This is a genomic window from Streptomyces xiaopingdaonensis, assembly GCF_000262345.1.
Taxonomy (GTDB): Bacteria; Actinomycetota; Actinomycetes; order Streptomycetales; family Streptomycetaceae; genus Streptomyces; species Streptomyces xiaopingdaonensis.
Window position 1 is genome coordinate 1 of the sequence record NZ_AJTQ01000342.1, and the last position, 57,543, is coordinate 57,543.

46 protein-coding genes and 1 pseudogene (1 of these 47 only partly in view) are annotated in these 57,543 nt (G+C 71.2%); 35 read left to right on the forward strand and 12 right to left on the reverse strand.

Annotation, left to right across the window (positions count from 1 at the left end):
- Both UWG_RS0125845 and UWG_RS0125850 read left to right on the forward strand, forming a co-directional pair.
- On the forward strand, positions 1-1,071 hold a 1,071-nt coding region (locus UWG_RS0125845; RefSeq protein ID WP_016910091.1), incomplete at its 5' end, for an IucA/IucC family protein.
- A gap of 73 nt (positions 1,072-1,144) precedes the next feature.
- The gene (locus UWG_RS0125850) at positions 1,145-3,121 is read left to right on the forward strand and encodes an ATP-dependent DNA helicase (RefSeq protein WP_016910092.1); all 1,977 of its coding nucleotides are present in this window, start codon (positions 1,145-1,147) and stop codon (positions 3,119-3,121) included.
- Positions 3,122-3,253: 132 nt separating this feature from the next.
- Here the strand turns inward: UWG_RS0125850 and lexA are convergent, their stop codons facing one another.
- A complete protein-coding gene (gene lexA, locus UWG_RS0125855; RefSeq protein WP_016910093.1) occupies positions 3,254-4,105 on the reverse strand; it encodes a transcriptional repressor LexA in 852 nt (283 codons plus the stop codon).
- A 525-nt stretch (positions 4,106-4,630) separates the two neighbouring features.
- Here lexA and nrdR point away from each other — a divergent pair.
- From nrdR to UWG_RS34150, 7 genes and pseudogenes are all read left to right on the forward strand, one after another.
- Positions 4,631-5,176, forward strand: a complete 546-nt coding sequence (gene nrdR / locus UWG_RS0125860) for a transcriptional regulator NrdR (RefSeq protein WP_016910094.1) — start codon at positions 4,631-4,633, stop codon at positions 5,174-5,176.
- Between the two features lie 128 nt (positions 5,177-5,304).
- On the forward strand, positions 5,305-8,175 hold the full coding sequence (locus UWG_RS0125865; RefSeq protein WP_016910095.1) for a vitamin B12-dependent ribonucleotide reductase: 2,871 nt from the start codon (positions 5,305-5,307) through the stop codon (positions 8,173-8,175).
- A 558-nt stretch (positions 8,176-8,733) separates the two neighbouring features.
- Positions 8,734-9,354, forward strand: a pseudogene (locus UWG_RS31590) (SDR family oxidoreductase); the annotation flags it as partial.
- A 159-nt stretch (positions 9,355-9,513) separates the two neighbouring features.
- The gene (locus tag UWG_RS0125875; protein ID WP_016910097.1) at positions 9,514-10,122 is read left to right on the forward strand and encodes a YdbC family protein; all 609 of its coding nucleotides are present in this window, start codon (positions 9,514-9,516) and stop codon (positions 10,120-10,122) included.
- A 27-nt stretch (positions 10,123-10,149) separates the two neighbouring features.
- Positions 10,150-10,809 carry a histidine phosphatase family protein gene (locus tag UWG_RS0125880; RefSeq protein WP_016910098.1) on the forward strand — a complete coding sequence of 220 codons (660 nt, stop codon included), beginning with the start codon at positions 10,150-10,152 and terminating at the stop codon, positions 10,807-10,809.
- A gap of 261 nt (positions 10,810-11,070) precedes the next feature.
- Entirely contained in the window at positions 11,071-11,754 is a 684-nt protein-coding gene (locus tag UWG_RS0125885) for a ribonuclease HII (protein ID WP_016910099.1), read from the forward strand.
- 408 nt (positions 11,755-12,162) lie between these two features.
- Positions 12,163-12,492: a hypothetical protein gene (locus UWG_RS34150; RefSeq protein ID WP_016910100.1), complete on the forward strand. Its 330-nt coding sequence runs from the start codon at positions 12,163-12,165 to the stop codon at positions 12,490-12,492.
- 125 nt (positions 12,493-12,617) lie between these two features.
- Here the strand turns inward: UWG_RS34150 and UWG_RS0125895 are convergent, their stop codons facing one another.
- Positions 12,618-13,220, reverse strand: coding sequence for a hypothetical protein (locus tag UWG_RS0125895; RefSeq protein ID WP_016910101.1), 603 nt, complete (start codon positions 13,218-13,220; stop codon positions 12,618-12,620).
- Positions 13,221-13,473: 253 nt separating this feature from the next.
- Positions 13,474-15,657 (reverse strand): RecQ family ATP-dependent DNA helicase, encoded by a 2,184-nt coding sequence (locus UWG_RS0125900; RefSeq protein ID WP_016910102.1) that lies wholly within the window; start codon positions 15,655-15,657, stop codon positions 13,474-13,476.
- Between the two features lie 142 nt (positions 15,658-15,799).
- Here UWG_RS0125900 and UWG_RS0125905 point away from each other — a divergent pair, with 142 nt between their 5' ends.
- The 6 genes from UWG_RS0125905 to UWG_RS0125930 all read left to right on the forward strand — a co-directional run bounded on the left by UWG_RS0125905 (position 15,800) and on the right by UWG_RS0125930 (position 24,403).
- Positions 15,800-17,032, forward strand: coding sequence for a DUF4192 domain-containing protein (locus UWG_RS0125905; protein ID WP_016910103.1), 1,233 nt, complete (start codon positions 15,800-15,802; stop codon positions 17,030-17,032).
- A gap of 287 nt (positions 17,033-17,319) precedes the next feature.
- Positions 17,320-18,111 carry an NUDIX hydrolase gene (locus tag UWG_RS0125910; protein WP_016910104.1) on the forward strand — a complete coding sequence of 264 codons (792 nt, stop codon included), beginning with the start codon at positions 17,320-17,322 and terminating at the stop codon, positions 18,109-18,111.
- A gap of 107 nt (positions 18,112-18,218) precedes the next feature.
- Complete coding sequence (locus UWG_RS0125915; protein ID WP_016910105.1) at positions 18,219-20,201, forward strand: ATP-binding cassette domain-containing protein; 1,983 nt, start codon at positions 18,219-18,221, stop codon at positions 20,199-20,201.
- Positions 20,202-20,332: 131 nt separating this feature from the next.
- Positions 20,333-21,355, forward strand: coding sequence for a FadR/GntR family transcriptional regulator (locus UWG_RS0125920; RefSeq protein WP_272943214.1), 1,023 nt, complete (start codon positions 20,333-20,335; stop codon positions 21,353-21,355).
- 495 nt (positions 21,356-21,850) lie between these two features.
- Positions 21,851-23,419: an RNA polymerase sigma factor gene (locus tag UWG_RS0125925; RefSeq protein ID WP_016910107.1), complete on the forward strand. Its 1,569-nt coding sequence runs from the start codon at positions 21,851-21,853 to the stop codon at positions 23,417-23,419.
- Between the two features lie 135 nt (positions 23,420-23,554).
- Positions 23,555-24,403, forward strand: coding sequence for a S1 family peptidase (locus UWG_RS0125930; RefSeq protein WP_016910108.1), 849 nt, complete (start codon positions 23,555-23,557; stop codon positions 24,401-24,403).
- Between the two features lie 136 nt (positions 24,404-24,539).
- Here UWG_RS0125930 and UWG_RS0125935 read toward each other — a convergent pair whose 3' ends face one another.
- A complete protein-coding gene (locus UWG_RS0125935) occupies positions 24,540-24,770 on the reverse strand; it encodes a DUF7455 domain-containing protein (RefSeq protein WP_016910109.1) in 231 nt (76 codons plus the stop codon).
- 467 nt (positions 24,771-25,237) lie between these two features.
- Between UWG_RS0125935 and UWG_RS0125940 the strand changes: the two genes are divergently transcribed.
- The 3 genes from UWG_RS0125940 (at position 25,238) to UWG_RS0125950 (ending at position 29,728) form a co-directional block, all read left to right on the forward strand.
- Complete coding sequence (locus UWG_RS0125940; RefSeq protein WP_050988650.1) at positions 25,238-27,391, forward strand: DNA gyrase/topoisomerase IV subunit B; 2,154 nt, start codon at positions 25,238-25,240, stop codon at positions 27,389-27,391.
- Positions 27,392-27,578: 187 nt separating this feature from the next.
- Positions 27,579-28,133 carry a DUF485 domain-containing protein gene (locus UWG_RS0125945; protein ID WP_016910111.1) on the forward strand — a complete coding sequence of 185 codons (555 nt, stop codon included), beginning with the start codon at positions 27,579-27,581 and terminating at the stop codon, positions 28,131-28,133.
- A 14-nt stretch (positions 28,134-28,147) separates the two neighbouring features.
- Entirely contained in the window at positions 28,148-29,728 is a 1,581-nt protein-coding gene (locus UWG_RS0125950) for a solute symporter family protein (RefSeq protein WP_193386484.1), read from the forward strand.
- 6 nt (positions 29,729-29,734) lie between these two features.
- Here the strand turns inward: UWG_RS0125950 and UWG_RS0125955 are convergent, their stop codons facing one another.
- Positions 29,735-30,661 (reverse strand): sucrase ferredoxin, encoded by a 927-nt coding sequence (locus UWG_RS0125955; RefSeq protein WP_016910113.1) that lies wholly within the window; start codon positions 30,659-30,661, stop codon positions 29,735-29,737.
- 112 nt (positions 30,662-30,773) lie between these two features.
- Between UWG_RS0125955 and UWG_RS0125960 the strand changes: the two genes are divergently transcribed.
- A complete protein-coding gene (locus UWG_RS0125960) occupies positions 30,774-31,889 on the forward strand; it encodes a CobW family GTP-binding protein (protein ID WP_016910114.1) in 1,116 nt (371 codons plus the stop codon).
- Positions 31,890-31,937: 48 nt separating this feature from the next.
- Here the strand turns inward: UWG_RS0125960 and UWG_RS0125965 are convergent, their stop codons facing one another.
- Positions 31,938-34,415, reverse strand: coding sequence for a DNA gyrase/topoisomerase IV subunit A (locus UWG_RS0125965; RefSeq protein WP_420235646.1), 2,478 nt, complete (start codon positions 34,413-34,415; stop codon positions 31,938-31,940).
- A gap of 507 nt (positions 34,416-34,922) precedes the next feature.
- Here UWG_RS0125965 and UWG_RS0125975 point away from each other — a divergent pair.
- The 3 genes from UWG_RS0125975 to UWG_RS0125985 all read left to right on the forward strand — a co-directional run bounded on the left by UWG_RS0125975 (position 34,923) and on the right by UWG_RS0125985 (position 38,547).
- Positions 34,923-36,287: a M16 family metallopeptidase gene (locus UWG_RS0125975; protein ID WP_033196384.1), complete on the forward strand. Its 1,365-nt coding sequence runs from the start codon at positions 34,923-34,925 to the stop codon at positions 36,285-36,287.
- A gap of 29 nt (positions 36,288-36,316) precedes the next feature.
- Positions 36,317-37,696: a M16 family metallopeptidase gene (locus UWG_RS0125980; RefSeq protein ID WP_050988651.1), complete on the forward strand. Its 1,380-nt coding sequence runs from the start codon at positions 36,317-36,319 to the stop codon at positions 37,694-37,696.
- A gap of 203 nt (positions 37,697-37,899) precedes the next feature.
- Complete coding sequence (locus tag UWG_RS0125985; RefSeq protein WP_016910118.1) at positions 37,900-38,547, forward strand: GntR family transcriptional regulator; 648 nt, start codon at positions 37,900-37,902, stop codon at positions 38,545-38,547.
- A gap of 135 nt (positions 38,548-38,682) precedes the next feature.
- Here the strand turns inward: UWG_RS0125985 and UWG_RS0125990 are convergent, their stop codons facing one another.
- Complete coding sequence (locus UWG_RS0125990) at positions 38,683-38,979, reverse strand: HPr family phosphocarrier protein (RefSeq protein WP_016910119.1); 297 nt, start codon at positions 38,977-38,979, stop codon at positions 38,683-38,685.
- A 179-nt stretch (positions 38,980-39,158) separates the two neighbouring features.
- Here UWG_RS0125990 and UWG_RS0125995 point away from each other — a divergent pair, with 179 nt between their 5' ends.
- The 3 genes from UWG_RS0125995 to UWG_RS0126005 all read left to right on the forward strand — a co-directional run bounded on the left by UWG_RS0125995 (position 39,159) and on the right by UWG_RS0126005 (position 43,878).
- Positions 39,159-42,014 carry a bifunctional acetate--CoA ligase family protein/GNAT family N-acetyltransferase gene (locus UWG_RS0125995; protein WP_016910120.1) on the forward strand — a complete coding sequence of 952 codons (2,856 nt, stop codon included), beginning with the start codon at positions 39,159-39,161 and terminating at the stop codon, positions 42,012-42,014.
- Positions 42,015-42,094: 80 nt separating this feature from the next.
- On the forward strand, positions 42,095-42,694 hold the full coding sequence (locus tag UWG_RS0126000) for a DUF5998 family protein (protein WP_016910121.1): 600 nt from the start codon (positions 42,095-42,097) through the stop codon (positions 42,692-42,694).
- The gene (locus UWG_RS0126005; RefSeq protein ID WP_016910122.1) at positions 42,691-43,878 is read left to right on the forward strand and encodes an alkaline phosphatase family protein; all 1,188 of its coding nucleotides are present in this window, start codon (positions 42,691-42,693) and stop codon (positions 43,876-43,878) included. Before UWG_RS0126000 ends, UWG_RS0126005 begins: the two co-directional genes overlap by 4 nt.
- 7 nt (positions 43,879-43,885) lie before the next feature.
- Here the strand turns inward: UWG_RS0126005 and UWG_RS0126010 are convergent, their stop codons facing one another.
- A complete protein-coding gene (locus UWG_RS0126010) occupies positions 43,886-44,674 on the reverse strand; it encodes a VOC family protein (protein ID WP_016910123.1) in 789 nt (262 codons plus the stop codon).
- Positions 44,675-44,808: 134 nt separating this feature from the next.
- On the opposite strand from UWG_RS0126010, the gene UWG_RS0126015 reads away from it, so the two are divergent.
- Positions 44,809-45,657: a sulfurtransferase gene (locus UWG_RS0126015; protein ID WP_029391784.1), complete on the forward strand. Its 849-nt coding sequence runs from the start codon at positions 44,809-44,811 to the stop codon at positions 45,655-45,657.
- A 98-nt stretch (positions 45,658-45,755) separates the two neighbouring features.
- Here the strand turns inward: UWG_RS0126015 and sepH are convergent, their stop codons facing one another.
- Positions 45,756-46,832, reverse strand: coding sequence for a septation protein SepH (gene sepH / locus UWG_RS0126020; RefSeq protein WP_016910125.1), 1,077 nt, complete (start codon positions 46,830-46,832; stop codon positions 45,756-45,758).
- 447 nt (positions 46,833-47,279) lie between these two features.
- Here sepH and UWG_RS0126025 point away from each other — a divergent pair, with 447 nt between their 5' ends.
- Complete coding sequence (locus UWG_RS0126025; RefSeq protein WP_016910126.1) at positions 47,280-48,389, forward strand: ICP22 family protein; 1,110 nt, start codon at positions 47,280-47,282, stop codon at positions 48,387-48,389.
- A gap of 61 nt (positions 48,390-48,450) precedes the next feature.
- Here UWG_RS0126025 and UWG_RS0126030 read toward each other — a convergent pair whose 3' ends face one another.
- On the reverse strand, positions 48,451-49,779 hold the full coding sequence (locus UWG_RS0126030) for a D-arabinono-1,4-lactone oxidase (protein WP_016910127.1): 1,329 nt from the start codon (positions 49,777-49,779) through the stop codon (positions 48,451-48,453).
- A 316-nt stretch (positions 49,780-50,095) separates the two neighbouring features.
- Between UWG_RS0126030 and UWG_RS0126035 the strand changes: the two genes are divergently transcribed.
- Complete coding sequence (locus tag UWG_RS0126035) at positions 50,096-51,253, forward strand: ferrochelatase (RefSeq protein WP_016910128.1); 1,158 nt, start codon at positions 50,096-50,098, stop codon at positions 51,251-51,253.
- A 26-nt stretch (positions 51,254-51,279) separates the two neighbouring features.
- Positions 51,280-52,098: an inositol monophosphatase family protein gene (locus UWG_RS0126040; protein ID WP_016910129.1), complete on the forward strand. Its 819-nt coding sequence runs from the start codon at positions 51,280-51,282 to the stop codon at positions 52,096-52,098.
- A 66-nt stretch (positions 52,099-52,164) separates the two neighbouring features.
- Here UWG_RS0126040 and UWG_RS33435 read toward each other — a convergent pair whose 3' ends face one another.
- Complete coding sequence (locus UWG_RS33435) at positions 52,165-52,338, reverse strand: hypothetical protein (protein ID WP_016910130.1); 174 nt, start codon at positions 52,336-52,338, stop codon at positions 52,165-52,167.
- A gap of 425 nt (positions 52,339-52,763) precedes the next feature.
- Between UWG_RS33435 and UWG_RS0126050 the strand changes: the two genes are divergently transcribed.
- The 4 genes from UWG_RS0126050 (at position 52,764) to UWG_RS31100 (ending at position 56,350) form a co-directional block, all read left to right on the forward strand.
- Positions 52,764-53,417 carry a response regulator transcription factor gene (locus UWG_RS0126050; RefSeq protein ID WP_016910131.1) on the forward strand — a complete coding sequence of 218 codons (654 nt, stop codon included), beginning with the start codon at positions 52,764-52,766 and terminating at the stop codon, positions 53,415-53,417.
- A 4-nt stretch (positions 53,418-53,421) separates the two neighbouring features.
- Positions 53,422-54,663 carry a sensor histidine kinase gene (locus UWG_RS0126055; RefSeq protein ID WP_016910132.1) on the forward strand — a complete coding sequence of 414 codons (1,242 nt, stop codon included), beginning with the start codon at positions 53,422-53,424 and terminating at the stop codon, positions 54,661-54,663.
- 585 nt (positions 54,664-55,248) lie between these two features.
- Positions 55,249-55,548 (forward strand): DUF4193 domain-containing protein, encoded by a 300-nt coding sequence (locus UWG_RS0126060; RefSeq protein WP_016910133.1) that lies wholly within the window; start codon positions 55,249-55,251, stop codon positions 55,546-55,548.
- A 4-nt stretch (positions 55,549-55,552) separates the two neighbouring features.
- Positions 55,553-56,350 carry a hypothetical protein gene (locus tag UWG_RS31100; protein ID WP_016910134.1) on the forward strand — a complete coding sequence of 266 codons (798 nt, stop codon included), beginning with the start codon at positions 55,553-55,555 and terminating at the stop codon, positions 56,348-56,350.
- A gap of 6 nt (positions 56,351-56,356) precedes the next feature.
- On the opposite strand, the gene UWG_RS0126070 is transcribed toward UWG_RS31100, so the two are convergent.
- Positions 56,357-56,830 (reverse strand): DUF3093 domain-containing protein, encoded by a 474-nt coding sequence (locus tag UWG_RS0126070; RefSeq protein ID WP_016910135.1) that lies wholly within the window; start codon positions 56,828-56,830, stop codon positions 56,357-56,359.
- Positions 56,831-56,955: 125 nt separating this feature from the next.
- Between UWG_RS0126070 and dut the strand changes: the two genes are divergently transcribed.
- Entirely contained in the window at positions 56,956-57,465 is a 510-nt protein-coding gene (dut, locus tag UWG_RS0126075) for a dUTP diphosphatase (RefSeq protein WP_016910136.1), read from the forward strand.
- Between the two features lies 1 nt (position 57,466).
- Positions 57,467-57,543, forward strand: the 5' portion of a protein-coding gene (locus UWG_RS0126080; RefSeq protein WP_016910137.1) for a DUF3710 domain-containing protein. Its footprint extends 703 nt past the window's final position; only the first 77 of its 780 coding nucleotides appear in the window; the start codon lies at positions 57,467-57,469; the stop codon falls past the right edge of the window.

Below are 57,543 nucleotides of genomic sequence, written 5' to 3' on the forward strand. Positions count from 1 at the left end.
TGGCAGTGGGACCAGACGGTCGTCCCCCTCTTCACCCCCGCCCTCGCCGACGACGCGATCGTGCCGCTCCCCTGCGACCCCGACCTCCGCCTCGGGCAGCAGTCGATCCGCACCTTCGCCAACACCACCAGCCCGGAGCGGCACACCGTCAAGCTGCCCCTCTCGATCCTCAACACCCTGGTGTGGCGCGGGCTTCCGACGGAGCGCACCCTCGCCGCGCCAGCCGTGACGGCATGGGTACAGGGAATCAGCGCGCAGGATCGGTTCCTCGCTGAGGAGTGCCGGGTCGTCCTCCTCGGCGAGGTCGCCTCGCTCGCGGTGGCCCACCCCGTGTACGACCGGCTCCCGACCGTCCCGTACCAGTACCGCGAACTCCTCGGCTGCATCTGGCGCGAGCCGCTGCCCCCGCAGCTCGACGCCGGTGAGCGCGCTCGCACCCTCGCCTCGCTCATCCACCTCGACCCGGCCGGCCGCTCCTTCACCGCCGAACTCGTCGCCCTTTCCGGCCTCGAGCCCCGTGTGTGGCTCCGCCGCCTCTTCGCCGCGCTGCTCCCTCCGCTCCTCCACTTCCTCTACCGCTACGGCGTCGTCTTCTCCCCGCACGGCGAGAATGCGATCGTCGTCTTCGACGGGGACGAGGTTCCGGTCCGGCTCGCGGTGAAGGACTTCGTCGACGACGTCAACGTCAGCGCCGAGCCCCTTCCCGAGCTGGAGGCGATGCCGGGGGACGTGCGCTCCGTGCTCCTCTCCGAGCCGCCTGCCTTCCTCACCCAGTTCATCCATTCGGGGCTCTTCGTCGGCGTCCTCCGCTACCTCGCGCCCCAGTGCCGCGAGCAACTCGGCGTCCCCGAGGGGGAGTTCTGGTCCCTGGTGCGCGCCGAGATCGACAGGTACCACCGGCGGTTCCCCGGACTGAAGCACCGCTTCGAGACCTTCGACCTCCTCACGCCGCGGATCGAGCGCCTCTGCCTCAACCGCAACCGCCTCCACCTCGACGGTTACCGCGACCGTCCCGACCGTCCGCACGCGGCCGTGCACGGCACCGTGCCCAACCCGCTGCACCAAGCGTGAGGGCGGCCGTCCCGGGGCCGGGTGCGGAGGGCGGGAGCGCGTTGTCAGTCGTTCCGCGTAAGGTGGCGGAGCTATGAGCAAGCCCGCCCTCACCGAACTCCTGCACGCCGCCGTCACCGCCGTCGGCGGCACGGAGCGACCGGGCCAGGTCGCCATGGCCGAGGCCGTGGCCCAGGCCGTCGAGGAGGGGCGCCACCTCCTCGTCCAAGCGGGCACCGGCACCGGTAAGTCCCTCGGCTACCTGGTCCCCGCCCTCGCCCAGGGCGAGCGCGTCGTCGTGGCCACCGCGACGCTCGCGCTCCAACGGCAGCTCGTCGAACGGGACCTGCCGCGTACGGTCAAGGCGCTGCACCCCCTGCTGCGCCGTCGCCCCGAGTTCGCGATGCTCAAGGGCCGCTCCAACTACCTCTGCCTCCACCGCCTCCACGAGGGCGTGCCGCAGGAGGAGGAAGAGGGCCTCTTCGACCCCTTCGAGGCGGCCGCCCCCAGCTCCAAGCTCGGCCAGGACCTCCTCCGCCTCCGCGACTGGTCCGACGACACCGAGACGGGCGACCGCGACGACCTCACCCCCGGCGTCTCCGACCGCGCCTGGGGCCAGGTCTCGGTCTCCTCGCGCGAGTGCCTCGGGGCCGCCAAGTGCGCCTACGGCATGGAGTGCTTCGCCGAGGCGGCGCGGGAGCGCGCCAAGGTCGCGGACGTCGTCATCACCAACCACGCCCTCCTCGCGATCGACGCGATCGACGGTGCCCCCGTCCTTCCGAGCCACGACGTCCTCGTCGTCGACGAGGCGCACGAGCTCGTCTCCCGCGTCACCGGCGTCGCGACGGGCGAGCTGACGCCCGGCGGCGTGCACCGCGCGGTGCGTCGCGCGAGCAAGCTCGTCAACGAGAAGGCGGCAGACCAACTCCAGTCGGCAGCCGAGGAGTTCGAGCGGCTCATGGAGCTCGCCCTCCCGGGGCGCCTGGAGGGCGAGCTCCCCGAGGGCCTCGCCCACGGGTTGATGCTCCTGAGGGACGCGGCCCGCACCTGCCTCACCGCCCTCGGCGACACCAAGGACCGCTCCGTCCAGGACGAGGACGCCGTCCGCAAGCAGGCGACGGCCTCCATCGAGAACGTCCGCGAAGTGGCCGAGCGCATCCTGGAGACCTCCGAGTACGACGTCCTCTGGTACGAGCGCCACGACCGCTACGGCGCCTCGATCCGCGTCGCCCCCCTCACCGTCTCGGGACTCCTCCGTGAGAAGCTCTTCGACGACCGCTCGGTCGTCCTCACCTCGGCGACGCTCAAGCTCGGCGGGGACTTCAACGGCGTCGGCGCCTCCCTCGGCCTCGCACCCGAGGGGACACGGGAGGACGCGGACGAGTCGGCAGGCCCGCACTGGCGCGGCCTCGACGTCGGTTCACCCTTCGACTACCGCAAGCAGGGCATCCTCTACGTCGCCAAGCACCTGGCGACCCCGGGCCGCGAGGGTCAACGCACCGACATGCTCGACGAGTTGGCGGAGCTGGTGGAGGCCGCGGGCGGCCGGACGCTCGGTCTCTTCTCGTCGATGCGTGCCGCGCAGACGGCGGCCGAGGAACTCCGCGGCCGACTCGACCTTCCCATCCTCCTGCAGGGCGAGGAGACGCTGGGCGAGCTCATCCGGCGCTTCGCCGACGACGCCGGCACGTGCCTCTTCGGCACCCTCTCCCTGTGGCAGGGCGTGGACGTCCCCGGCGCCAACTGCCAGCTGGTGGTGATGGACCGGGTTCCCTTCCCCCGCCCCGACGATCCGCTGATGAGCGCCCGTCAGAAGGCCGTCCAGGAGTCGGGCGGCAACGGCTTCATGGCCGTCGCGGCGACGCACGCCGCCCTGCTGATGGCGCAGGGCGCGGGGCGGCTCGTGCGGGCCTCGGGAGACAGGGGCGTGGTGGCGGTCCTCGATCCGCGTCTGGAGCGCGCGCGGTACGGCAGCTTCCTGCGGGCTTCGATGCCCGACTTCTGGTACACCACCGACCGCAACCAGGTCCGCCGCTCTCTCGCGGCGATCGACGCGGCTGCGAAGGGCTGACGCCCGGGGCCGCCGTCAACTCGCCTTCTGCCGTCGGGATTTCGAGCCCGGAGGGACATGCGCGCAGCCCATGGGCCACTCCCCGCTCTCTTCCGGGGCTCGGCGCCATGGGCTGGCACGGAGGCGGTGTCGTCAGACGCGGCGAAGGACGGCGACCACCTTTCCGAGGATGGTGGCGTCATCGCCCGGGATCGGCTGGTAGGAAGCGTTGTGCGGTACGAGCCAGACGTGGCCGTCCTCGCGGCGGAACCGCTTGACCGTCGCCTCGCCGTCGAGCATCGCCGCGACGATGTCGCCGTTCTCGGCGACGGGCTGGCGCCTGACGGTGACCCAGTCGCCGTCGCAGATGGCGGCGTCGAGCATCGAGTCCCCTACGACCTTGAGGACGAACAGCTCGCCGTCGCCTACGAGTTGGCGGGGGAGAGGAAAGACGTCCTCGACGGACTCCTCCGCGAGGATCGGCCCACCCGCCGCGATCCGACCGACCAACGGGACGTAGGAGGCGGAGGGCTTGCCTGTGGTGTCGGCTGCCGCCTGGCTCGCGGGGGTGTCGGAGCCGCGTACCTCGTAGGCGCGGGGGCGGTGCGGGTCGCGCCGCAGGAAGCCCTTGCGTTCGAGCGCCATCAGCTGGTGGGCGACCGACGAGGTGCTGGAGAGCCCCACGGCCTGCCCGATCTCCCGCATGGACGGCGGGTAGCCGCGCCGCTGCACCGAGTCGCGGATCACCTCGATGACGCGACGCTGGCGGTCGGTGAGTCCGGAGCTGTCCGCCCGGATGCCGGGAGGTCGTCCAGGGAGCGATCGCTTGGCCTGCGGGTCCTCCGAGGCTCCGGGGGAGGGGACGGCGTCCTCACCCTCCGTGTCGAGCCCCCCCGGGGCTGCCGAGCTTTCTGCGTCCGCCGAACTCACCTGCTGATTCTGGTCGATCGACTGCGCCTGTCGGCCCTGGGGGGTGATGGTGGCGCTGTCTGCGGTGGTGGTCACGTCGGCCCCTCTCGAATGGTTCTCCCTAGTGAGACAACGGTAGTTGGTTTCGAAAGGTTGCGCCAAACACACGTTCGAGTGAAAATTCGTCGTTCTCCTGAATTCGCCCACTGCGTAGGTGTATGGATAGCCGTTTATCCGTCATCGCGGACCCCTGCGCACTGCGGGTGCGGTCCTGCTCGACGGGCGGGCCCCATTGTGCCCCGCAGTCTTTCAGGTCGTCCCACGGCTCAGCCCCGCGGACCGTCGCTCGCCGGCGCTCGCGTAGGCTCGGCTGCCGTCGGTCGCCGACACGCAAGGATCGCGTGCTGACGGACCGGCACCAGATCTAGTGGTTACATGAGTGCGCGCCACCCACAACTTGTGGTCCCCGGTGTTGAGTCCGCGGAGCCTTGGTCTATGCTGGTGGCTGCCTTCGGGGATGATCTCAGGCCCGGAAGGTCTTGTTCGTCATGCTTGTTCGTCGTGGCCGTGCGCTGTCGCGTGCCGTGCGGGCTCCCGGGGGTCCGAGGAGGGTGGGAAACGATGCACTGTCCCTTCTGCAGGCACCCCGACAGCCGCGTGGTCGACAGCAGGACCACCGACGACGGGACAGCGATCCGTCGCCGCCGTCAGTGTCCCGACTGCTCCCGTCGCTTCACGACGATGGAGAACTCGTCGCTCACGGTGATCAAGCGAAGCGGCGTCACGGAGCCGTTCAGCCGGGACAAGGTCATCGCCGGCGTCCGCAAGGCATGCCAGGGAAGGCCCGTCACGGAGGATGCCCTGGCGCAGCTGGGCCAGCAGGTCGAGGAGGCGGTCAGGGCGACGGGTAGCGCCGAGCTCTCCGCGCACGACGTCGGCCTCGCCATACTCGGGCCGCTCCAGGACCTCGACGTGGTCGCCTACCTGCGGTTCGCGTCCGTCTACCGGGCGTTCGAGTCGCTGGAGGACTTCGAGGCCGCGATAGCCGAGTTGCGTAGCAATCCCGTCGCCGAGGGCGGCGCCGGCGGGGTGGAAGGGGTCGTGGGGCCCCGGCTCGAAGGGGAGGGCGGGGCAGGCGGCTCCGCAGTGCAGCCCGCGGCGGGCTGACCACTCTCCGTTGCTGTGGGGGGCGGAGTACGTCTGCGCCTCGGCAGAGCCAGACAGACCCAGACAGAGAGAAATCCTCGGGAAGAACCGGGGTGCATCGGGGCGTTATGCCCTGAAAGGGAGGCGGAATGACAGAGACGACGAGCGGCCCGGCACGCGGCTCCCGCGCGAAGGGCGGCAAGGCGAAGAAGGGGCTGCGGATCGAGCGCATCCACACGACCCCCGGTGTGCACCCGTACGACGAGGTCACCTGGGAGCGCCGCGACGTCGTCATGACCAACTGGCGCGACGGCTCGGTCAACTTCGAGCAGCGCGGCGTCGAGTTTCCCGACTTCTGGTCGGTGAACGCGGTCAACATCGTCACCAGCAAGTACTTCAGGGGCGCCGTCGGTACCCCGCAGCGGGAGAACAGCCTCAAGCAGCTGATCGACCGCGTCGTGAAGACCTACCGCAAGACCGGTGAGGAGAATGGTTACTTCGCCTCGCCGGAGGAAGCGGAGATCTTCGAGCACGAGCTCGCCTATGCCGTGCTCCACCAGATCTTCGCCTTCAACTCCCCTGTCTGGTTCAACGTCGGGACGAAGCAGCCGCAGCAGGTCAGCGCCTGCTTCATCCTCTCCGTCGACGACTCGATGGAGTCGATCCTCGACTGGTACAAGGAAGAGGGGATGATCTTCAAGGGCGGTTCGGGCGCCGGGCTCAACCTCTCGCGTATCCGCTCCTCCAAGGAGCTCCTCTCCTCGGGCGGCAACGCCTCGGGCCCCGTCTCCTTCATGCGGGGTGCGGACGCCTCCGCCGGCACCATCAAGTCGGGCGGCGCGACCCGGCGGGCGGCGAAGATGGTCGTACTCGACGTCGACCACCCGGACATCGAGGCCTTCATCGACACCAAGGTGAAGGAGGAGGAGAAGATCCGCGCCCTGCGGGACGCGGGCTTCGACATGGACCTCGGAGGCGACGACATCGCCTCCGTGCAGTACCAGAACGCCAACAACTCCGTGCGCGTCAACGACGAGTTCATGAAGGCCGTCGAGAACGGCACCAAGTTCTCGCTGCGCAGCAGGATGACGGGCGAGCCGTTGGAGGAGGTCGACGCCAAGGAGCTCTTCCGCAAGATGGCGGAGGCCGCCCACGTCTGCGCCGACCCCGGTGTCCAGTACGACGACACCATCAACCACTGGCACACCTCGCCGGAGTCGGGCCGCATCACCGCGTCCAACCCGTGCAGCGAGTACATGCACCTGGACAACTCCTCGTGCAATCTCGCGTCGCTGAACCTGATGAAGTTCCTGCGCGACGACGACGAGGGCAACCAGTCCTTCGACGCCGAGCGGTTCGCGAAAATCACCGAGCTCGTCATCACGGCGATGGACATCTCCATCTGCTTCGCCGATTTCCCCACCGAGAAGATCGGCGAGACGACCCGCGCCTTCCGCCAGCTCGGCATCGGCTACGCCAACCTCGGCGCGCTGCTGATGGCCACGGGACACGCCTACGACAGCGACGGCGGGCGTGCCCTCGCGGGTGCCATCACCTCGCTGATGACCGGCACCTCCTACAAGCGCTCCGCCGAACTCGCCGCTGCTGTCGGCCCGTACGAGGGGTACGCCCGCAACTCCGACGCACACCGCCGCGTGATGCGCCAGCACCGCGAGGCGAACGACGCGGCCGTGCGCATGGACGACCTCGACAACCCGGTCTGGGCCGCGGCCACCGAGGCGTGGCAGGACGTCGAGCGGCTCGGCGAGAAGAACGGCTTCCGGAACGCCCAGGCATCGGTGCTGGCGCCGACCGGGACCATCGGGCTGATGATGGACTGCGACACCACGGGTGTCGAGCCCGACCTGGCGCTGGTGAAGTTCAAGAAGCTGGTCGGCGGCGGCTCCATGCAGATCGTCAACAACACCGTGCCGAAGGCGCTCAAGCGGCTCGGCTACCAGCCGGAGCAGGTCGAGGCGATCGTCGAGCACATCGCCGAGCACGGCAACGTGGTCGACGCTCCCGGGCTGCGCCCCGAGCACTACGAGGTCTTCGACTGCGCGATGGGCGAGCGGTCCATCTCCCCGATGGGCCACGTGCGGATGATGGCCGCCGCGCAGCCGTTCCTCTCGGGTGCCATCTCCAAGACCGTCAACATGCCGGCGTCCAGCACCGTTGAGGACGTCGAGGAGATCTACCTCCAGGGCTGGAAGCTCGGCACCAAGGCGCTCGCCGTCTACGTCGAGAACAGCAAGGTCGGTCAGCCGCTCTCGGCGAAGCAGAAGGAGGAGCCGAAGACCGAGCAGGTCGTGGAGTACCGTCCGGTGCGCCGTCGCCTGCCGAAGGGGAGGCCCGGTATCACCACCTCCTTCACCGTGGGCGGGGCCGAGGGGTACATCACGGCCAACTCGTACCCGGACGACGGCCTCGGTGAGGTCTTCCTCAAGATGTCGAAGCAGGGCTCGACGCTCGCCGGGATGATGGACGCCTTCTCGATCGCGATCTCCGTCGGCCTCCAGTACGGAGTGCCGCTGGAGACGTACGTCTCGAAGTTCACGAACATGCGGTTCGAGCCGGCCGGGATGACCGACGACTCGGACGTGCGGATGGCGCAGTCGATCGTCGACTACATCTTCCGCCGACTCGCCCTGGACTTCCTGCCGTTCGAGACACGCTCGGCGCTCGGTATCCACTCGGCCGCGGAGCGCCAGCGCCACCTGGAGACGGGCTCCTACGAGCCGGCCGACGACGAGTACGACCTCGACGGGCTCTCCCAGTCGGCGCCCAAGGCCCAGCAGCCGGCGAAGCAGAAGGACCCCGAAGAGGCCGACCGCACCGCTCCGGAACCGGAGGCCGCGGCCCCGGCACCGCGCGAGGCGCACAACTCGACGGAGCTCATGGAGATGCAGCTCGGCCTCAACGCCGATGCACCGCTCTGCTTCTCCTGCGGCACCAAGATGCGCCGCGCGGGCAGCTGCTACCTCTGCGAGGGGTGCGGCTCGACGAGCGGCTGCAGCTGAGCGCGGGGATGTGTCCCGTGCGCCGGTGAGCGTCTGCTGAACCCCGCCTGAGAGAGGGCGTCGACCGACGGTCGGCGCCCTCTCCGCGCTCGGAAGACGGGGGCCGCTGCACCGATTGCACACGCCGTGACGGTGGGGCCCGCGCCGCATCTTGTCGGTCACCCCGGCGGCGTAGTTGTTGCAGGTGCAACCATTCCGCCGTCGGCTGCGGCAGTGGAGGCCGCGCGCGGTCGCGCCTCCGCCGAGTGACCCGTGGCCGGAGCCGACGCGGACCGGGCGCCTCCTCGTAGGACCATGGCTTGCACGACGTCCCGAAGTCCGTTGCAGGGAGTCACCGGCCGGACGTCTGCGTACGAGGAGGTGTTGCACGTGAGCGGGACTGCGCCGGTACTCGTCACGGGCGGAACCGGAACGTTGGGCAGGGCTGTCGTGCGCGCCTTCAGCGAAGAGGCGCGTCCCGTAAGGGTGTTGAGCCGACGGGCACGCGGAGCGGGAGACACGCAGGCGACAGGTGGCGACAGCGGCAACGATCTCCAATAGGCAACAGGGAACCTCGTCACGGGCGAGGGACTGGCCGCGGCGCTCGACGGAGCGGGTTTGATCGTCAACTGCGCCACGACGCTGGGTCGAAGAGATCTTCGGGCGACCCGCTGTCTCGTCGAAGCGGCCCGGCGCGTCGGAGCACCGCCGCTGATCCACGTGTCCATCGTCGGCGTCGACCGGGTGCCGCTCGGCTACTACCGGACCAAAGCCGAGACCGAACGGATCGTCCAGGGCTCCGGCCTGCCGTGGACCGTGCAGCGCGCCACTCAGTTCCACGATCTCGTCGCCCAGTTCACGACGATGCAGCGCCGCGTACCGTTCACCTTCGTTCCCGCGGGAGTACGGTTCCAGCCCATCGACGTCCGTGATGTCGCCCTGCGTCTCGTGGAACTGGCGGCCCGAGAGCCGTCCGGACACGTGGACGACATCGGTGGGCCCGAGGTGCTCGGCGCCGTGGACCTCGCTCAGCGCACGCTCCGCCGGGAGGGCGGCGGACGCGTCGTGCCGGTGCGTATTCCAGGCCGAATCTTCGGAGCCTACCGTGCAGGGGGAAACCTCGCCCCTCAACACCGCTACGGACGACGGACCTACGACGCCTACCTCGACGAGCGCTTCGGCCCGCCCGGGAGCGCGTAGTCGGTCCCCTTCCGCAGCGTACGGGCGTCTTCGGAGCGTCCGCCCGATGCTCACTGGGCCTCCAGCGACGGCGGAACAGAACTTGGCTCGCAATCCGGGGAGTTGCTGCTCTCCGCGGTATCCGTCAACCCGCAAGCGGTATGGCCGTACGATGGCGCGGTGCTGGTCAAGTGGATGCGCTGCACCGTCGTCGACCGTCCGGGCTTCGAGCGGGGGCAGCGGAAGTGGGCCGGGCTGCTCGGAGAACCGGGGTTCCGGGGACAGGGCGGCGGTTGGAGCAGAGCGAGGGAAGGGGTCGCGCACGTCTTCGGATTCTGGGACAGCCGCGCGTTCTACGACTCCTTCATGGCGCGCTCGCACGATCGTCTGCACGCCGCCCAGGTCGGTACGTACAAGGATCTCCAGGTGCGGCTCTTCGAGTACCGCTTCGACGTGAAGACGGGCTTCCGGCCCGTCTTCACCGACGCCGACCTGTTGCGCGTGGCCCACTCGCAGGTGCGCCACGACCGGATCGAGCATTACACGGCGATGCAGGAGAAGGTCTGGAACCCTGCGATGGCGGGGTCGCCCGGCATGCTGCGCGGCGTGTTCGCGCAGGCACAGACCGAGGACGAGTTCCTCGTGCTGTCCATGTGGGATTCGACGGCGGAGCACGGTAAGTACCGCGAGGAGCGCATGGAGCGCCTTGCGTTCCGTACCCAGTTCGGTGCGGACGTGAGCAAGGTTGCCGGTGACGTGATCGATCTCGAGCCGAGCTGGACGGTCTGAGCCCGGCTGCTGACCTACGGTGGGCGTATGGCCCGACCGCGCCGCATCGTGCTCCTCCGTCACGGGGAGTCCGAGGGAAACAACGACGACAGCGTCTACGAGCGCGTCCCCGACCACGCACTGGCGCTCACCGAGCGCGGACAGCAACAGGCGAGGGATGCGGGGAAGCGCCTGCGCGAGCAGCTCGGCGACGAGGGCGTCTCGGTGTACGTCTCCCCTTACCGACGCACCCACCAGACGCTCACGGCTTTGGGCCTCGACTCGTCGCTCATGCGGGTACGGGAGGAGCCGCGCCTGCGCGAACAGGACTGGGGGAACTGGCAGGACCGTCAGGATGTGCGCGACCAGAAGGCGTACCGCGACGCCTACGGGCACTTCTTCTACCGCTTCGCCCAGGGGGAGTCCGGCGCCGACGTCTACGACCGGGTCGGAGCCTTCCTGGAGAGCTTGTGGCGGAGCTTCGAGAACCCCGATCATCCGCCCAACGTTCTCCTCGTCACCCATGGGCTGACGATGCGGCTCTTCTGCATGCGCTGGCTGCACTGGAGCGTGGCGGAGTTCGAGTCGCTCTCCAACCCGGACAACGGCGAGGCCCGATCGCTTCTCCTCGAGCGCGACGGCCGCTACCACCTCGACCGACCCTTCGAGAAATGGCGCACCCCGCGCCCCTACGGACCCCGTGTATGAGGCGGGCACAGCGGCAGGAAGCACAGTGCCGGCCGCTTGCCTGGTCGCCGGCTCGGGACACCCCCTGCGGAAGGTGCAGCCCGCTCTCGTCGGCCGCTGGGTGCTTTCCCCGCGAGCCAAAACAGGCGGACCAACTCCGCGCTCGAGCTCTCTCCTCAGGGGAACCACGCATGCCGAAGTCCCGTGCCACAGGCGTCTCCTGGAGAAGATGCGGGGGTGGATGAGCGCGTCGAATCGGGAGCGGATACGCTGACTGCCGCCATGCCGTACGAGCCTCCGACGCACCGCATCGAACGATCGATCCGTGCCACCTCCCAAGCCAGGATCATCGCGGGAGTCGATGAGGTCGGCCGCGGCGCCTGGGCCGGACCGGTCGCCGTGTGCGCGACGATCACGGGACTGCGTCGGCCGCCGGAAGGGCTCACGGACTCCAAGCTGCTCACCGAGAAGCGCCGCACAGCGCTGGCGGACGAGCTGGTGCGGTGGGTCACCGCATTCGGCTTGGGGTACGCGTCGGCTGAGGAGATCGACGAACTCGGGATGACGGCGGCCCAGCGCCTCGCCGCCACCCGTGCGCTCGAATCGCTCCCGGAGCGACCGGAAGCGGTGATCCTCGACGGTAAGCACGACTACCTCGGCCCCGCCTGGAACGTGCGCACCGTCATAAAGGGCGACCAGTCCTGCGTGCCGGTCGCGGCCGCCTCGGTGATCGCGAAGGTGCGGAGGGACGCGCTGATGGCCCAACTCGGCTCTGCACACCTCGACTTCTGCTTTGCGGACAACGCCGGCTACCCCTCGCCCGTGCACCGTGCCGCTCTCGAAGAGCACGGACCCACGCCGTACCACCGATTGTCCTGGTCGTACATGGATGGGCTGCCGCGTTGGAAGCATCTGAAGCGGAACAGGATCGAGCCTGAACCATCGGAGCAGATCGGCCTTTTCTGAACTCGAAGAACCCGCAGTATGAAGCCCGACAGCCGCGAACTCAGCGCCAGGAGTGTGCCGAGAGCCTTGGCCGCCCCGCCCACGCGCCACCTGTCCGCGTTTGATAGACATCACACCATGCCTCTCACCCCTGAGGAGCCACAGATTTCCGAGAGTGTTCCGGGCCCCCGCAGCGCAGCAGGGTCCGCCAGTACATCGCAGGTTGCCTCTTCCGCAGCGGTCCCCGGACCCAGGTCGGCCTCGCGTCCCGCGCCTCACAGTGCAGAGGGCAGGCAGGGGGCTGAACCCCGGCGAACCGGAGGCCGCCAGGGAGGTCGCTCGGCCGGAAAGCCGGCGTCGACCGCCGCAGACCGGCAGAAGGCCGCACAGATCGACCTGCGGGAGGCCACCGAGGCCACCGCAGTCGAGGTGGCGGACGAGGTGGTCGACTCCCTTCTCGACGAAGGCCGGTCCCCGGACGACGTTCTCGTTCTCACGACCGGCGAGTCCCACCCCTGGACCCAGCACGAACTCTCCTTCGGGGAGGACGCCTACTGGCGCCAACAGACCGAGAGCGAGGACGTGTTCTTCGCCGAGGCGTCCGCTACCGAGCACCTCAGGTCCCGGGGCGTGGTGGTCCTCGCCGTCAACGGAGGTAGCGACGCGCAGGCGGCTGCTGCGCTGCCTGCAGCTCTGGGGAAGGCCCACGACACCCTGATCGTGTGCGGGGACCCGCAGCGGTTGCGCGCGCTGCTGTGATCCGACGGCGCCCGCCGCTCGGGCAGACCGTGGCGGTGCCTGCTGCTTCGGTCCGCCGCCCGCACCGGCGGGGCCGTGCGGCCCCCGACCCGGCGTGACCGACCGGAAGGCGGAAGTCAGGCACGTCAGCCAGTGTGTTCGCCCGTACATGGTTCGCGGACATCGGCCGGGGCCTGCGCAGGCTCCTTGCCGGCTGTCGTCTCGCCTCCCGAGGGGACAGTTGCGTGCGGGTGCCGCCCGCCGCGCTCCTCTCCGAAGACCTGCCAACCGCCGGGTGTGACGGTTATGTAGGCGCCGCACCGCAGCCCGTGCAGCGTGCAGGCGTCGCGGAGCCCCCACATCCACGCGCCGTCCAGCTCGGTCCAGCGATGGTCTCCGCTGCGGTGGCAGACGAGGACCGCGGTCCGTAAGGGGACGCGTCGGCGCAGGTCGTGCGGTATCACTCGGCGCAACCTGTCGAGCAGAGCGTTGCGGAACTCCCATCCGTCGGGGTGTTCCGTCTGCTGTCCGAACGACGCGCTGGCCGCGAGTCGTTCGTCCGGGTTCAGCACAGCGACGATCACGGTGGTGAGCGCGGTGCCGTGCCTTTCGCAAAGTTCCCTGATCATCTCCCGCGGGTTGCGCAGCAGCGGAATTCCGGCCGACGACCACTCGGCGGGTTCCAGGGCACGACTCAGCCTGGAGGCGGAGTCGGTGGTGGGCGGCGGGGGAGTGAATCCGAAGGTCACGTTCCTCCCTCCGTCCAGTTGGCGCTACCAATTCTCCTGTGAGCCAAGCCACTCGGCAACGGCGATACTCCGGTTCCGAGCACTTCCGTGAAGGACGGCGAACACGCATGCGCGCACTGCCACGAACAACTGCCCGCGATGGGCGGTCGGTTGGGGAGCAGTGTCCGATCTCTCGTGCCCGGTGGAAGACGGCTGCCAGCGTGTGCGCCGCCTGCCGAAGGTTCCTCAACCCCATCCGACTCTTCCTCTCCGCTCAGCTCTGGATGCCGAGTACCAGGGGCAGTACCGCCTCGGCGCCTGCCTTGCGAAGCAGCCTTCCGCCGACTGCCAGCGTCCATCCCGTCTCGGTGTAGTCGTCGACGAGCAGCACGGGGCCTCGGGCCTGCGTCACGGCTTCGGCCGTCGACGCCGGGAGTTGCATGGCTCCTTCGAGGGTTCGCACTCTCTGTGCGCTGTTGCTCCGTGGTGGGACGCCGGCCTCGTACGCGGTGGCGACGTTCCCGAGCAGGGGCATCCGACCGATCGCAGCGACGCGCTCCGCGAGCGAGCGCACGAGTTGCGGTCTCGACGTCGACTCGACACCGACCACCCCGACCGGACGCCGAGGGGCCTCTGCCTCCCCGGATGCCCAACCTCCGGGCCCCTTGGCCCACTCGGTGAGCACGGAGACGACGGCCTCGAGGACGTCGTCGGGCACGGGAGCGTCCGATGCTTGCGGGGCGACCATCGGACGAAGACGGTTACCCCAGCCGATGTCCGAGAGACGGCCCAGGGCTCTGCCCGCCTCTGTCCTCTCTGTTTCCGGGATCTTGCCCTTCAGCTCGAGGCCGATGGACGGAAGGCCCGTGGGCCACATCTTCCGGGGTTCCACCTCCACGCCGGGACGGTGGAGTTCTCCGCGTGCCGCGGCGAGCGTCGCCTCGGAGATCTCGGCTGAGAAGCGCGGTGCGGTGCAGTTGTCGCAGCGCCCGCAGGGAGCCGCGTGATCGTCGTCGAGAAGACGGCGCAGGAATTCCATGCGGCAGGCGGACGTGCGTGCGTACTCCCGCATCGCCTCCTGCTCGGTCTCGCGTTGCCGCGCGATCCAGGCGTACCGCTCGGCGTCGTAGGTCCAGGGCGCGCCCGTGGAGGTCCAGCCGCCCCGCACCTTCCGCACGGCGCCGTCCACGTCGAGCACCTTGAGCATCATCTCCAACCTGCCGCGCCGCAGGTCGACTTGCGGTTCGAGAGCCGGGAGGGACATCGGGCCGGGCGCTTCCTCCAGGACACCGAGAGTCCTTCGGACCTGATCTTCGGGCGGGAAGGCCAGGGAGGCGAAGTACCTCCAGATCGCCTGGTCCTCCTTGCCGGGCAGGAGCAGCACCTCGGCGTGGTCGACGCCACGTCCGGCCCTGCCCACCTGCTGGTAATAAGCGATGGGGGAGGAGGGAGAGCCGAGGTGGAGGACGAAGCCGAGATCCGGCTTGTCGAAGCCCATTCCGAGCGCCGAGGTGGCGACGAGTGCTTTGACCCGGTTGGCTAGGAGGTCGGCTTCCGCTGCCTCGCGGTCGGCTCCCTCCGTGCGGCCCGTGTAGGCGGCCACCGGGTACCCGCGGCTCCGTAGAAAGGCCGCCACTTCTTCGGCTGCCGAGACGGTGAGCGTGTAGACGATGCCGCTACCGGGAAGTTCGGCGAGGTGGTCGGCGAGCCACGCCAAACGGTGTGCGGCATCGGGGAGTTCCAGAACGCCGAGACTGAGGCTGTCACGCTCCAGCGTGCCCCTGAGGATCAAGGGGGCGCTCTCCTCCGAGGAATCGGTGCCCGAGGTGTCGATACCGGTACCGAGTTGCTCCGCGACGTCGGCCGTGACGCGTGAGTTCGCCGTGGCGGTGGTGGCGAGGACCGGGACGCCTGCCGGCATCTCGGCGAGGACCGTACGCAGCCTCCGGTAGTCCGGACGGAAGTCGTGGCCCCAGTCGGAGATGCAGTGGGCCTCGTCCACGACGAGGAGACCCGTGGACGCGGTGAGCTCGGAGAGGGGGCCGTCGCGGAACTGCGGGTTGTTGAGCCGCTCCGGGCTGATCAGCAGGACGTCGACAGCGCCCTCGGCGATCTCCGCGTGCACCTCTTCCCATTCCTCGGGGTTGGCGGAGTTGATCGTCCGCGCTGTGATGCCGGCTCGGGCGGCTGCCGCGACCTGATCCCTCATGAGTGCGAGGAGAGGCGAGACGAGGACGGTGGGACCGCGGCCACGGCGCCGGAGGAGAGCCGTTGCCACGAAGTAGACGGCGGACTTACCCCATCCCGTGCGCTGCACCACGAGGGCCCGTCGCCCCTCTTCCACGAGCGCCCGCACCGCGCGCCACTGGTCCTCTCGCAGGCGGCCCTCGCCCTCGGGTTTGCCCACGAGCCGGGAAAGCACGGAGTCGGCTTCGTCGCGCAGGTCTGTCTCAGTCATGGACCCATGGAACCCGAGACGACCGACACTCGCCCAACTGCCCTTGTGGATAACCGCTGATTGATGCGATCTATACGATCAATGCGGCTTGCTGGGGACAACGCACGACACGGATCTCGCTCTTCGGTGCATGCTGCCGCCCATGGACTTCGACCCCTCGACGCCTGCCCCAGCCGCAGGCAACACCGAAGAAGCAGGCCACCGAATCCCCGACCACATCGGCAGCGGAGGCCGAACAGGACTCCTCACGCTGCCTCAGCTCGCGGAGGTGCTGCCCTACCTGCTCGGCTTCTTCCCCGACGACTCGGTCGTCCTCGTGAGAACAGCATCCGGCGACGGCGGCATCGCCGGAGCGCTCAGGGCCGACCTGCCGCCCGAAGACGCCGAACCCCACTTCTTCGCCGCGGCGTTCGCCGAGTCGGTGCTTCCGGAAGAAGCCGGTACAGAGGCGTTGACCGGCCGCCTGCCGGAGATCGAAAGCGCCGTCCTCCTCCTCTGCCGCGACCCTGGGAAGGATGAGCCACCGCGTGCGGTACGCCGACGGCTCAGGCCCCTCGCGGAGGCGTTGAGGCGAGCCTGCGAAGCGCGTGGTGTTGCCGTTGCGGAAGTGGGCGGGGTCTCAGCCGGTCGCTGCTGGTCCTTCTTCTGCCCCCTTCCGGACTGCTGCCCTCCGGACGGCAACCGCGTTGCGCACCCCGGGACTTCGACGTCCCCCATCGCAGCGGCAGCCGTCTACGAGGGCTACCGCGTCCCCGAACGGAGAAGCCGGCTGGAGCTCAGGTTCGCCCCGCTGGCAGCTCCTGCCCTCGAGGCGCAGGAAGCGGCCCTGCGCAAAGCCGGAGCCGATCGGAGCGCGGCCGCCGCGGACCGGTCGCATTCCGAGGGGGGCGGGGTCGAATCCGTCGGTCTGGGGCTGCGCCTTCTCCACCGTTTCGTCGCTTCGCCCCCGAAAGCTCTGGCGGACGACCGGGCCGACGCCCATGACGACGTGCTCGTCGCCCCGGACGAGGCGGCACGCCTCATCGTGGGCCTCCAGAACGAGCCCATGCGCAGGTGCGCAGCCGATTGGGTGGGGGGTTCGATCACGCTCGGCGCCGGTCGACTGTGGAGGGCGCTCGCCAGGCGCTGCGTCGGCCCGTACGCACACTTGGCGGTACCGCTGCTGGCGCTCGCAGGGTGGACGTCGTGGCTCTCCGGAGACCTCACGGGTTCACGGATCGCCAGCAGCCTCGCGCTACGGCGCGATCCCGGTTACCCCTTCGCGGTCCTCGTCCACCAGGTCTGCAACCGGGGCCTCGATCCGGCACCGTTTCTCCGCTCCTGGCCGCAGCCTCCGCACGGCGACGGAACCGGGGGAGGGGCGGCCCCGCCCTGACCATGCGCAGGTGAGCCGTATGCGGTTCTTGCCGTGACCAACGTCCGTGGTCGGCAGGTGAATCCGCCGACCAGGCAGACGAGAAGGGCGACTCCGATGTGCGCGCACCCCGTGCAGTCCGTGGAGGCTACGCGACCTCAACAACCGCTGCACACAAGGCATTGCACCGTCCACGGAACGGAGGCCGCCCACTCCCGGTGCGAGGCCCGGTTGCTGCCGCCGTTCTGGAGTCGATCGGGCGTTCCCAAACGCCTGTTTATCGTCAGTGCGACGACTAGGATCGGGCCATGCCCTTCGAGCCGTCGGTCCAAGCCCCGTTCGCTGTCGCCGTCGACCTGGTCGTGCTCGCCGTGCACAGGTCTGCGCTGCGCACTCTCGTCGTGCGACGCGGCGAGTCGCCGGATCGAGGACGGTGGGCTCTGCCCGGGGGCTTCGTCGGGGCCCAGGAGGACCTGGAGGCTGCTGCCGCCCGCGAGCTCAAAGAGAAAACAGGGCTCTCCGTCCACGTCGCCGGCAACGGCGACGGCGCACACCTGGAACAGCTGGCCACGTACGGGGACCCTGGACGTGACCCGCGGACAAGGGTCGTCAGCGTGGCCCACCTGGTGCTCGTCTCGGGGCTCGGAGAGGGGCAAGAGTCGTATACCGGCGTCGTCAGGGGATCGGTTCTCGGGGATGTCGCCGGTGGAGAGCCCGAGGTGCGATGGGTACCCGTCGACGAGCTGCTGCCGGGGGACTCCGAAACGCACCGAAGAAGCGCTCCGTCTCTTCTTGCCTTCGATCACGACCGCATCCTGGCGGAAGGTGTCGATCGGGCCCGGGCAAAGATCGAGTACTCCTCGCTCGCCACCTCCTTCTGTCCGCCGGAGTTCACGGTGGGGGAGTTGCGCAGGGTCTACGAGGCGGTGTGGGGGGTCGCCCTCGATCCCCGCAACTTCCATCGCAAGGTCACGGGTACGCCGGGCTTCCTCGTTCCGACCGGCGGCACGACCTCTCGCCAAGGCGGGCGCCCCGCACAGCTGTTCAGGATGGGCGGTGCCACTCTACTCAATCCGCCGATGCTGCGTCCCGAGGCGTGAGCGGTGTCTTGCCGAGCGGTGTGAACTGCGGGCCGCGTTGCCAGTAAAGTCGGACATATCGCGTTATCTTTCCTGGGTGTGTCCTCCAAGCGCCCTGCGGAGAATCGATGATCCAGGCCATCGGGCTCACCAGCACCCCTCGTCGCCGGCAGCGGCCGACCGTCGACGACCTCACCTTCGAGGCGCGACCAGGCGCCGTCACCGTGCTGTGCGGACCGAAGGGTTCTGGCAAGACGAGCGCGGTAGAGCTGATGTCGCAGCTCCGAGCAGGGCGAGGCGTGGCCCTCTTTCGCGGACGCCCGATGCACCGAGTACCCCAACCCGCCCGGGAGATCGGACTGCTGCTCGATGAGGTCCCGGGACACCCGGACCGGACAGCCAAGGGGCACCTACGGATGATGGCCGCTGTCGCAGGCGTGCCCGCAGCACGCGTCGAGGACGTACTCGCCGTGGTGAACCTGGACGGGATGGCGGGGCAGCGGCTCGGTGCGTTCTCCCGAGGCATGGGCCGCCGCCTCGGGGTCGCGGTCGCCCTCCTCGGCGATCCGCACACGCTCGTCCTCGACGAGCCGACGGCCGGTCTCCCGCCGAGAGAGGCGAGTTGGCTGCACGGCATCCTTCGCGGCTTCGCCGATCAGGGCGGCACCGTCTTCGCCACGACCGACGACCCCGAGGAGGCCGCGGCCGTCGCCGACCGCGTACTCACCCTTCGCCACGGGCGTCTGGTGGGAGACGAGAACGCCTCCGAGTTTGCGCAGACGCGGCTGCGCCCCCGCATCGTCGTCCTCTCCCCGGACGCCGAGCGGCTGGCCGGCATTCTCGTCACGGAGGCCGAAGCCGGCCAACTCGCCAATGCCGGGGAGCACGTCGAGGTCGTTCGCGAGAGCGAGGACCGACTCTCCGTGTACGGAGCGAGCTGCGCGTCGGTGGGCGACGCCGCCTTCCGCGCCGGTGTGCTCGTCCACCGTCTCGCCGTGGAGGGGCGCCTGCCGCGGGAAGAACGGGTCGTCCCTGAGCACCTGTTGCGCATCCCCGACCCGGCCACCGGCGCACGCCGGCCCACCCTCCCCGAGGTGACGATCGAGACGAGTTCGCCCGGAGCCTCGCGGCGAGCCGTCGCGACTGCGACGCCGCTGCCGACGGCGCCCGAGAACGCCCTGCCGCGTCCCGCGCGAACCGGTCCGGGTCCGGAGTCCGTCGATGCCGAATGCGAGGCGGACGGGCAGAAGGCCTCCGAGCTTCCGAGCCCTCTTCCGCCGAAGCTGCGCACGGTGCGTCCAGGCCCCGTGGCACCCGTGCGGTACGAACTCCTCCGGATGTTCGGCGTGCGTACGCCCTGGTTGATCCTTGCGGCCGCGGTGCTCGCGTCGCTCGCGCTCGGTACGGCCGCCGTCATCTTCGGCGAAGGGCTCCGCACGAGCCCCCTGCCCCCGTTGGTGTCCGTCGTCACGGGATGGGCGGACCCGGCGCTTCTTCTGTTGCCGCCCACCGCCATCGCCGCCGGGGTTCTCGGTGCGCTCTCCTTCGGCCAGGAGTTCCGCTTTCCGTCTCTCGCACCCCAGCACCTGCCCGTGCCGCGGAAACTGGGCCTGTCGACGGCGAAGCTGCTCGTCTCTGCGGCCGTCGCGATCGGTCTCACGCTCGTCGTCGCGCTCGTCAACGCCTCGGTACTGAGCGCCTGTTACGGCCTCGGGGTGTTGGATACGCGGGCACCAGCGGGAGCCGGAGCCCCCTGGTATGTCCAGCTTCCAGCACTCGCCGCGCTCGCCGTCGGCTGCGCATGGGTGGGTCTCCTCGCCGCCGGGCTCGCCCGACGGACGGCCGCCGGGCTGCTCGCGCTCGCCGCTGTGCCGCTCGCGGCGACGACTGCACTGCGCAACGTCTTCGCTGTCGATCCGTTGGCCGCGCTTGCGAGCGTCCCCGGAGAGGTGGAGCGCTGGACCGAAGGTCCCCTGCCCGCCGGGTTGGAGCGCTGGATCGGCGTCCTGCTGCACGTCGCCGCCCAGCCGCTCGGCCAGGCCGTGGCTCTGGCGCTGACCGCCCTGCTCTGTATCTACGCACTGACGGTTCTCCGTACCCGGACCCGTTGAGAAGTCCGACGAGGGCCCGCCGGAGAAGTCGCGGCGGGCCCCAACGGCCTTGCCGGCGCGCGGAGATGGCGGCGGACCGTCCCTTCCCCGATCGGCGTCAATCGAACGAAACCCAGCGATCACCCTTTCGTGTGCTTTTCACCAAAGCCCTCAAGACAGCCCTCAAGCCCGTCCCACAGGCGGCCGACAAAGGATGCGTGACTACCCTTGCGCACTCCACGATGACCTCGGCTCGCCACACCAACACCGGCCTCGTCGGTCCAGGCGAGCTCGACCGCTACGCGTACGCCGAATCCTCCGGAGCGGCCCGTGCCACCACCAACGCGCCCGCATGGGACGGCGCGGAGGCAGACGTCAACCGAGTCGGCCGGCGCACCGCCGGAAGCCGCGGACGTGGCCTCCACGGCCAACTCGTCCAGCAGTTGGGGCAGATGATCGTCTCCGGCGACCTGGGTGCGGACCGCCCGCTCGTTCCCGAGGAGATCGGCCAGCGCTTCGAGGTCTCCCGGACCGTCGTCCGCGAGTCCCTCCGGGTCCTCGAGGCGAAGGGGCTCGTCAGCGCCAGGCCCAACGTCGGTACCCGCGTGCGCCCGGTGAGCGACTGGAACCTCCTCGACCCGGACATCATCGAGTGGCGGGCCTTCGGCCCCCAGCGCGACAGTCAGCGCCGCGAACTCTGCGAACTGCGGTGGGCGATCGAGCCGTTGGCCGCACGCCTCGCCGCCGGCCGCACCAGGGACGAGACCCAGCAGCGGCTCGCCGACATGGTCGAGATCATGACCCAGACCCTTGCCCAGGGCGACACCCTCACCTTCTCGCGTGCAGACGCGGAGTTCCACACGCTCGTGCTCCAGGCCGCGGGGAACCGCATGCTGGAGCACCTCTCCGGCATCGTCTCCTCGGCGCTCCAGGTCTCGGGCGGTCCGTCGAGCGGCGGCTGCGACGTCTTGACGGAGGGGGCGCTCGCTCAGCATCAGCGCGTCGTCGAGGCGTTGGGCGCCGGCGAGGGTGCCGTCGCGGAGAGCGAGATGCGCCAACTCCTCGGCGGGCGGGCCGAAAAGGCCGAGGAGGCAGGCGTGCAGCCGGAGGCGGCGAGGCAGGCCGCAGGGCAGCCCGGCCCCGACCACGTGGTTCCGCCGCCCCGCGAGCACTGAGCACCACCACGTCCGGCGGATCGGCCCGCGGCAGCCGCCCGGGCCCGACTCCGCGGGAGCGGGCACCGCTCCGTGCCGGAGCGCACGGTGCCCCCGGCCGCCCCACCGCGCGGTGGGGCGGCCGATCTGCGCCCGGCGCGCGAAAGTGCGCCAAATCTCCTCAGTGCGCGCCCCGCGGCATGAGGCGGGAGAGGCACCATGGAGCCGTTCCGCCTGATGCGGTCAGGCACTCGGAGACGGGTGAGGTGGGATCGCGAGGTGCTTTCTTCCCTTGTGACCGCATCTGTTGGGGTATGGAGTGTGACTCGCGCCACGTGAATTGGGCGTAACGCTTTGCGTGCCAGCGCGATGACTCAAGAGGTGACAGCCGCGGAAGGAATAAGAGGCCCCCGCAGGGGGCTTCGGTCTGAAGACTCATCCCTCCACTGCTCAGCCCGCGCCGTCGGTTGATCCCCGCCGACGGCCCGCCGTTTCCATCGTTCCGAGAGGTTGTTCGTGTCGGCCAGCACATCCCGTACGCTCCCTGCGGAGATCGCCGAGTCCGAGTCCGTGATGGCGCTCATCGAGCGGGGAAAGGCTGAGGGGCAGATCGCCGGCGATGACGTACGTCGGGCCTTCGAGGCTGACCAGATTCCGCCAACCCAGTGGAAGAACGTTCTGCGCAGCCTCAACCAGATCCTCGACGAGGAGGGCGTGACGCTGATGGTGAGTGCCGCAGAGGCGCCCAAGCGCACCCGCAAGAGCGTCGCAGCGAAGACCCCGGCCAAGCGCACCGCTACCAAACCCGTCCCTGCCAAGAAGAAGGTCAGCCCGACCCCGGCGGCGACGTCCGAGGCTCCCGCTGTGTCGGCCCCGGCCGACAGCGAGCCCTCGGTGGAACCTGCCGAGAAGAAGGCCACGGCGAAGAAGACCACGGCGAAGAAGGCCACCGCCACCAAGAAGACGGCGGCGAAGAAGACCGCGACGAAGAAGTCCGTGGTCGAGGAGCTCCTCGAAGGAGCCGAGGAGGTCATCGAGGAGCAGCCCCCGATCAAGCCCGGAAAGCCCGGAGCCGAGGACGGCCCCACCGCGGAGCTGAAGAACGAGAACGAGGGCTTCGTCCTCTCCGACGACGACGAGGACGACGCCCCGGCGCAGCAGGTCGCCGCCGCCGGCGCGACCGCCGACCCGGTCAAGGACTACCTCAAGCAGATCGGCAAGGTCCCCCTCCTCAACGCCGAGCAGGAGGTGGAGCTCGCCAAGCGGATCGAGGCCGGCCTCTTCGCCGAGGACAAGCTGGCTGCGGAGGACAAGCTCGCGCCGAAGCTCCAGCGCGAGATGGAGATCATCGCCGAGGACGGTCGGCGGGCGAAGAACCACCTCCTGGAGGCCAACCTCCGTCTCGTGGTCTCCCTCGCCAAGCGGTACACCGGGCGCGGGATGCTCTTCCTCGACCTGATCCAGGAAGGCAACCTCGGCCTGATCCGCGCCGTGGAGAAGTTCGACTACACCAAGGGCTACAAGTTCTCCACTTACGCGACGTGGTGGATCCGCCAGGCGATCACCCGGGCCATGGCCGACCAGGCACGGACGATCCGCATCCCGGTGCACATGGTGGAGGTCATCAACAAGCTGGCGCGCGTCCAGCGGCAGATGCTCCAGGATCTCGGCCGCGAGCCCACGCCGGAGGAGCTCGCCAAGGAGCTCGACATGACCCCGGAGAAGGTCGTCGAGGTCCAGAAGTACGGCCGGGAGCCGATCTCGCTGCACACGCCTCTCGGTGAGGACGGGGACAGCGAGTTCGGTGACCTGATCGAGGACTCCGAGGCCGTCGTCCCCGCGGACGCGGTGAGCTTCACGCTCCTCCAGGAGCAGCTCCACTCGGTGCTCGACACCCTCAGCGAGCGCGAGGCCGGCGTCGTCTCGATGCGCTTCGGCCTCACCGACGGGCAGCCGAAGACGCTCGACGAGATCGGCAAGGTCTACGGCGTGACGCGTGAGCGCATCCGGCAGATCGAGTCGAAGACGATGTCGAAGCTCCGTCACCCGTCTCGCTCCCAGGTGCTCCGCGACTACCTGGACTGAGCGCCGAACAGCCGTGTGGGGGCCGGAGGGACACCTCCGGCCCCCACGTGTGTGCGGTCTCCGGATGCGGTGAACGCGACGGAGTATGACCCTGGGTGTTCACAGAGCTCCGTACAGTCAGGAGGCCGTGGCTCTATGCGCACCTTCCGCCCTCACCGCCCCCGCCGGCCGCTGTCGGCCGCCCCGCTACTGGCCGCATTGACCGGCGCGCTCCTCATACCGCAGACGGGCGAGGCGATCGCCAAGGACCGCGTCGTGGTCGGAGGCCAGGCGGTGAGCACGGCGCAGCACCCCTGGGTGGTGGCTCTGTCGAGCCGCTCGGTCTTCGGGCCCAAGCGTTCGGGGCAGTTCTGCGGCGGCGCCGTCGTGGACGCCCACACCGTCGTCACGGCGGCCCACTGCCTGAGCACCAAGGTCCTGGGCGTCGAGCACTCCAAGGTCGGTGACCTCAAAGTGATCAGCGGACGAACCGAGATCAACGGTTCCGCGGGGGAGGAGCTGCCGGTGCGCAAGGTCTGGGTCAACCCCGAGTTCAACGGCAGCAGCGACGTGGGGGATCTCGCGGTGCTCACCGTCGACAAGGCGTTCTCGAAGAATTCCGCGGTCCCGATGGCCGCGGAGGGGGACGCTGCATATGCGCCGGGCACCGACGCCAGGGTGTACGGCTGGGGGGACACGACGGGGCAGGCGGACTACTCCTCCTCGCTCCGCGCCTCGGACGTACAGGTCCTCTCGGACCGCACCTGCGAGCGCGCCTACACGAGCGGCGGAGAGGCCCGGTACAAGGCGGAGTCGATGCTCTGCGCCGGTGTCACGGGCGGCGGTCGGGATGCGTGCCAGGGGGACAGCGGTGGTCCGCTCGTCGCCAAGGGGCGGCTCGTCGGGCTGGTCTCCTGGGGAGCCGGGTGCGGGGAGGCCGGTCAGCCCGGCGTCTACACGCGGATCTCCGCCGTGCTGGCGAAGATCAAGGAGCAGAGCTCCTAGCGGCCGGACGCGCTACGGGCGGCCGCCCCCGGTGGCTGGGGGTGGCCGCCCGTGTGGCCGGCTGTGCCGGTCCGAGCTCGTCGGATGCGCGGTCACGGACGTGCGGGGCACGCCGCACGTCCGGTCGGGAGGAGCCTCAGCGCTCCTCTTCGCCTGCGGTGGAGGGAGTCGCGGTGAGCTTCTCCGTCTCGTCCTGTATCTCCGCGGCGACCTTCTTGAGCTCGGGCTCGAACTTACGTCCGTGGTGGGCGCAGAAGAGGAGCTCGCCGCCGCTCGTGAGCACCACGCGCAGGTAGGCCTGGGCGTTGCAGCGGTCGCAGCGGTCTTCGGCCGTCAGCGGGGTCGCGGGGGTCAGAACTGTAGTCACGTCGCCTCTTCTCTAGCTCGACGAGCTGTCGTACCTGGGTCAACATCCAACCAGGCCGAAAACGTTCCCGGTGTGGCGCAGATTCCCGAGATTTTTCCCGGGCGGCCGGGATGTTGCCGGGTGGCGGCGAATGGCCGTTGTGCAGGTGGGTCCGTATTCACACTGTGTGCGGTTGTCGTGCTGCGTGCAGTTGTCCGCCTCGGAACCACGACGTCGTCGTTCATGAGGACGTGCCCGGAGCCTAAACGGTTCATGCCCCCTTGGGAACGTGATGTACGCGTCACGAGACGGGTTCTTCGAACAGGTTATCGAGGTTGGGCTAGCATGGCGTCTTCCTGGGTGGCGTATCACGCAGTGTTCAGGGGCTCGGTACCCTCTGACCCGGTAATCCAGCCACCACGAACAGAATTCAGCGAGGAGCGAACCGCGTGACCGCCGACACTCCCGTAGCTTCCGGGGACCCCGTCATGGCCTCCGGCACGGGGAGTTCCGCCCGGGCCTCCGGGGGAAACTCCACGTCGTCCACCGCACTGCTGAGCGGGGCAGAGCGGGAGGGCGGCTCCAATTACACAGCGCGGCACCTGCTCGTCCTCGAGGGGCTCGAAGCGGTCCGCAAGCGGCCCGGCATGTACATCGGCTCGACCGACAGCCGCGGCCTGATGCACTGCCTCTGGGAGATCATCGACAATTCGGTCGACGAGGCGCTCGGCGGCTACTGCGACCGCATCGAGATCCACCTGCACGACGACGGTTCCGTCGAGGTCAGGGACAACGGGCGCGGCATCCCCGTCGATGTCGAGCCGAAGACGGGGCTGAGCGGCGTCGAGGTGGTGATGACCAAGCTGCACGCCGGCGGGAAGTTCGGCGGCGGCTCGTACGCGGCCTCCGGTGGGCTGCACGGTGTGGGCGCCTCGGTGGTGAACGCGCTCTCCTCGCGGCTCGACGTCGAGGTCGACCGGGGCAGCCGTACGCATTCCATCAGCTTCCGCAGGGGCGTCCCCGGTATCTTCACGGAGTCCGGTCCCGACGCCCCCTTCGACCCCGCGACGGGGATGTTGAAGGGGAAGAAGCTCCCCAAGACGCGCACGGGCACACGCGTGCGCTACTGGGCGGACCGGCAGATCTTCCTCAAGGACGCGAAGCTCTCGCTGGAGACGCTCCATGCGCGCGCCCGGCAGACGGCGTTCCTCGTCCCCGGGCTCACGCTCCTCGTGCGCGACGAGCGCGGGACCGACGGGGCGGAGCCGAGCGAGGAGGTCTTCCGCTACGACGGCGGGATCAGCGAGTTCTGCGAGTACCTCGCGCAGGACCGGGCGGTCTGCGACGTCGTCCGCCTGCAGGGCGAGGGCAGCTTCAAGGAGACGGTGCCGGTCCTCGACGACCGGGGGCACATGATCCCGACGGAGGTGCAGCGGAGCCTCGGCGTCGACATCGCGCTCCGTTGGGGCACGGGGTACGACACCACGGTCCGGTCGTTCGTCAACATCATCGCGACGCCCAAGGGCGGAACGCATGTCTCCGGTTTCGAGCGGTCGCTCACCAGGACGGTGAACGAGGCGCTGCGGGCCGGCAAGCTGCTGCGCGTCGCCGACGACGACGTCGTCAAGGACGACGCGACCGAGGGGCTGACGGCCGTGGTGACGGTGCGTCTCGCGGAGCCGCAGTTCGAGGGGCAGACCAAGGAGGTCCTCGGCACCTCGGCCGCGTCGCGGATCGTCGGGCAGGTGGTGGCGAAGGAGCTGAAGAAGTTCCTCACCTCCACGAAGCGCGACGCCAAGGCGCAGGCGCGCGCCGTCCTGGAGAAGATCGCGGCGGCCGCGCGCACGCGGATCGCCGCGCGGCAGCACAAGGAGGCGCAGCGGAGGAAGACGGCGCTGGAGTCCTCCGCGCTTCCGGCGAAGCTCGCCGACTGCCGCAGCGACGACGTCGAGCGCGGCGAACTCTTCATCGTCGAGGGGGACTCGGCGCTCGGCACGGCCAAGCTCGCCCGCAACAGTGAGTTCCAGGCGCTGCTGCCGATCCGGGGGAAGATCCTCAACGTGCAGAAGTCCTCGGTGTCGGACATGCTGAAGAACGCCGAGTGCGGGTCGATCATCCAGGTCATAGGGGCGGGTTCGGGGCGTTCCTTCGACATCGACCAGGCCCGCTACGGCAAGGTGATCTTCCTCGCCGACGCGGACGTCGACGGCGCGCACATCCGCTGCCTGCTGCTGACGCTCTTCCAGCGGTACATGCGGCCGATGGTCGAGCAGGGCCGGGTCTTCTCCGCCGTGCCGCCGCTCCACCGGATCGAGCTGACCCGTCCGAAGAAGGGCGAGGAGAAGTACATCTACACCTATTCGGACAACGAACTCCACCAGAAGCTGCTGGAGTTGGAGCGCACAGGTACGGCGTACAAGGAGTCGATCCAGCGGTACAAGGGCCTGGGTGAGATGGACGCCGACCAGCTGGCCGAGACGACCATGGACCCGCACAAGCGCACGCTGCGGCGCATCAACATCAGCGATCTGGAGGCTGCCGAGAAGGCGTTCGATCTGCTGATGGGGAGCGACGTCACGCCGCGCAGGGAGTTCATCAGTTCCTCGGCCGCGACGCTCGACCGCTCGCGCATCGACATCTGACGAGGCAACGGGCCGCCCCCGCACAGGGGTCGGCCGGCACCGAGCCGTGCGTCGCGTCGGGGTGTACGGCTCGGTGCCGCGTGCCGATCGGTCGGAGCGAGCGCTCCCGTGCATGCAAGTCACCTGAAGAGGTGAATGATCGGGGATTGTCCTGCCGGCGATCTCGCACTTACGGCAATGCTGGGGCATGCGCATCGAAGACCCCTGGCACGACTCGTTCGCCTCCGACCGGTGCGACCAGGCGCCGCCGACGTCCGCCGGTTCCGGGCGTATCGAGGCGGACGGCAGGCACTCCGTCGAGCCGCCTGCCGACGAGCGAGCGCGGGCCGCGCGCGTCACGGGCCCCCAGGCCGCGGGCACGCAACTTCCGTCACCGGCAGGGGAGTCGGAGCGCGAGCGCCGCGCGCGGGAGGCGGTGTACCTCACCGTGCAGCGGAGTCCGGCGTTCCGGCAGGTGCGGAGCCGGTACCGCGGGTTCGCACTGCCGGCCGGTGCGGCCTTCCTGCTCTGGTACCTCTCCTACGTCGTCGCGGCGACGAGCGCGCCCGAGGTGATGGCGAGACCGATCGCCGGCGTCTTCAACGTGGGGATGGCCGCCGGGCTCGCCCAGTTCGCCACCACCTTCCTGCTCACCTGGGCGTACGTCAGGCACGCAACGCGCCGCAGGGATCCGCTCGCCCTCGAACTCCGGTGGGAGACGCAGGAGATGACCCGCACCGCTGTCCGGGGAGGCGCGCGGTGAGCGGCGGCCACCCGATGTCTACGCTGCTCCTCTTCTGCGCGGTCGTCGCCGCCACGCTCGCCATCACCACTTGGGCGAGCCGTCGCCGCCAGGGTTCCCCGGAGGAGTTCTACGCCGGCGGACGGCTCTTCTCGCCTATGGAGAACGGTTTCGCCCTCGCGGGCGACTACATGTCCGCCGCCTCCTTCCTCGGCGTCGCGGGGCTCATCGCGCTCTACGGCTACGACGGCATGCTCTACTCCGTGGGGTTCCTCGTCGCCTGGTTGGTCGTGCTGCTCCTCGTCGCCGAACTCGTCCGCAACTGCGGGCGGTTCACCCTCGCCGACGTCGTCGCGGCGCGGCTGGGAGCACCTGCGGTGCGCGTGGCGCTCGGCGTCTCCTCGGTGACCGTCTCCGTGCTCTACCTCGTCGCGCAGATGGTCGGCGCCGGAAGCATCGTCGCGCTGCTCGTCGGGCGGACGGGCGCCGCCGAGACGTGGACGGTGCTCGGGGTCGGCGCGCTGATGATCGTCTACGTCTGCTGCGGCGGGATGCGGGCGACGACGTGGATTCAGATCGTCAAGGCCGTGCTGCTGACGGGCGGCGCCGTCACGCTCACGGTCATGGTCCTCGCGCGGTTCGGCGGCGACCTCGGGGCCCTCCTCGCCTCCGCAGCCGAACACAGCGGCCACGGCGCCGAGTTCCTCGCGCCCGGCCTGCTCTACGGCGGCGGATGGGCCGCGCGCCTCGACTTCGTCAGCCTGGGGCTCGCGCTCGTGCTCGGCACCGCGGGCCTCCCGCACATCCTCGCGCGCTTCCACACGGTGCCGACGGCGCGGGCGGCAAGGCGCTCGGTCGTCTGGTCGATCGGGCTCATCGGCGGCTTCTACCTGATGACGATCGTCCTCGGGGCCGGAGCCGCCGCGCTCGTCGGCAGCGGAGCGGTGCGCGCCGACAACGCGGCAGGGAACACGGCGATCCCGCTCCTCTCCGTCGAGTTGGGCGGTGGCGCGGGCTCGACGGGAGGGGCGGCGCTCTCGGCGATCGTCGCGGCCCTCGCCTTCGCGACGATCCTCGCGGTGGTCGCCGGCATCACCCTCGCCGCCTCGGCCGCCGTCGCGCACGACCTGTGCTCCTCGCTCCGGCGCGCACGGCGCACCGCACGCAGCGGTGCCGCCGAGGTCCGGACGGCGAAGGCCGCAGCCGCCGGCACGGGAGCGGTGGCGGTCGCCCTGGGGCTGCTCGCCAAGGACCTCAACGTCGCCTCGCTCGTGGGGCTCGCCTTCGCCGTGGCGGCGTCGGCGAACCTGCCCGCCCTCCTCTATGCGCTCTTCTGGAGCCGCTTCACGACGCGCGGCGCACTCTGGTCGGTCTACGGCGGCCTCGTCCCCGCGCTGCTCCTCGTCGTGCTCTCACCGGTGGTCTCCGGTAGTGCGCACTCGCTCTTCCCGGGCGTGCACTTCGCGTACTTTCCGCTGGAGAACCCCGGGTTGGTCTCCATCCCGATCGGCTTCCTCGCCGGCTGGCTCGGCACCGTCACCGCGCGGGAGCCGTGCGATCCGGCGCGGCACGCGGAGACGGAGGTGCGGGCGCTCACCGGTGCGGGTGCGGCGTAGCCGGGCTCAGACGGCCGTCGGCGTCGGTTCGCCGCTCCGCGCCTGCGGCTCGATCCGGAGGACCTCCTGGCGCACGCCCGGTTCGGGGACGCTCCCGCAGCTCGCGGGGGACGGCGCCCCCTGCCCCGTCGCGCCGTGCACCAACCACCGCTCGCCGCACGCGTGTTCCACGGTCGCGGTCCAGCGGGTGCCGTCGTCGCCGGTCTCCAGGACGTCGACGGCATCCTCGCGCTCCTCGCCGAGGTGCGAGCGGAGCGCGAGGTCCGCCGCCTGACCGGTCCGGTCCCAGGCCGAGCGTCCGCGGCACCCCTCGCCGAGCACCCGGCCGCGGCGAGCGGCCGCCAGCACCCGTCGTGCGGAGTCCGCGGTGGCGCGGCCGTAGGCGTAGCCGTACGGGAGCACCAGCAGTGTCGGTGCGAAGCGGTGCCCGCCGAGGTGGCTGACCTCCCACACCTCCGCGTCGGCTGTCGCGGAGAGCTCCTCGGCGTGCGGGCGCCCGAGTCGGGCGCAGCAGAGGTCCCGGCGTCCGTTGGTGCACACCAGGGCGAGCGGCGCGGCGGTGGTGCGCGGTTCCCACAGCCCCTCGTGGCGGCCCGCGCCCAGCGCCGCGAAGTCGAGTGCGGTGAGGCGGTGCGGGGAAGCCAGCGTGGTCGTGCGCACCCACGAGGCGCCGGGCGCGGTGTGGGCGAGGAAGGCACGGCGCGGTGCCTCCGTCGCGGCGTGCCGTCCGGTGCTGCGGATCAGTGCGACCCGTACGCCGTGGGGGGCTCCGGCCGATTCGAGGAGGGCGCCGAGCGCCGGGTCCAAGCGGCTCTCGGTGAGGGCCTTCGCGCCCCAGGGGCCCGGTTGTTCGAGGAGCAGCCAGGTCCGCGCGTGAGCCGCGGTGGCGGCGAGCGGCTCGGCGAGGGCGTCGGCCGCGCTCGTACACGTCATCACGGGGTGACCCTAGCCTCTCTCGCACCGCTCCTCCCGCCTGTCGCAACGGATGCCGGCCGATACGATCGGACGGGTCGCCACGCTGCAAGGGCACAAAAGGAAGGCACAAGTGACCGCACGACGCGTACCCGTCCTCGTCCTCGCGGGTTTCCTCGGCGCGGGGAAGACGACGCTCCTCAACCACCTGCTGCGGCGCAGCAGGGGCACGAGGATCGGGGCCGTCGTCAACGACTTCGGAAGCATCGAGATCGACGCGATGGCCGTGAGCGGTCAGGTGGACGCGATGGTCTCGCTCGGCGACGGCTGCCTGTGCTGCGCCGTCGACACCAATGAACTCGACGGCGTCCTGGAGCGGTTGGCCAGGCCGGAGGCGCGGATGGACGTGCTCGTCGTCGAGGCGAGCGGCCTCGCCGAGCCGGAGACGGTGATCCGTATGATCCTCGCGAGCCGCAGTCCGCACCTCAGGTACGCCGGGCTCGTCGAGGTCGTCGACGCGGTCGAGTTCCCTGCCGCGCTGGAGCGGCACCCGGAGTTGGGGCGGCACGTCACCGCTGCCGATCTCGTCGTCCTGAACAAGACGGACCGCGTGGGGGAGGACGAGGCGGAACGGTTGCGCACCGGGTTGCAGCGGCTCTCGGGCGGCCCCGTCGTCCGGGCCTCGCACGGTCGCGTCGATCCCGAGCTCCTCTTCGACGCACCCGAGCGGGACCGCCCCGCCGTGCAGCAACTCTCCTTCGACGAGGTGCTCTACGGGGACGAGGGATGCGAAGCGCCCGGGGCCCACGACGGGCACCTGCACGCCGCGTACCGTTCCGTCGAGTTCACCGCGGGGGAGCCGCTCGACCCGGGAGCGCTCCTCGCCTTCCTCGACGCCCGGCCGGTGGGCCTGTACCGGATCAAGGGGAGCGTCGACTTCGGTCCTGCCGATCCCGGGCGGCGGTACGGCGTCCACGCCGTCGGCGGATTCCTACGGTTCACGCCCGAGCGCTGGGGTACCGGCGAGGAGCGGGCGACCCGTCTCGTGCTGATCGGCACCGATCTCGACGAGGAACGGCTCCTCTCCGGGCTCCGCGCCTGCGTCGCCGGACCCGACGCGGCACCCGGGGCGTCGGCTCTGTGGGGCGTCCTCCGCCACACCGACGCCCGGCTCGCCGACGGCGGTGAAGACCCCGACTGGAGCGCGGAGTTCGCCGAACCGCCCGAGCTCGACGCGCCGGCGCCCTAGGGGCGCGCACGCGCGGCGCCCGCGGTCTCCCGCGGGCGCCGGTGCGGATCAGACGGGCCCGGCCACGGCGGCGACGGGCTTGGCGAGCGGCACACCCGAGCCGTCGCGGCGCGGGTCGGGCTCGGGGAGTTCGGCCGGTGCGCCGGAGGCGGTCGCGGCGCGGGCCGGGGACGGGCCGACCCAGGCGAAGGTGAGCCGGTCCTCGCCCTTGAGGAAGCGCTGGCAGCGCACGCCGCCCGTGGCGCGCCCCTTGCGCGGGTACTGGTCGAAGGGCGTGAGCTTGGTCGTGCCGAGGGAATCGGCGAGCGTGCCCTCCGTCCCTGCGACGGTGAAGACCGAGGCGTCGGCCGAGGGGTCGACGGCGCCGAAGAAGAGCGCCCGCGAGCCCTCCGCCAGTTTCACGCCGGCGACACCTCCGGCCGGCCGCCCCTGCGGACGCACCTGGCCCGCCTGGTACCGCAGCAGGTGCGCGTTCTCGGTGACGAAGACGAGGTCCTCCTCACCCGTGCGCAGCTCGACGGCGCCGACGATCCGGTCGTCGCCCTTGAGTGTGATGACCTCCAACTCCTCCTTGTTCGACGGGTAGTCGGGGACGACCCGTTTCACGATCCCCTGCTCGGTGCCGAGAGCGATGCCGGGCGACGACTCGTCGAGGGTGGTGAGGCAGACGAGGCTCTCGCCCTCCTCCAGGGTGAGGAACTCGCTGACCTGGGCGCCGCCCGAGAGGTTCGGCGTGCTCGCCTTCTCCGGGAGCTGCGGGAGGTCGACGACGGAGACGCGCAGCAGGCGCCCGGACGAGGTGACGGCGCCGACCTCGCCGCGCGTCGTGGCGGGGACGGCCGAGACGACGACGTCGTGCTTGCTGCGCTTCGCCGACTCAGCGAACGAGGTTTCCCCGTTGGCGGTGCGCGCGAGCAGCCCCGTCGAGGAGAGGAGCACGCGGCACGGGTCGTCGGACACCTCGAGCGGTACCGAGACGACGGGCGCCTCCGCCGAGTCCAGCAGTTCGGTGCGGCGGGGCGTGCCGAATTTCTTGGCCACGGCGGACAGTTCGGAGGAGACGACCTTGCGCAGCTCCTTGTCGGATTCGAGGATCTCGGTGAGGCGGGCGATCTCGCCGGTGAGCTTCTCCCGCTCGTCCTCCAGCTCCAGGCGGTCGAACTTGGTGAGCCTGCGCAGCGGGGTGTCGAGAATGTACTGGGTCTGTACGTCGCTGAGCGAGAAGCGCTCGATCAGGGTCGTCTTGGCCTCGGCCGCGTTCTCGCTGGAGCGGATGATCCGGATCACCTCGTCGATGTCGACGAGCGCCACGAGCAGCCCCTCGACGAGATGGAGCCGGTCCCTCCGCTTGGTCCGGCGGAACTCGCTGCGCCTGCGCACGACTTCGAAGCGGTGGTCGACGTAGACCTGGAGCAGCTCGCGCAGGCCGAGCGTGAGCGGCTGGCCGTCGACGAGTGCCACGTTGTTGATGCCGAAGGAGTCCTCCATCGGCGTCAGCTTGTAGAGCTGCCCCAGCACGGCCTCGGGGTTGAAGCCGTTCTTCACCTCGATCACCAGGCGCAGGCCGTGTTCCCGGTCGGTGAGGTCCTTGACGTCGGCGATGCCCTGAAGTCGCTTGCCGTTGACGAGGTCCTTGATCTTGGAGATGACCTTCTCCGGCCCGACGGTGAACGGGAGTTGGGTGACGACGAGGCCCTTGCGGCGCGCCGTGACCTGCTCGACGGAGACGGTGGCGCGGATCTTGAAGGTGCCGCGGCCCTTGGTGTAGGCGTCCTTGATCCCGTCGAGACCCACGATCCGACCGCCGGTGGGCAGGTCGGGGCCGGGGACGAAACCCATGAGGGTTTCCAGGTCGGCGTTGGGGTGCTTGATCAAGTGCCGTGCCGCCGCGATGACTTCGCCGAGGTTGTGCGGCGGCATGTTCGTCGCCATGCCGACGGCGATGCCGGACGCCCCGTTGACGAGGAGGTTGGGGTACGCGGCCGGGAGCGTGCCGGGTTCGTTCTGGCTGCCGTCGTAGTTCGGCGCGAAGTCGACCGTCTCCTCGTCGATCGACTCCGTCATGAGGCCCGCGGCCGGAGCCGAACGGCACTCGGTGTACCGCATCGCGGCGGGCGGGTCGTCGTTGCCGAGGGAGCCGAAGTTGCCGTGGCCGTCGACGAGGGGCAGGCGCATCGTGAACGACTGGGCGAGGCGCACCAGCGCGTCGTAGATGGCGCTGTCGCCGTGCGGGTGCAGACGGCCCATCACTTCGCCGACCACGCGGGCGCACTTGACGTACGAGCGCTCCGGGCGAAGCCCCATCTCGTGCATCTGGTAGAGGATGCGGCGCTGCACCGGCTTCATGCCGTCCCTGGCGTCGGGGAGCGCGCGCGAGTAGATGACCGAGTACGCGTACTCCAGGTAGGAAGCCTGCATCTCGTCGACGACGTCGATGTCGAGGATGCGCTCCTCGAGATCCACGTCTCCTTGGGAGTTGCTCCCCGAGGCGCCTGCGGGTGCGGGGGATGTGCTGCGGCGGGCCATCGCGGCTGCGGCTCCTTCGTTCTGCGTTCGTCTGCTTCTGTTCGGCGGTGTGCGGGGTGGTGCGCGGCGTCGGACACGGGGCACCTGTCTGGCGGCGGGTGTGCCTGCGGTGCCGGCGGCGCGGCGGTGCCCTCGCGCCGGGTGCGGGTGTGCGACGCCGACCATTGTGGCCCGCGCCGCCGACAGTCGGCCCGCCGACCCGGCACACGCGCCCCCCGAGCGGCCCTCGCGGGCCCCGCGCACGCTCCGCGCGCCCTGCCGTGGACGTGCGCCCGCGGTTCGTCGCACGGCCCGCGTTGTCGTACCCGGCACGTACGTTGGTGATCTGCGCGGCGCACGGCTGAAGGCTGGCCGGTAACCGTCGGGGGAGTTCAGGGGGAACTTCGCATCTCTCCCAGGTGGTTGCCTAGAGTGACAGCATCGTCCGCTGCTACGCAGGCGACGTACGCGACAGCGGTGCACGCGATCCCCAGCGTGTTCTTCAGCGAGCGAAGGGACTCCACGCCCATGGGCCACACGCCCCCGCCCTCCTCCGCGCAGCAGGCGCCGACGGGTGGGCTCAGCGCCACCGAGCACCGACTCCCCAACGGACTGCGGGTGGTGCTCTCCGAGGACCACCAGACCCCGGTCGCCGCCGTCTGCCTCTGGTACGACGTCGGTTCCCGGCACGAGGTGGAGGGCCGCACCGGCCTCGCTCACCTCTTCGAGCACCTGATGTTCCAGGGCTCCGCACAGGTGGCGGGGAACGGCCACTTCGAGCTGGTCCAGGGCGCCGGCGGCTCGCTCAACGGCACCACCAGCTTCGAGCGCACCAACTACTTCGAGACGATGCCGGCGCACGAGCTCGAACTCGCCCTGTGGCTCGAAGCCGACCGCATGGGTTCGCTCCTCACCGCGCTCGACGAGGAGTCGATGGAGAACCAGCGCGACGTGGTCAAGAACGAGCGCCGCCAGCGCTACGACAACGTCCCCTACGGCACCGCCTTCGAGCGCCTGACGGCGATGGCCTACCCCGAGGGCCACCCTTACCACCACACCCCGATCGGCTCCATGGCCGACCTCGACGCCGCCTCCCTGGAGGACGCCCGGGCCTTCTTCCGGACCTACTACGCGCCGAGCAACGCCGTCCTCTCGGTCGTCGGCGACATCGACCCGGAGCAGACGCTCGCCTGGGTCGAGAAGTACTTCGGCACCATCCCGTCGCACTCCGGCAAGCAGCCGCCGCGCGACGGCTCGCTCCCCGAGGTGATCGGCGCCGAGCAGCGGCAGTTGATCGAGGAGGACGTCCCCTCCCGGGCGCTCATGGCCGCCTACCGCCTGCCCGCCGACGGCACCCGCGCGGGCGACGCCGCCGACCTCGCGTTGACGGTGCTCGGCGGCGGCGAGTCCTCGCGCCTCCACAACCGCCTCGTCCGCCACGACCGCACGGCCGTCGCCGCCGGCTTCGGGATGCTCCGCCTCGCCGGCGCTCCCTCCCTCGGCTGGCTCGACGTCAAGGCGTCGGGCGGCGCGGAGATCGCCGAGATCGAGTCCGCCGTCGACGAGGAGCTGCGCCGCTTCGCCGAGGAGGGGCCGACCCCGGAGGAAATGGAGCGCGCCCAGGCGCAGTTGGAGCGCGAGTGGCTCGACCAGCTCGCCACGGTGGGCGGCCGCGCCGACGAACTCTGCCGCTACGCCGTCCTCTTCGGGGACCCCCAGCTCGCCCTCACCGCGACCGCGCGCGTCCTCGCCGTCACGGCGGAGGAGGTCCGCGAGGTCGCGGCCGCGCGCCTGCGGCCCGACAACCGCGCGGTCCTCGTCTACGAGCCGACCGAGGCCCCCGCAGCGGACGCCGAAGCGACCGCGCACGACCAGGAGGAGACCGCCCAGTGAGCGAGGCAGCAGGCACCGCGGGTGCCACGATGGAGTTCCACCCGCAGCCGCAGAGCGGCCGCCCCCAGCCGTGGGCCTTCCCGGCACCCGAGCGGACCCGACTCGCCAACGGGCTCACGCTGTTGCACTGCCCGCGGCCCGGCCAGCAGGTCGTGGCGGTCGAGGTGAACCTCCCCGCCCCCCTCGACACCGAGCCCGAGGACCTCGACGGCGTCGCCACGATCATGGCCCGCGCCCTGAGCGAGGGCACGGACAAGCACGACGCGGAGGAGTTCGCGGCCGAGCTGGAGCGGTGCGGCGCCACCCTCGACGCCTTCGCCGACCATCCCGGCGTCCGCGTCTCGTTGGAGGTCCCCGCCTCTCGCCTGCCGAAGGCACTCGGCCTCCTCGCCGATGCGCTGCGCGCCCCCGCCTTCCCCGACGCGGAGATCGAGCGCCTCGTCGCCAACCGGCTCGACGAGATCCCGCACGAGCTCGCGAGCCCGGCCCGGCGCGCGGCGAAGGAGCTCTCGCGTCAGCTCTTCCCGGTCGGGTCGCGCATGTCGAGGCCGCGGCAGGGCACCGAGGAAAGCATCGCGCGGATCGACGCGGCGGCCGTCCGCGCCTTCTACGAGGCCCACGTCACCCCGCACACCGCGACGGTCGTCGCCGTCGGGGACTTCGGCGACCTCGACCCGGAGGCCGTCTTCGCCGACACGCTCGGCGCCTGGACGGGCCGGGTGATCGAGCCGCCGCCGATGCCGCCGATCACCGCGGACGACCGCGGACGCGTCGTGATCGTCAACCGCCCGGGGGCGGTGCAGACGCAGCTGCTCCTGGGGCGCGTCGGTCCCGATCGGCACGACAGCGTCTGGCCCGCGCAGGTCCTCGGCGTCTACTGCCTCGGCGGCACCCTCACGTCGCGCCTCGACCGCGTGCTGCGCGAGGAGAAGGGATACACGTACGGGGTCCGCGCGTTCGGGCAGGTGCTGCGGTCGGGGCCGGCGTCCGGCGAGGGCGTCTCGGCCGGCGCCTCCCTCCTGGCGATCAGCGGTTCGGTGGCGACGGACGTCACAAAGCCCGCCCTCGCCGATCTGTGGGAGGTGCTCCGCACCCTCGCGGCCGAGGGCCTCACCGACGAGGAGCGCGACACCGCGGTGCGCAACCTCGTCGGTGTCGCCCCGCTGCGGTACGAGACGGCCGCGGCCGTCGCCGGCACCCTCGCCGACCAGGTGGAGCAGCACCTTCCGGACGACTACCAGTCCCAGCTGTACACCCGCCTCGCGGAGACGGGGACAGTCGAGGCGACGGCGGCCGCGGTGAGCGCCTTCCCCGCGGACCGTCTCGTGGCGGTGCTCGTCGGGGACGCGGAGCAGATCGCCGACGACGTCCGCGAGTTGGGGATCGGCGACGTCGAGATCGTCGACTGAGCCGCAGACCGCGCCGAGGCGGTGGACGGGCACCGGCCCGGCCACCGCCTCCGTCGTTCTCGGCGCTGCGCCGTGCGCGCGTCCGTGCCCGCGAAAGGAATGACCGGTAGAACTCCCGCACGCCGGCGGTCTTTTCACGTCGTATTCACACGGACGGAACATGCGGTCCCCGAATCGGCCGTTCGCTGCCCTACAGTTCCCTCATGCGAATCTCCGCGCACTCGGTCTGCACAGCGATACGCGACGAGATCATCGCGGGCGCGCTGCCACCCGGCAGCAGGCTCACGGAGGACCTGCTCGCGCGCCGGTACGGCGTCTCCCGGGTCCCGGTGCGCGAGGCGCTGCGGACGCTCGACTCCGAAGGCTTCGTGACGATCCGGCCGCACGCCGGCGCCTTCGTCGCCGAGCTGACCTCCCGCGAGGCGGCCGACCTGCTGGACGTGCGCCTGCTCTTGGAGCCGCTCGGCGCCGCGCGTGCGGCGCACCGCCGGACCGAGGCGCACCTGCGCGTGCTGCGCGGACTCGTCCGCCTCGGCCGCCGCCGCGTCGCCCAGGGCCACCTCTCCGACCTGCGCCAACTCGGAGAGTGGTTCCAGGAAACGCTGACACAGGCCGCCGACAGCAAGGGCCTCGCCGACCTCCTCACGCAGCTGCGGAGAAAGGTCGCCTGGCTCTACGCGGTGGAGCCCGCCGCACGGGCGACCGACTGGCAGGAGCGCGGCGCCCTCGTCGACGCAGTGGCGAGAGGCGACGCCGAGCGCGCCCGTGCACTAGCGGCCCGTGAGGCCGAACACAGCGCGGCGTTCCACCGGTTGCGGCGCGCCGCGCCACTGCGACCCGAAGGTGTGTGACCGCGCGAAACCTGCCGTCGACACGGTGCGCGCGCCTCCGTGACACGGTCCGTACACAAAGACGGAGTAATTCCACTCACGCGGTTCGCGCAAGTCTCACGCCTGTGATTTCGCACCCGAAATGCAACGCAATCCTCAGACGGCTTCGGGCAGTTCGTCGAGCCCCTCGGAGACGAGCGTGGCGAGCCGGTCGAGAGCGGATTCCGCCTCCGCTGCGTCGGCATCCCCACCGGCGGCGAGAACGATCTCGTCACCGCCCTCGGCGCCGAGCGCGAGCACCCCCAGCATCGAAGCGGCGTTGACCGGATCGCCCCCCTCCTTCTTGCGGACGGTGACGGGGATGCCGGACGCAGCGGCGGCACGGCAGAAGATCGAGGCGGGACGGGCGTGCAGCCCTTCGGCCCAGCCGATGATGACGTGACGCTCGGCCATGGTGTTCCCCTTCGTGCGGCGGTCGGTTCCTGGACGTGCCGGATGCGGCCGGCGGCGACGGCGCACCGCCGCCCGCCAAGTCTGGCACGTGCACCTCTGCCCACCGGAGCCGTTCGGCCATGCCCCACGGGTGCCGCAAGGCCCGCTCCCCGAGCCGGCGTCGGACATACCCTTGGATCATGCAGAGCGATGCGGAGGCCGGCGCGCGCCGAGGAACGCAGGAACCGCAGACGTCCGTCTACCCGAGCCACTGGGAGGCCGACGTGGTCCTGCGCGACGGCGGCACCGCCAGGATCAGGCCGATCACGCCGGAGGACGCCGACCGCCTCGTCAGCTTCTACGAGCAGGTCTCGGACGAGTCGAAGTACTACCGTTTCTTCGCGCCCTATCCCCGCCTCTCCGACCGCGACGTCTGGCGCTTCACGCACCACGACTACGTCGACCGGGTCGGCCTCGCCGCCACGGTGGGCGGCGAGTTCATCGCGACGGTGCGCTACGACCGCATCGACGCGACGGGCCGCCCGGCGATGGCCCCCGCCGAAGAGGCCGAGGTCGCCTTCCTCGTCCGCGACGACCAGCAGGGCAGAGGCGTCGCCTCGACGCTCCTCGAGCACATCGGCGCCGTCGCCGGGGAGCGCGGCGTCCGCAGGTTCGCAGCCGAGGTGCTCCCCGCCAACAGCAAAATGATCAAGGTCTTCACCGACGCCGGCTACTCGCAGCGCCGCAGTTTCGAGGACGGCTCCGTCCATCTCACCCTCGACCTGGAGCCGACGGAGCACTCCCTCGCCGTGATGCGAGCGCGTGAGCAGCGCGCCGAGAGCCGCTCGGTGCACCGGCTCCTCGCGCCGGGCTCCGTCGCTGTGGTCGGCGTCAGCCGCAGCGGCGAGGGCGCGGGGCACACGGTGCTGGAGAGCCTGCGCACCGCGGGTTTCACGGGTCGACTCCACGCGGTCAACCGCGAGTTGGAGCCCGCCCGTGCGGCGGATGCCGAACCGCGGCGCCTCGGCGGAGTCCCCGCGTACCGCTCGGTCGAGGAGGTCCCGGAGCAGGTCGACCTCGCCGTGCTCGCGGTGCCCGCCGCCTCGGCGGCGTCCGTCGTCGCCGAGTGCGGGCGCGCCGGCGTCCAGGGGCTCAGCGTCCTCTCCGGCGACTTCGGCCGCGGGGAGCAGCGCGAACTCGTGCGGCTCGCACGGTCGTACGGGATGCGCCTCGTGGGGCCCGACGCCTTCGGGCTGATCAACACGGACCCGGAGGTGCGGCTCAACGCCACGCTTTCGAGGGAGATGCCGCGAGGCGGCCGCATCGGCCTCTTCACCCAGTCCGGAGCGATCGGCATCGCCCTGCTCGAAGCCCTGCACGGCCGCGGCACGGGCCTCTCCTCCTTCGTGTCGGCAGGGAACCGCGCCGACGTCTCCGGCAACGACGTCCTCCAGTACTGGGACGAGGACGACGCGACCACCGTCGCCCTCATGTACCTCGAATCGATCGGCAATCCGCGGAAGTTCACGCGGCTCGCCAAGCGCACCGCAGCCCGCAAACCGGTCGTCGTCGTCAAGGGAGCGCGGCACAGCGGCAGCGCGCCCCCGCCGGGGCACGCGGTCCCCGTGTCGCGGACGCCGGACGCGACGGCGACGGCCCTGCTCCGCCAGGCAGGCGTGATCATGGCCGAGAGCTACACCGAACTCCTCGACGTCGGCGTCCTCCTCGCCTGCCAGCCGCTGCCGGCAGGGCCGCGGGTCGCCATCCTCGGCAACACGCAGGCGCTGGGCCTCCTCACCTACGACGCCTGCCTCCTCGACGGCCTGCGTCCGGGCGCGGTCGTCGAACTCGCCGCCGACGCGGGTCCCGCGGACTTCGGCACCGCCCTTCGCGAGGCCCTCCGCGACCCGGAGTCCGACGCCGTCGTCGTCACCGCGATCCCCTCGGTCGCGACGGGCGTCCCCGGCGATCCGCGCGGCGCCTCCGCCGAGTTGGCCGACGCGCTCGCCGAGGCGGCGGAGGGCGCGGGTAAGCCGGTCGCCGTCGTCCACCTCGCCTTGGAAGGGCTCGACGAGTCGCTCGCCGAGCGCTCCTTCCCCTCCTACCCGACGCCCGAGCGCGCGGCGCACGCGCTGGCGGAGGCGGTGGGGCACGCGCGCTGGCGTCGCACCGCGTCCGGCGCCGGACGCGTCCCCGAGTACGACGTGGACGAGGCGGAGGCAGCCCGCATTCTCCGCGGCGCCGTGGAGCGGTTCCAGGCGCACGCCCCGGCCGCCGCGCCCCCCGAGCCGCTCGGCCAGGGCGCCCCCGGCGCCGAGGCGCCCTCCCGTCCGGACCCCGGCCGCCCGGGGCCCGGATTCCCCAGCCGCAGCCACCCGCTCGAACCGGCCGAGACCGCACGGCTGTTGGACGCGTACGGCATCCCCGTCCGCACCGCGCTCCCGGCCCCGGACCCCGATGCGGCAGCAGCGGCCGCCCGCACGCTCGGCTACCCCGTCGCGCTGAAGACGACGGCGCCGCACCTGCGCCACCGCTCCGACCTCGGCGGCGTCCGCCTCGACCTCGCCGACGAGGACGACCTGCGCCGCGCCTACGCCGAACTCACCGAGGCGCTCGGCGGCCCGGCCGAACTCCGGCCCGTGATCCAGCAGATGGCGCCCAGGGGCGTCGACACCGTCGTCCGCGCCGTCCTCGACCCCTCGATCGGCGCCGTCCTCTCCTTCGGCCTCGCGGGACCGCCCTCCGAGCTCCTCGGCGACGTCGGCTACCGCCTCGTGCCCGTCACCGACACCGAGGCGGCGGATCTGGTGCGCACGATCAAGTCCGCGCCGATCCTCTTCGGCTGGCGCGGTGCCCAGCCCGTCGACACCGCGGCGTTGGAGGAGCTGCTCCTGCGCGTCTCGCGGCTCCTCGACGACCACGCGGAGATCGTCGGCGTCGACCTGGACCCGGTGGTCGTCGCCCCCAGGGGCCTCACCGTCCTCGGCGCCGCCGTGCGCTTCGCGCCCCCCGAGCCCAGCGCCGACCTCGGTCCGCGGCGTCTCCCGACGTATTGAACCGGGCGCTCCGCACGAGCCGGCGGACGGTCGCCAACCGGGAGCTTTCGGCACCCGCTGTGGGCCGTAGGATGGCCCACATGGCGAAGACCGGTACGACGACGCAGGGGCTGCGCGCGGCGATCGAGCGCAGCGGCTACTACCCGGCCCTCGTAGCCGAGGCAGTCGAGGCTGCGGTGGGCGGCGAGGCGGTTGCCTCGTTCCTCGTCCACCAGGAGACGACCTTCGATTCCAACGAGGTCCGACGCCACGTCACCGTGCTCGTACTCACCGGCACGCGCTTCCTCGTCAGCCACACCGACGAGCAGGCCGCCGACGGCACCTCGCCCTCGCCCTACGCCACCACCTCGACCGAGTCGGTGAAGCTGGAGCGGATCTCCTCGGTCGTGCTCTCCAGGGTCGTCGCCAACCCCGAGTCGTACACTCCGCGCACCCTGCCGCGCGAGGTCGTCCTCACCATCGGCTGGGGCGCCGTCTCGCGCCTCGACCTGGAGCCGGCGACCTGCGGCGACCCCAACTGCGAGGCCGACCACGGCTACACGGGCTCCTCCACGGCCGACGACCTCTCGCTCCGGGTGAGCGAGGCCGGCGACGGTCCCGACACCGTCCGGCAGACACTCGACTTCGCGCAGGCGCTCTCCGAAGCCACCGCCGGGACCCACGGCGGCACCGGCCGGTGATCGACCCCGCCGCCCCCCACGACCCGGTACCGCTCGACCCGGCCACCGTCCCCGTCCCGCGGTACGGCACCGCCTCCCTCGCCGACCTGCTGCCCACCGCGGCGGCGGGATTGGACGTCCCCGGCTTCGCGCCGAGCCTGCCCGTCGAACCGGCCGACCGCGTCTGCGTCTTCCTCGTCGACGGCATGGGCTGGGAGCTGCTGCGCCGGCACCCGGCGGAGGCCCCCTTCCTCACCTCGCTCCTCGACACCTCGCTCGGCTCCACCGGTACCCCCCTCACCGCCGGCTTCCCGTCGACGACCGCCACCTCGCTCGCCTCCGTCGGCACCGGCCTCCCGCCCGGCGTCCACGGCCTCCCCGGGTACACGGTCCTCGACCCGGAGGAGAACCGGCTGATGAACCAGCTCCGCTGGCAGCCGTGGACCGACCCGTACCGCTGGCAGCCCCACCCGACGGTCTTCCAGCGCGCGGCGGCCGCGGGCGTCGCCACCTGCCAGGTGACGGCACCGCACTTCGAGGAGACGCCGCTCACCCGGATCGCGCTCTCCGGCGGCGAGTTCCTCGGCCGCCTCTCCGCCGAGGACCGCATGGACGTCGCGGCCGAGCAGCTCGCCGCGGGCGACCGCTCCCTCGTCTACACCTACTACGCCGACCTCGACGGCAACGGGCACCGCTACGGCGTCGACTCGGACGCCTGGCGCGGCCAGCTCCAGTACGTCGACCGCCTCGCCGAGCGCCTCGCCGAGCAACTCCCGCCCCGCTCGGTCCTGTACGTCACCGCCGACCACGGCATGGTCGACGTCCCCCGCACCCCCGAGGCGCGCCACGACTTCGACGAGGACTGGGAGCTGAGCGCGGGCGTCGCCCACCTCGGGGGCGAGGGCCGGATGCGGCACATCTACGCGGTGCCGGGCGCCGCGGGCGACGTGCACGCCGTCTGGCGCGAGGTGCTCGCAGGCGACGCGTGGGTCGCCACCCGCGAGGAGGCCGTGGCGCTGGGCTGGTTCGGTCCTGCCGTCGAGGAGCGGGTGCTGCCGCGGCTGGGGGACGTGCTGGTGGTGATGAGCGGTGTCGGTGCGGTCGTCGCGAGCGAGCGCGAGCCGAAGGAGTCGGCGCTCGTGGGCATGCACGGTTCCGCCACCCCCGCGGAACAGCTTGTTCCGCTCCTTGAGGTGCGGAGCTGAGGCAGGCTCACAGCAGCCGGCGGCTGATCACGCTGAAGTGGGCGCCCTCCGGGTCGGCGAGCGTCGCCGTCCGCCCGTACGGCGACTCGTGCGGTGGCCGGACCGTGCGGCCGCCGAGGCGCACGGCCGTGCTGACGGCCGCATCCGGGTCCTCCACGGCGAAGTACGTTTTCCAGTGCGGCCCGCGGTCCCGTGGCAGCCGGTCGCCCACGCCGAGGACGTCCGCGATCGGCTGCCCTTCGAGGCGGAGCGTCAGGTAGTCGGGCGCGGATTCCTCGGCGAGCGCGTCGTGGCCGAAGACCTCCCGGTAGAACGCCTCCGCCGACCACGCCTCGCGGACGATCAGTTCGTACCAGACGGGGATTCCCGTGACGCCGACCTCCGCGACCCGCCACCCGAACCTCCGCGTCCCCTCCCAGACCCCGAAGGCGGCGCCCGCGGTGTCCGAGGCGATCACCACGCGCCCCTCCGCCTCCCATTCGACCGGGCCCACCGCGACCGTGCCGCCGTGATCGCGGACCTCAGCGGCCGTGGCGCCGGCGTCGCCGCTCGCCCAGAACGGCAGCCAGGTCACACGCAGCTGCTCGGTGCCGGCCTGCCGCTCGCTCATGCCGGCGACCGGCTCCCCCTTCACGTAGGCACGTACGTACGGGCCGAGCCCGCCGGGACCCGACTCGAACTCCCAGCCGAAGAGCCCTCCGTAGAACTCCTGTGCCGCCGCGAGCCCGCGGACCGGGAGGCTCACCCAGCAGGGGGCGCCCGGCGCGGGGGTGGGATGGTCGGCAGCCTCGCTCATGCTTTGCTCCTCATCACGTGTGCTGTGCAAACTCGACTCCGGTGGTTCCTGCGGGTGTTGCCGGTATCGGCCGGGGCCCGGCCGTACGGAAGAGCGGCCCTGCGACCGTGCCGTGGTGCGCGAAGATGAGCGGCATGAGAGACATCATCTCCGCAGCCGAACTCGCCGGCGACCTGAAGGCCGGGGAGTCGCCGACGCTCCTCGACGTCCGCTGGCAACTGGGCGGTCCGCCGGGACGCCCCGAGTACGCCGCAGGCCACCTGCCCGGCGCCGTCTACGTCGATCTGGAGACCGAACTCGCCGGCCCGCAGCAACCGGGCACCGGCCGTCATCCGCTGCCTTCCGCCGAGCAGTTCGGCGAGGCGATGCGCCGCGCAGGCGTACGGCAGGACCGGCCGGTCGTCACCTACGACGCAGGCGGGCCCAGCGGCGGCTGGGCCGCGGCGCGCGCCTGGTGGCTGCTGGGGTGGGCGGGGCACCAGCAGGTCAGCGTCCTCGACGGCGGGCTCGCCGCATGGTGCGCGGCCGACCTGCCCCTCACGACGGAGGAACCGCAGCCCGCCGAGGGCGACTTCCTCCCCCTCCCCGGCACCTTCTCCGTGCTCGACCCGTCGAGCGCCGCGTCCCTCGCCCGGCGCGGAGTGCTGCTCGACGCGAGGGCGGCCGAGCGGTACCGAGGGGACGTCGAGCCGATGGATCCCGCGGCCGGGCACATCCCGGGGGCCGTCTCCGCGCCCACCACGGAGAACCTCACGGACGCCGGAACCTTTCGCACGCCCGAGGCGCTGGCGGAACGCTTCGAAGCGCTGGGGGTGCGGCCGGGGGCCGAGGTCGGCGTCTACTGCGGCTCCGGTGTTTCCGCCGCCCACGAGGTGCTCGCGCTCCGGCTCGCGGGGATCGGTGCGCGGCTCTTCCCCGGCTCGTGGAGCGAGTGGTCCGCCGACCCCGCGCGGCCGGTGGCGACCGGGCCCGAGCGCGGCTGAACCGCGCCGGGCCCGACCGCGGACCCGGCGGACGGGTCTGCGCGGTCGGGCCCGGCGCACTGATTCAGCCATCGAAGGGTCGGCTCCGGGAGCCGGGTTCACTCCTTCTTGCGACGCGTCCCGAAGACGATCTCGTCCCAACTCGGTACCGCAGCCCGGCGACCGGGGCGTACGCCGTCGGCCTCGGCCTGGCGGTCCGTGCTGCCCTTGAGGCGGTCCCTGTGGGCGGCGACCGAGCGCGGCATCAGGACGTCGGCGTAGGCGGAACCGGCGCTCGCCGCCGGTGCCGGCGGCTCGACCTCCTCCGGCTCCTCGACCTCCGCGCTTTCCGGCTCCTCCTGCTCGGTCTCGACGGGTGGCGCACTCGCCGACGCCGCCGGGGGAGCGGACTGCTGCTCGGGGACGACCATGTCGCCGCGGAAGCTCGGCACCGCCTCCAGGAGGCTGGTCAGCGAATCACGTTCGCCGTCGCCCGCGGTCTCGACCATGTCGTCGACGGGCAGGGCCTCCGACTCCGGCTCGGTCTCACGGGGTTGGCCGCTCTCGCGCTCCCGCGGCAGCCGTGCGATCCGCGGCACGAACGGGAAGCTCGGCTCCGGGGTGTCGTCGGCCTCGCCGATGAGGGAGCGTGCCCCCTCGTCGACGGCCTGGACGAGACGGCGCGGTGGGTCGTAGGTCCACGTCGCGGAGTGCGCCTGGGCGGCCACGCGGTAGGCGAGCAGCACTTCCCAAGTGCCGTCGTCCCTGCGCCAGGAGTCCCAGTGCACGGTGTCCCGGTCGGCGCCGCGGAGGAGCAGGCGTTCGCTCACCGCTTCTCCGAGCTGCGGTCCCGAGTTCTCTCCGGGGCGGCGCACGGGCGTCTTCCGTGCCCGTTCGGCCATGAATGCCCGCTCCGCCAGCACCGGCCCTTCGAAGCGGCGTACCCGGTCGACCGGGATGCCCGCCATGGATGCGACCTCCTCGGCGGAGGCACCGGCTCGTATACGAGCCTGGATGTCCCGCGGGCGGAGGTGGCTCTCCACCTCGATCTCGATCTGGCCGAGCCGCGCACGGTCGTTGCGGACCGCGGCGCGCAGCCGCTCATCGATCGGAAGGGTGTATTCCGTGCTGTCGGCAGCTTTCAGCACCAGCCGTGTGCCGTCGTTGCTGACGGCCACGACACGCAGTTCGGGCATGGGAACCTCCCGGGTGGTGCCTGCCGACGTCACGTGCGTCGCTGCTCCCACTAGACGAGTGTGGCCTGCCCGGGCGCAGCCTGCCACAACCTTGCCGACTTGCCCGACGTACCGAGCGAGTGCCCGAAGCCGCCGTTATGGCACGGTTACCTCCTTGCAACCCATGGTGACCGTCGGTCACCCTGTGCAGCCTGCGCCGGTCAGTCCGAGACCAGGGCTCGCCACACTACTCCATTGGGCCACCCGGGTGGACCGCCTCGCCGCCGAAGTTGCTCCCCGGCAAGGGAGTTGGCACCCCGAGTCTCGCCGATCCCGGACGGCCTCGGACGGGGAACAGGGTAAGCGGGTGGGGAGCCTCACAGAAACCGCTTAAGCGGAACCATTGCCTTCGCCTGAAAGTCCCTTAGTCGTGCACAGTGGCTGAGAGTGTGCCAACAGGGGCGGTAAATGGACAGAAGAGACCCAGCGGACCCTCCGAGCGACGAGGAGCAGCAGCAGGAGAAGGCGAAGCGGATCGACGTCAGCCCTGCGCAGGTGATGGGCAGCGCCGTCGCCGCGGTGATCGCGGCCTTCGCGGCCGGCCAACTCGGCGTCTACGGAACCTTCATAGGCGCCGGCGTGATGAGCCTCGTCGCCACCAGCGGTGGCCCGCTCTTCCAGCACTTCTTCCGCCGCACCGGCGAGCAGATCAAGGTCGTCACGGTCCAGCAGCGGCCGAGGACGCGTCGTCCCGCGCCGGAGGGGGCACCCTCCGCGCAGCACGACGAGGCGCGGGCAACCACAATTCTCCCCACGGTCCACCAGGCGGACGAGACGGTGGTGTTGCGTCCGGGCGAGGCGCCGAGGCTCCCGGTCACGGACGAGGCAACGGCGGTGCACCGGGTTGACCCCGACGAGACCGTCGCGCTCCGCAAAAGCGCCGACCCGGACGCCACGACGGTCCTGCGCCCCGGCGAAGACCCCGAGGCGACGCGGCTGTTCGCCGCCGTGCCGCAGGCGCCGAACCGGCGGGAGCCGACCGAAGAGCCCTCGGAGGAGTTCACCGAGTCGAGCGTCCACGGGACCAAGTGGCGCGGCTGGAAGCGGACGCTGCTCCCCGCCGTGCTCGTCTTTGGCCTCGCCATCGGCGGCGTCACCCTCTACGAGGCGATCTCGGGACACAACGTCTCGGGCGGCAAGGGGACGTCGGTCAGCGACGTCTTCGGAGGCGGCGGTTCCTCCGACGGGAAGGACCCGGGCGACGCGGACGAGCCCGCGCAGGCGCCGGGCGAGACCGAGGAGGAGGACGGCGACGGCGGAGCCACTCCGCACGATCCGAGCCCCGAGGAGACCCGCGAGGGCGACACCGCCCCGCACACCCCCGCGCCCGACCCGACCGGCGAGACCGGAACCGGCGACGGCGAGACGGGTGCCGACCCGGGCCGGAGCGAGGCGCCGAGGGGAACCGGCCCGACGGAGACGGACCCGGATGCCGACGAGCAGTCGGACCAGGACTCGTACCCGGAGGAGCAGCCCTCCGTCGGCGAGCCGGAGCAGGAGGCGCCCTCCGCGGAGTGATCCGGAGCGGAAGGGCGGCGAGGGCCGGACGGCAGAGGCTGTCCGGCCCTCGTGCGTGCGTTCAGTCGCCGAGGACGCGGCGGAGGTAGGCGTTGCCGAAGAGGCGGTCGGGGTCGAGGCGGTCGCGCAGCGAGCGGAACTCCTCGAAGCGCGGGTAGTTCTCGGCGAGGTAGGCGGCGTCCCTGGTGTGCAGCTTGCCCCAGTGCGGGCGCCCGCCGTGCGCCGTCATGATCGCCTCGACGGCCGTGAAGTACGGCTCGTAGCGCGTGCCGCGGTACATGTGCACCGCGACGTAGGCGGTCTCGCGGCCGCTCGCGGTGGAGAGCGCGATGTCGTCGGCCGGCGCCGTGCGGATCTCGACGGGGAAGCAGACGCGGAAGTCGCTGCGGTCGACCGCTTCGCGCACCTCGCGCAGGGCCGCCATCGCCGCCTCGCGCGGGAGGGCGTACTCCATCTCCACGAAGCGGACCCGGCGCGGGCTTGTGAAGACTTTGTAAGGGATGTCGGTGTAGCTGCGGGTCGAGAGCGCGCGGCTGGATATTCGGGCCATTCCGGGCACTGTCGCGGGTGCCGCCTTGCCGAGCGAACAGACCGCCTGGAAGACGCCGTTGGAGAGGAACTCGTCGTCTATCCAGCCGCGCACCCGCGGCAGCGGCCTGGCAGGTCCCTGGCTCCGGTTGTTCCGCTTGGTGTTGCACCCGTCCGTGTGCGGAAACCAGTAGAACTCGAAGTGCTCGTTGGTGGCGACGAGTTGGTCGAACTCCTCGGTGACCCGCGCGAACGGCATCGGCTCCTCGCGCGCGGTGAGCAGGAACTCCGGCTCGACGGCGAAGGTGATCTCGGTGACGACGCCGAGCGCGCCGAGCCCGACGCGGGCCGCGGCGAAGACCTCGGGGTTCTCCGTCCGCGAGCAGCGCAGGACGGCGCCGTCGGCGGTGACCAGCTCCAGGCCGACGATCTGCGCGGCGATGGCGGCGGAGTCGCGGCCCGTGCCGTGGGTGCCGGTGCTCACCGCGCCCGAGACGGTCTGTTCCATGATGTCGCCCATGTTGGTGAGCGAGAGGCCGAGTTCGGCGAGTTCGCGGTTGAGCTGCTTGAGCGGGGTGCCCGCCGCGACGGTGACCGTCCCCTCCTCCCGGTCGACGCGGCGGATGCCCGTGAGCCGGTCGGGCCTGAGCATCAGGCCCTCGGTCTGCGCGGCCGCCGTGAACGAGTGCCCCGTGCCGACGGCCTTCACGCGCAGCCCGTCCGCCGCGGCCTGCCGCACCGCGTCGGCGACCTCGTCCGTCGAGGCGGGCGCAGCCGTCCGCGCCGGGGAGGCGGTGACCGTTCCGGCCCAGTTGTGCCACCCCGCCCGCGCCGTGCGGTCGCTCGTCGCCTGCGCGCCCATGTGATCCGTCCCCTCTCGCCGCGGTGCCGGCCGGATGTCCGGTCGGCGAGGCTGGGGGCGCGCACCGCCCCTCGACCGCGACGGTCCGGCGACGGACCGAGGGTGCGCGCCGGACGGGCCCGGCCCCGCGGCCAAGAGCGGTGTGCTCCCCGTCAGTTGGGGGAGGATCATACTCATGGTCGCGGTACCGGCCACCCGTACGGGCGGCCCCTTCGTGCGGGGCCTCCGGCCTTCGTGCGCCCGGGCGGCAAAGAGCCCGCGTACGCCCGCGGGCCCTGGGCGCGGCTCGCGTGCGCCGGATGGCAGGATCGGAGCTATGTCCGATCCGCTGCCCCTCGACACCGCGCCCCCCGGGGACGGCTCCGCCGCTCCGTACGACGCCCTCCTCCTACTCTCCTTCGGCGGTCCCGAAGGCCCCGACGACGTCGTCCCGTTCCTGGAGAACGTCACTCGCGGTCGCGGCATCCCGAGGGAGCGGCTGGAGGAGGTCGGCGCCCACTACTACCTCTTCGGCGGCGTCAGCCCCATCAACGAGCAGAACCGCAGGCTCCTCGACGCGCTCCGCAGCGACTTCGCCGAGCACGGCCTCGACCTGCCCGTCTTCTGGGGGAACCGCAACTGGGCGCCGTACCTCACGGACACGCTCCGCGAACTCTCCAAGGCCGGCTACCGCCGCGTCCTCACCTTCGCGACGAGCGCCTACGCGTCCTACTCGGGCTGCCGCCAGTACCGCGAGGACCTCGCCGCCGCCCTCGCCGTCCTGGAGGAGGAAGGACACCCGCTGCCGCACGTCGACAAGCTGCGGCACTACTTCAACCACCCGGGGTTCGTCGAGCCGGTCGTCGACGGCGTGCTCGCGGCCCTGGAGCAACTCCCCGCCGGAGTACGCGAGACCGCGCACCTGGCGTTCACCACGCACTCGATCCCGGACGCGGCAGCCGACACCTCGGGACCGCCGGCCGCGCACGGCCCGGGAGGCGCGTACGTCGCCGAACACCTCGACGTGGCACGGGTGATCGTGGACGCGGTGCGGGAGCGGACCGGCGTGGAGCACCCCTGGAACCTCGTCTACCAGTCGCGGAGCGGGCCGCCCTCGGTTCCGTGGCTCGAACCGGACATCTGCGACCACCTGGAGGAGCTGAAGGCGTCCGGCGCGTCGGCGGCCGTCATGGTGCCCGTGGGATTCGTCTCGGACCACATGGAGGTCAAGTACGACCTCGACACCGAGGCGACGGCGAAGGCAGCCGAACTCGGGCTGCCCGTCGCCCGCTCGGCGACGGTCGGCGCCGACCCGCGCTTCGCGGCGGCCGTGCGTGACCTCGTCGAGGAGCGCGCAGCGGCGGAGCGCGGCGGCAGCCCCCAGCGCTGCGCCCTCGGCGCCCTCGGCCCCAGCCACGACGTCTGCCCCGTCGGCTGCTGCCCCGCGCGCACCCCCAAGCCGGCGGCCGCGGGCGCGGACAGCCCGTACTCCTGAGCCGTACGCCAGCACGAAGGAGCGAAGTGACCGAAGCACCCGAACCGGACGAGCGGCTCAGGACCGAGCTGCTCGAACTCGCCCTGGAGGCGGCCGAGCGGGCCGGCGCCCTGCTGCGCGACGGCAGACCGGCGGACCTCGGGGTGGCCGCGACGAAGTCGAGCCCGATCGACGTCGTCACGGAGATGGACATCGCCTCGGAGAAGCTCGTCACGAGCTTCCTCGGCGAACGCCGCCCCGACGACGGCTTCCTCGGCGAGGAGGGCTCCGACAGCGCCGGGACCTCGGGCGTGCGCTGGGTCCTCGACCCGCTCGACGGCACCGTCAACTACCTCTACGGCCTGCCGGGCTGGGCGGTGTCGATCGCCGCCGAGTACCACGGGGAGGCCGTCGTGGGCGTGGTCTTCGCGCCGCTGCGCGAGGAGACGTTCCACGCGGTGCGCGGCGAGGGCGCCTTCCTGCGGGGACACCGGCTCGCCTGCCGGGCGGCGCCGCCGCTCGACCAGGCGCTCGTGGGCACCGGGTTCAACTACGTACAGCAGCGCCGTACGAGGCAGGCCGCGCTCGCCGCGCAGGTCCTGCCGCTGCTGCGGGACATCCGCCGGTCCGGCTCGGCGGCGATCGACCTCTGCGACGTCGCCGCGGGCCGCCTCGACGGCTTCTACGAACGGGGCCTGCATGCCTGGGACTTCGCAGCGGGCGACCTGATCGCCCGCGAGGCGGGCGCGCGCACCGGAGGCCGCCCCGGTGCGCCCCCCGGCAACGACCTCATGGTCGCGGGCTCGCCCGGCGTCTTCGACGCGCTCCAGCCGCTGCTGGACGAACTCGGCGCCTGGCACGACTAGTACGCACAGATCGGCCGGCCTCCCGGGAGGAGGCCGGCCGATCCCCGTGCGGACGTCACCGGGGTGTCAGTTGTGGACGGGGCCGAGCTCGACTCCGTGCTCGGCGGCGAGGCGCTGGAGGTCCTCCAGCTCCTCCTGTTCGACGTCCACGAGGAACTCGTCCCCCGTTTCGCGGGCGTGGCGCAGGTCGGTCTCGGTGCTCCTTATGCGTTGCAGGAGTCCTGCGGTGAACGCGTCCATGAGTGCGCCCCCTCGTCATGGGTCGGCGGCACGGGGATGTGCCGAGGGTTGATGTGCTCACTCAGATCACCGTGGCCTTCGGGGAGCGTCAGCAGCTCGGGGTGGCTTGCCGCGCACGGGGGGTGATCGTGGGTGTTCTCTGGTACTCCCCAGGCGCTTCCCGGTGGAAACCTCAACGACACCGAAAAATCGGCTAGTAGTGCGCCCGCGTGCTTCCGTGCGCCTGTCGTGCGCCGGGGCCCCGGGCGGTCTTACCGCTGGTTTACCGGCGTTCAGGCACGATGGTGGGGTCGGTACCCGTGCTCCTCGCCTGCGCCCTCACCGCGCGCCGGAGAGCGGCCCCCCGCACATCCCGCCCGCCCGGTGTGCGGCGGCGCACGCGGTGCCCGGGGCGGGGAGCAGAGCACGAAGGGAAGGAAAGCGCCGTGCGCGTACTCGTCGTGGAGGACGAGCAACTCCTCGCGGACGCCGTCGCCACCGGCCTGCGCCGCGAGGCGATGGCCGTCGACGTGGTCTACGACGGGGCCGCGGCCGAGGAGCGCATCGACGTCAACGACTACGACGTCGTCGTGCTCGACCGGGACCTCCCCGTGGTCCACGGTGACGACGTCTGCCGCCGCATCGTAGACCTCGGCCTGCCGACGAGGGTCCTGATGCTCACCGCCTCCGGCGACGTCAGCGACCGCGTGGAGGGCCTCGAACTCGGCGCCGACGACTACCTCCCCAAGCCCTTCGCCTTCTCCGAACTCACCGCGCGCGTACGCGCGCTGGGCCGACGGACGACGGCGGCCCTGCCACCGGTCCTGGAGCGCGCCGGCATCACGCTCGACCCCAACAGGCGCGAGGTCCACAGGGACGGCGAGCCGGTGCAGCTCGCGCCGAAGGAGTTCGCCGTCCTCGAGGTCCTGCTGCGGAGCGAGGGCACGGTCGTCTCGGCCGAGCAGCTCCTGGAGAAGGCGTGGGACGAGAACACCGACCCCTTCACCAACGTCGTCCGCGTCACCGTGATGACCCTGCGCCGGAAGCTCGGTGAGCCTCCCGTGATCGTCACGGTGCCCGGCGCCGGCTACCGGATCTGACCCCGTGAGCGCCGCACCGCCGCCGTCCGCGCCGCCGAAGCCCACCTGGGACCCGCCCTCGCCGCCCAAGTCCCCGCCGTGGCTGCGCCCGACGATCCGGATAAGGCTGACGCTGCTCTACGGCGGCATGTTCCTCATCGCCGGGATGCTGCTGCTCACCATCATCTACCTGCTCGCCGCGCAGGCGCTGCGGGACGGCAGTCAGCTCCCCTTCCGCCTCCTCGACGGCAGCGCACAGCTCACCTCGGACAACTGTCCGGGGCTCGCCGACGGCCGGCTCACGAGCGACGTCTTCATGCAGCGCCTCGCCGAGTGCACGGACGAGCAGCGCCGCCTCGCGCTCGACCAGCTCCTCCAGCGCTCGCTCATGGCGCTGCTCGGTCTCGCCGTCGCCGCGTTCGCCTTCGGGTACGTCATGGCGGGACGCGTCCTCTCGCCGCTCGGCCGGATCACCCGGACCGCGCGGCAGGTCGCCGGCTCGGACCTGCACAAGCGGATCGAACTGGAGGGTCCCGACGACGAGTTGAAGGAGCTCTCCGACACCTTCGACGACATGCTCGACCGCCTCGACCGCGCCTTCGAGGCGCAGCGCAGGTTCGTCGCCAACGCCTCGCACGAGCTGCGCACCCCCCTGGCGATCAACCGCACGCTCCTGGAGGTCCAGCTCGCCGACCCCGAGTCCTCGCCCGAGCTGCACCAGTTGGGCAAGACGCTCCTCGCCACCAATGAGCGCAGCGAGCAGCTCGTCGAGGGGCTTCTGCTGCTCGCGCGGAGCGAGAACGAGATCGTCGACCGCAAACCGGTCGATCTCGCCGAGGTCGCGGGGCAGGCCGTGGAGCAGGCGCGCGGTGAGGCGGAGACGGCAGGAGTCGAGCTGCGCGGCGTCCGTCACCCCGCGTACGTACAGGGGAACGGAGTGCTGCTGGAGCGCGTCGCGTTGAACCTCGTGCAGAACGCCGTGCGGTACAACCTCCCCGAGGACGGCTGGGTTTCGGTGGACACCGAGGTACTGCCGGGGCAGGCGGTGCTCGTCGTGGAGAACACCGGACCGGCCGTGCCCGCGTACGAAGTCGACAACCTCTTCGAGCCGTTCCGGCGTCTCCGCTCGGAGCGGACGGGAAGCGACCGGGGTGTCGGGCTCGGTCTGTCGATCGTGCGGTCCGTGGCACGGGCGCACGGGGGCGTGGTGACCGCCGAGCCGCGGGAGGAAGGGGGGCTGAGGTTGAGGGTCGCGCTGCCCGTCTGAGTCTCTCGACGGTGCCGGACGGGCGGGAGGCCGGGTGTGAAATCCGGTCGGATTCCGGTCTGTTTCCGGTCGGATGCGGCTCGTGGCGGCCGGGGGCTTCCCGGACCGGTCGGCCGTGGCCGTAACCGGAATACGGAACAGGGCAGTTGGGTTCGGATGCGGAGAGTGCGGGAGAGGTGACAGTGCGTGGGATTCCTGCGGGGTAAGGCAGTTCGCCGACCGCGGAATCGGGGCGACGGAAGATCGTTTCCGGGGGCGTGGAAGGTGGTGTGAGGGATCGCACAGCGATTTCTCCCGAGTCCACGCACTGTGGCCGATGAGCGGGAAGAAATCCCGGAAAATCCAGGTTTCCGCAGGCGGAGAACGTGGCAGTACCGGGGATGGCGTGCGCGAAGCGCTACCCGGGACCGTCTATGGTCCTCCTCGGCATCCGGCGCGATCACCTCTTCAGGGGTGCGGTTGGGTGTCGATTGAGTAACAGACCTTGATGTGAGGCAAAATCTCCGCCTCAGGTCGGGCACAAGTCCGGCCTCTCATGCGTTACGTGCGCTGAGACACCGCAGATACCCAGAGGGGGAGAGCGAGATGGCAACGGATTACGACACTCCACGCAAGACCGATGACGACGTCAACGAGGACAGCCTCGAGGAGCTGAAGGCCCGGCGAAACGACAAGTCCGCCTCCAACGTGGATGTGGACGAGTTCGAGCAGGCCGAAGGACTCGAGCTGCCGGGCGCCGACCTCTCCAACGAGGAGCTGTCCGTCCGCGTGCTGCCGCGCCAGGCCGACGAGTTCACGTGCATGAGCTGCTTCCTCGTGCACCACCGCTCGCAGCTTGCCGCGGAGAAGAACGGCCAGCCGATCTGCCGCGACTGCGCGGCCTGATCCGATGCCGTCGAGGGGGGACCCGTCGGCGCAAGGAGGCGACGGGGAAGAGCACGACGCACGTAGCGAGGACGAGCGAGGCCCCGACGCAGCGGCCTCGCTCGCGCCATGTGCGGGCGGCCCGCGGCGCCGCCGCGGTCTTGCGTACAGGCGCCGCCGCGCCTCCGCAGCCGCCCGCGAGGGCGCGGCGGACGCCCCAACCCCCGTCCGGCGCGGGCGAATCGCAGCGTTCTCGGGCGCCGTCGCGGACCGGATCACGGACACCGCTCCGCGTATCCCCGTCAGGGACGCCGAGACGCTCCGTGCGCAGTTCCCCGGCCTCGGGATCGAGGAGATCGCCGATCGGCTCGTCTCGGGCGCCGTCAAGGGCTCGGCCGCCGTGGGCGCGGGCGTCGGGGCGGCCGCGATGCTGCCCGTGCCGCCCGCCATGCCGGCCGAGCTCGCCGCGGAGCTGGCGGGGGTCGCCTCCGTCGAGTTGAAGCTCGTCGCCGAACTCCACGAGATCTACGGGCGACCCGCGCTCGGCAGCCCGGCGCAGCGCGCCCGCGTCTACCTGATGGCGTGGACGGAGCAGCGCGGGATCGACCCCTTCAGACCCGGCACGCTCTCCGCGGCGAGCGGGGGGCTCAGCAGCGGTCTGCGGAGCCGGCTGCGCAAGGAGGTCGCGCGTCGCACGCTCCGCAACCTGCCCAACCTGGCGCCGATGCTGGCGGGGGCTGCGCTCGGCGCCGCGTTCAACCGCAGGGAGACGGCACGGCTCGCCGGGCGTGTGCGCGCGGATCTGCGCGACGGCAGCCGCTGACGGCTGTCAGCCCGCCTGTGCCGAGTTCCGCGCGGCGGCGAGTGCGGCGGTCAACTCCTGCGGGTGACGGGTCGATACGTAGACGTAAGGCGTCGGGTCCTCGGGGTCGGTGACCTTCACGCGGACCGCCGTGGGGATGTAGGCGCGCAGCAGCATGTGCGCCCTGGTGTCGGCCCGGTGGCTCCGCCACGCCCGCGCCTCCTCCGCGTCGAGCGCTTCCCCGTCGCCGAGCGCGGAGACGGGGATGCGTGCCTCGCCCGCGACGAGCGCCCCGCCGACGATCCGCACCCGTACCGAGCCGTACGCGCTGACGGCGACCGCGGCGAGCGCCCCGCCGACGACGAAGCCGCCGAGCGCGGCGAGCGTGCCCAACGGCAGCATCGCCATGGCGGCTCCGAACCCCAGCGCGGCGGCGATCAGCCACCAGGAGCGCGGGGCGGTGAGGCGTTCGTCGAACGTCGTCGGCGTCGGTTCATCCATGGTTCCCAGCTTTGCACGCGCGCCCGCGGACCGTGGACGGCGGTAAGGTCTGCACCCGTGAGTGCTGCCCAACCAACCAGTCCCCGCACCGGTCTCGCGGTCCGCTCCGCCTCGGAGGTGCACCGGTGAGCACACCCGTCGACATCCTGCTGCGGCGCCTCGACCCCGAGGTGCCCGTCCCGTCGTACGCGCATCCCGGTGATGCGGGCTGCGACCTGGTGACCACGGAGAGTGCCGAACTCGCCCCCGGGGAACGGAGACTGCTCCCCACGGGGGTGTCGATCGCGCTGCCGGACGGGTATGCCGCCTTCGTGCACCCCCGGTCCGGGCTGGCGGCCCGTTGCGGCGTCTCGCTGCTGAACGCTCCGGGGACCGTCGATGCCGGGTACCGTGGGGAGATCAAGGTGATTGTGGCGAACCTCGATCCGCACGAGAGCGTCCGCTTCGAACGGTTCGACCGGATCGCCCAACTCGTAGTCCAGCGCGTGGAGAAGGTCCGCTTCCACGAGGTGGCCGAGTTGCCGGGGTCGGCCCGCGCCGAAGGCGGATTCGGCTCCACGGGGGGCCACACCGCACAGCAGAGTGGTTACGTTGCGGTCGGTGCCGAACGGCACACAGACCTGAGAGGACAGTGACGTGTTCGGACGTCGTCGCAAGAAGAGCGAAAAGCCTGAGGGCGCCTCGGACGAGTTCGAGACGGAACAGGACGCCTC

Coding starts and splice junctions, on each gene's coding strand:
- UWG_RS0125980 (WP_050988651.1), top strand. CDS start 36,317: ATGGAGTTCCACCCGCAGCCGCAGAGCGGCCGCCCCCAGCCGTGGGCC.
- UWG_RS0125910 (WP_016910104.1), top strand. CDS start 17,320: ATGCCCTTCGAGCCGTCGGTCCAAGCCCCGTTCGCTGTCGCCGTCGAC.
- UWG_RS0125850 (WP_016910092.1), top strand. CDS start 1,145: ATGAGCAAGCCCGCCCTCACCGAACTCCTGCACGCCGCCGTCACCGCC.
- UWG_RS0125940 (WP_050988650.1), top strand. CDS start 25,238: ATGGCCTCCGGCACGGGGAGTTCCGCCCGGGCCTCCGGGGGAAACTCC.
- UWG_RS0126010 (WP_016910123.1), bottom strand. CDS start 44,674: ATGAGCGAGGCTGCCGACCATCCCACCCCCGCGCCGGGCGCCCCCTGC.
- sepH (WP_016910125.1), bottom strand. CDS start 46,832: ATGCCCGAACTGCGTGTCGTGGCCGTCAGCAACGACGGCACACGGCTG.
- UWG_RS0125985 (WP_016910118.1), top strand. CDS start 37,900: ATGCGAATCTCCGCGCACTCGGTCTGCACAGCGATACGCGACGAGATC.
- UWG_RS0125955 (WP_016910113.1), bottom strand. CDS start 30,661: ATGACGTGTACGAGCGCGGCCGACGCCCTCGCCGAGCCGCTCGCCGCC.
- UWG_RS0125930 (WP_016910108.1), top strand. CDS start 23,555: ATGCGCACCTTCCGCCCTCACCGCCCCCGCCGGCCGCTGTCGGCCGCC.
- UWG_RS0125950 (WP_193386484.1), top strand. CDS start 28,148: ATGTCTACGCTGCTCCTCTTCTGCGCGGTCGTCGCCGCCACGCTCGCC.
- UWG_RS0125965 (WP_420235646.1), bottom strand. CDS start 34,415: ATGGCCCGCCGCAGCACATCCCCCGCACCCGCAGGCGCCTCGGGGAGC.
- UWG_RS0125975 (WP_033196384.1), top strand. CDS start 34,923: ATGGGCCACACGCCCCCGCCCTCCTCCGCGCAGCAGGCGCCGACGGGT.
- UWG_RS0125865 (WP_016910095.1), top strand. CDS start 5,305: ATGACAGAGACGACGAGCGGCCCGGCACGCGGCTCCCGCGCGAAGGGC.
- UWG_RS0126030 (WP_016910127.1), bottom strand. CDS start 49,779: ATGGGCGCGCAGGCGACGAGCGACCGCACGGCGCGGGCGGGGTGGCAC.
- UWG_RS0125915 (WP_016910105.1), top strand. CDS start 18,219: ATGATCCAGGCCATCGGGCTCACCAGCACCCCTCGTCGCCGGCAGCGG.
- UWG_RS0126015 (WP_029391784.1), top strand. CDS start 44,809: ATGAGAGACATCATCTCCGCAGCCGAACTCGCCGGCGACCTGAAGGCC.
- UWG_RS33435 (WP_016910130.1), bottom strand. CDS start 52,338: ATGGACGCGTTCACCGCAGGACTCCTGCAACGCATAAGGAGCACCGAG.
- UWG_RS0125945 (WP_016910111.1), top strand. CDS start 27,579: ATGCGCATCGAAGACCCCTGGCACGACTCGTTCGCCTCCGACCGGTGC.
- UWG_RS0125880 (WP_016910098.1), top strand. CDS start 10,150: ATGGCCCGACCGCGCCGCATCGTGCTCCTCCGTCACGGGGAGTCCGAG.
- UWG_RS31100 (WP_016910134.1), top strand. CDS start 55,553: ATGCCGTCGAGGGGGGACCCGTCGGCGCAAGGAGGCGACGGGGAAGAG.
- UWG_RS0125990 (WP_016910119.1), bottom strand. CDS start 38,979: ATGGCCGAGCGTCACGTCATCATCGGCTGGGCCGAAGGGCTGCACGCC.
- UWG_RS0126025 (WP_016910126.1), top strand. CDS start 47,280: ATGGACAGAAGAGACCCAGCGGACCCTCCGAGCGACGAGGAGCAGCAG.
- UWG_RS0125900 (WP_016910102.1), bottom strand. CDS start 15,657: ATGACTGAGACAGACCTGCGCGACGAAGCCGACTCCGTGCTTTCCCGG.
- UWG_RS0125885 (WP_016910099.1), top strand. CDS start 11,071: ATGCCGTACGAGCCTCCGACGCACCGCATCGAACGATCGATCCGTGCC.
- UWG_RS0126070 (WP_016910135.1), bottom strand. CDS start 56,830: ATGGATGAACCGACGCCGACGACGTTCGACGAACGCCTCACCGCCCCG.
- nrdR (WP_016910094.1), top strand. CDS start 4,631: ATGCACTGTCCCTTCTGCAGGCACCCCGACAGCCGCGTGGTCGACAGC.
- UWG_RS0126035 (WP_016910128.1), top strand. CDS start 50,096: ATGTCCGATCCGCTGCCCCTCGACACCGCGCCCCCCGGGGACGGCTCC.
- UWG_RS0126060 (WP_016910133.1), top strand. CDS start 55,249: ATGGCAACGGATTACGACACTCCACGCAAGACCGATGACGACGTCAAC.
- UWG_RS0125905 (WP_016910103.1), top strand. CDS start 15,800: ATGGACTTCGACCCCTCGACGCCTGCCCCAGCCGCAGGCAACACCGAA.
- UWG_RS0125995 (WP_016910120.1), top strand. CDS start 39,159: ATGCAGAGCGATGCGGAGGCCGGCGCGCGCCGAGGAACGCAGGAACCG.
- UWG_RS0126000 (WP_016910121.1), top strand. CDS start 42,095: ATGGCGAAGACCGGTACGACGACGCAGGGGCTGCGCGCGGCGATCGAG.